A 57671-nucleotide genomic window follows, 5' to 3' on the forward strand; every position below is an offset into this window, starting at 1 on the left:
TGAAGGTGCTAGATTTACTCCGGGAGGAGGCGCTGAACGGTATAAAGATGATCGTCCGTCAGTTAAAGATGTCGTTTCCTTTACCGTGGTAGGCGATCAGGGTTTTTTCTTAACCAAGCAAAACTATATCTATCTTAGCTCTAAACCTTTTGGTGATCGCTGGGGATTAGATTATATGGCGATAAATTCTATTCCTGGAACGGTCATCGAAGATAGAGAAAACTTCCAAAATCTCCCCACCTCGGTACCCGAAGTCAAAGACTACAAGGGCTGGACTCATATGCAATGCGATCCAACCCGATAATGTATTTACAGGGAGAGTGTATGAAACGTTTAGCCAAGGGATTAACCACATTAGTTTTCTGTTTGTTGGTCGTTATGCCCGCTTATGCTGAGCTTGACCGACAGGTTATCTATTTATTCGGTGACGATCGCGCTTTGGTTTTGGTCGGGAATAAATGTCAGGGAACACTATTTTACGTGGACAATAAACAGAAGTTTGCCACGCAAGTCACTACTGGATTTGATTTGCCTCTTTTTCCATTTATTCATCCATCCAAACAATATATTGCTATACCCTATAGTGATTTATCTGGATTCCGGGTTTCTAAAGACGGTGGGAGAACGTTTGAAAGAGCTCGTTTTTTACCAGGGGGAGGGGCCGAGGAATTTAAAGGAAATCACCCATTAGTTAAAGATGTTGTTTCTTTTACCGTGGTAGGCGATCAGGGTTTTTTCTTAACCAAGCAAAACTATATTTATCTTAGCTCTAAACCTTTTGGTGAGCGTTGGGGATTGGATTATCTGGCGTTAAATGCGGTTCCTAGAAAAACACTTTCTTCTGAAGAAAACTTCCAAAATCTCCCCACCTCGGTACCCGAAGTCAAAGACTACAAGGGCTGGACTCATATGCAATGCGATCCAACTCGATAATGTATTTACAGGGAGAGGGTATGAAACGTTTAGCCAAGGGATTAACCACATTAGTTTTCTGTTTGTTGGTCGTTATGCCCGCTTATGCTGAGCTTGGCCGACAGGTTATCTATTTATTCGGTGACGATCGCGCTTTGGTTCTGGTCGGGAATAAATGTCAGGGAACGGTATTCTACGTGGACAATAAGCAAAAGTTTGCCACTAAAGTCACAAGCGGATTTAAAGTGTCGCTTTTTCCTTTTATTCACCCGTCAAAAAAATATATTGCGATACCTTATCGCGATTTATCTGGACTCATGGTTTCTAAAGATTATGGGCGAACCTTTGAAGATGCCAGTTTTACTCCGGGAGGAGGGGCCGAGGAATTTAAAGGAAATCACCCATTAGTTAAAGATGTCGTTTCCTTTACCGTGGTAGGCGATCAGGGTTTTTTCTTAACCAAGCAAAACTATATCTATCTTAGCTCTAAACCTTTTGGTGATCGCTGGGGATTAGATTATATGGCGATAAATTCTATCCCTGGAACGGTCATCGAAGATAGAGAAAACTTCCAAAATCTCCCTACCTCGGTACCCGAAGTTAAAGACTACAAGGGCTGGACTCATATGCAATGCGATCCAACTCGATAATGTATTTACAGGGAGAGGGTATGAAACGTTTAGCCAAGGGATTAACCACATTAGTTTTCTGTTTGCTGGTCGTTATGCCCGCTTATGCTGAGCTTGACCGACAGGTTATCTATTTATTCGGTGACGATCGCGCTTTGGTTCTGGTCGGGAATAAATGTCAGGGAACGGTATTCTACGTGGACAATAAGCAAAAGTTTGCCACTAAAGTCACAAGCGGATTTAAAGTGTCGCTTTTTCCTTTTATTCACCCGTCAAAAAAATACATTGCGATACCTTATCGCGATTTATCTGGACTCATGGTTTCTAAAGATTATGGGCGAACCTTTGAAGATGCCAGTTTTACTCCGGGAGGAGGTGCTGAGGAATTTAAAGGAGATCGTCCGTCAGTAGAGGATGTCGTTTCCTTTACCGTGGTAGGCGATCAGGGTTTTTTCTTAACCAAGCAAAACTATATCTATCTTAGCTCTAAACCTTTTGGTGATCGCTGGGGATTAGATTATATGGCGATAAATTCTATCCCTGGAACGGTCATCGAAGATAGAGAAAACTTCCAAAATCTCCCCACCTCGGTACCCGAAGTTAAAGACTACAAGGGCTGGACTCATATGCAATGCGATCCAACTCGATAACTATCACCCGACACCCTGAATATGGACTGTTAATATGCAATGGCAACGCACAATATTACCCGAAGAGGAAAAACCATCACCTCCATCATGGTGGTTCTACCCAATCGTACTTATCGTTTCTTTTATTCTATTTGGCCTATTCACCTGCCTGATAAATGACAATCTTTCGTTATTGAATGACAAGATACTGATTTTCAGTTTTCTGTTGCCCGGGTTCACCTTTGGGTTGGGCGTGATTGCATTTGTGATTCACCTTTTTGTTACTAAACTTGATGAATATTTTTATCGCTCAGCGTTTATTGAACATAAAAAAAGAGAATGGCAGTCGTGGGGGCGATTATCTATTCCCGTTTTGGCTTATGCACAATATACGCCGGTTGAAAATATCACCGATAAGATTCTCGGTATTTCTGGCCGATTGCCGCTCAATCCCAATGCGGTTATGAAGCTAAATGAGGTTCCGGCAAATAGTTTCAGCCAATATAGTCTTTCATTTGTTTTCAATAAATTGATTGAGCCAATGGTTGAAAATATTAAACCTATTCAGCATCAGCTTAAGATCCATGTTTATTCATCAGAGTCCGTGGAAATGACACGTGCCTCGCTGCAACAGACGTTTGAATGGTTCAGGCTTAGCGGCGTTGTGAAAGAGAACATCCATTATCTAGATGATGTACCCAGTTTTGAAACGGTATATACCCTGCGGGAAGATGACCCATCGTATAACCATTTAGCGATCATGGTCAGCCTGCATAATGATTCTGAATCGAAGAATACTGAAAGTGCGGTAAGCCTGTTATTTGGTTCAACATTGAATAAGACGAAAAGTGATATCTATTTTTTCCGACCAATAAAAATCGAAAAGAGCCAGATTGATCAAGGGGTCGAGGTATTTCTTGAAGTAGAACAAATCAAAGGGAATGAGGCGATTCATTTATGGATGGTGAATGTTGATGATGCTTCGAGCCATTCATTCACCAAACTCGTTGGAAATTCAACGCATAATTATACGATATCGGGTATTCATTCGATGAATAGCTGTTTTGGGAAAGTGTCTGCCATTTATGCATGGAATAGCATTGTGTGTGCTGCCGAAGCCATTAAGGCTAAAAATCAAAATAGTTTAATTACTTTACAGCAAGATAACCATATTGAATCTGTTCAGGTGGCTAGGTCACCCGGAGAAACGCTGTTCGCCAGCGTTTATGAGATGTCATTAATCCATTCCTATTATCTTATGGGGGTAATGATGTTTTCTTTAGCGGCAGTATCATTTATCAGTACTTACGGTGGGGTAGAGAATTTCTTACCGTGGCTTGTCGGTGGCGTTTTCCTTTTGTTTATTTTCTCCACGATTTCAGTGATTTTTCACCACACTCAATTCAGAAAAACGTGCCAGCGAGAGTGGGATTTCGCACAGAGAAGCAACGAGTTGTATCCGAATGACTGGTGAACATTTCAATTGATGCACCATATAACAACATTGATGATTGATTACCTAACAGGGGGCAGTGATGGCGAAAGGCGTAATTCGATTAGGGGATATCACTAGCCACGGCGGTGAGGTTATTTCAGCATCATCAACCATCACCCTGTATGGCAAGAAAGTGGCTTTGGTTGGCGATTTGATCAGTTGCCCAAAGGATGGGCATGGTGTGAACGCTATTATTGAGGGGGCAACGAGTTGGTATCACAATGGAAAACCCGTCGCGGTCGATGGCTGCCTGTGCGCCTGCGGCTGCACATTATTGAGTAGCTTACCTGAGGTCAATGTAGGTTAATCACCTGAACAGAGTAGACTCATAATACAGCGATTACACCCCGTTGAACGATAGACCCTATCCCAAAAATAATTTTAACGACAGGCTCATGATCAGCGGTTAAAGTAATAAAACCACTAATTCATGTCAAAGGAGTCTTTTGGTGTCCAACACTTTAAACCAATATCAGCAACCTGTTGGTGAAACGCTTACCGACTGGCAACCGCGCCAGCATCCACAGCGCCTTGAGTTAGTAGGCGAATATTGTCGTTTGGAGCCACTACAGGCTGCACGCCATGCTGCAGATCTCTTTCATGCTTTTAGTCAGGCGCCCGATGGCCGTGATTGGACTTATATGGCTTATGGCCCGTTTGACGACCAAGCGCTGTATTACCAGCATGTAGAACAGGCTTCCGGCAGCACCGATCCGCTGCATTTTGCTATTATCGATCAGGCCAGCAACCGTGCAGTAGGCACTATTGCCTTGATGCGTATCGACAAAGTCAGCGGCGTGATGGAAGTGGGGCATGTCACGTTCTCCCCATTGCTGAAACAGACCCGCATTGCCACCGAAGCACAGTATTTGCTGATGTGCTATGCCTTCGATAAGTTGGGATACCGTCGCTACGAGTGGAAGTGCGATAGCCTTAATGCCCCTTCCCGTGCGGCCGCACTGCGCTTAGGCTTTACCTTTGAAGGTGTTTTCCGTCAGGCGGTGGTGTACAAACAGCGTACCCGCGATACCGCATGGTTTTCTATACTGGACAGTGAATGGCCGGTGATTAAAGCCGGTATGGAACGCTGGCTGAGCGAAGCTAACTTTGACAGTGACGGTAAGCAAAATCTGAGCCTGAAAGCCTGTCGCGAACGATAATGACCGTTTTACGGTGATAAGCGCCATTTTTCTCTGCCGCTATCTGTTGAGCAGAGTCATTCTGGCAGGGGAATGATCACATTCATTCAATTCATTTTATATAACCCTACCGTTAATCGGTATAATAGCCGCGGACAATTGCAACACATCAGGCACCACCATGAAATTTAATACCGTATCCGATAGCGAAATCATTTCTGAGCTTTGCCGCAGAATTAAAGAGACGCGTATTGCCATGCGGTTATCTCAGATTGAGCTGGCAGAGCGAGCGCAGGTGGGGATCGCGACCATCAAACGCGTAGAAATGGGGGAAGCCGTCACGTTAAGTACGCTGATCGGTATCCTTCGTGGTTTGGATCGCCTGCACCAGTTGGAAGGGATCTTATTTGATTCAGAGGTCAGGGTATTTAACGCTCAGATTACCCCTGATGCGGAAAAAGCACCGGTACGTATCCGCAAAAAGAGCGGAGAAAATGAAGGGGAAGGGGACAAGAACCCCGCCGGGCTGGAGTCAAACGTGCTACAAGACGACAGTAATTGGTATACCTTGGCAGCCAAAAGCAATGTGGTTTGGCCGTGGTTTAAGCCGGAAAAGAAATAGCGCGTCACTTCAGAACATGTTAACAGACAGAAAATATCCCCTGCCCGGGCGTGCCGGACAGGGGATATATTTTATTAGGATTCAGCTTTTATCAGGACTCACACAGCGCCACTTTAATGGCTAATCCACCGCGAGAGGTTTCACGATATTTGGCGTTCATATCTTTACCGGTCTCGTACATGGTTTCGATAACTTTATCCAACGATACGCGCGGCTCACTGGTCCGTAACATCGCCATACTGGCAGAGTTAATCGCTTTTACTGCGGCAATCGCATTCCGCTCAATACAAGGAACCTGAACCTGACCCGCAACCGGATCGCAGGTTAAGCCCAGATTATGTTCCATTCCGATTTCTGCGGCGTTACACACTTTCTCTGGGCTACCGCCTCGTAGTTCAGCTAAACCGGCAGAAGCCATTGAACAGGCAACGCCAATCTCACCCTGACAGCCGACTTCAGCGCCAGAGATAGAGGCGTTCATCTTATACAGCAGTCCTACTGCACCCGCCGCCAAGAAATAACGGGTATAAGCTTCCGGTGTAACCGGCTGAATGAAGTGGTCGTAGTAAGCCAGAACGGCGGGAATGATGCCACAAGCACCGTTGGTGGGTGCAGTCACCACGCGGCCACCTGCGGCGTTCTCTTCACTCACGGCCATGGCGAACATATTGACCCAGTCCATCGCGGTCATCGGATCGGTGGATAAGCGGTCATGAGTTTGCAGTATGCGGTGCAGAGCAGAAGCCCGGCGCGGAACCTTTAATGGACCGGGCAACACACCCTCGGTACTCATACCTCGATGGATAGCCCCTTTCATGGTTTCCCATACGAGGGCCATGTAGCGCTCCACCTCTTCTCTGCCGTGCAGGGCAATTTCGTTTTTCATCATCACCGCAGAGAGTGACAAACAATTGTCTTTGCAGTGACGAAGCAGGTTTTTGGCTGAATAGAATGGGTAAGGAACCGTCACTTCTGAAGTGGATTCCTTACCAAAGTTCTCTTCATCTACCACGAAACCGCCGCCGGTAGAGTAGTAGGTTTTGCTGCTGAGCAAAATATTGTTGTCGTAAGCGTGAAATGTTAGACCGTTTTCATGCAGGGGCAACGTCTTATCTGAGAAATTCAGTGTCAGTCCAACACGACGTAGCGTATTGTCAGCACAGCGGATAGGTAAGGTGCCGGTTTCATGTACCTGCTGAATAAAGCCAGGAATGGAATCGACCTCTACCGTATCCGGTTTATTGCCAGCCAGACCCATGATGATGGCGATATCGGTATGATGTCCTTTGCCCGTCAGTGACAGAGATCCGTAGATATCAACCACAATATCGGTGGTCAGATTGTCCAGTTGTTTACTTTTCAGGTCTTCAATAAACCGGATACCGGCTACCATCGGACCCACTGTATGGGAACTGGAAGGACCTATACCAATTTTAAAAATTTCAAATACGCTAATCATGGAATCTCCTGACAACATCATGTTGGACGACTGTTAGCTGATAAGGCTGTAAACAATGGCTGACATAGAAATCAGACCCATCAGTACGACGAACACGTTGCTGATGTGACCGCTGTACTTACGCATAGCGGGAACTTTATGAATGGCGTACATCGGCATAAGGAACAGTAACATAGCGATGATTGGACCCCCTAGGGTTTCAATCATACCCAGAATACTAGGGTTCAGTGTTGCAACGATCCAAGTCGTAATTAACATGAACAGCGCAGTGATGCGGTTCAATTTGTTGAGTTCGATGCTCTGGCCTCTACTGCGTAATGACTTGATCACCATACCGTTGAAACCTTCACGAGCGCCCAGATAGTGGCCCAAGAATGATTTGGTAATCGCGATGAAAGCAATCACAGGTGCGATATAAGCAATAACCGGCGTATTAAAGTGGTTAGCCAGATAAGAAAGAATCGAGATGTTTTGTGCTTTTGCTGCAGCCAGATCCGCAGGAGACAGGCTGAGTACGCAGCTAAATACGAAGAACATCACGGTCAGTACCATCATGATGTGGCTGCGAGCCAGAATTTGCGAACATTTACGTTCTGCGTTTTGGCCGTATTCTTCACGTTTTGCAACGGCGAATGCAGAGATAATAGGTGAATGGTTGAAGGAGAACACCATGACCGGAATTGCCAACCAAAGCGTCATTAACAGACCATTACCGGTAGCCGCAGCGGTTGATGATAAGCTGGCGGTTTCGAATATGGCACTGGTCCAGTTTGGAATCAGATATAACGCTAAAAGCATCAGAACGGCAACGAATGGGAATACCAGAATACTCATCGCTTTAACAATGAATTGCTCACCAAAGCGAACAATCGTCATTAATCCTACAATCAAAATTAAAGATAAAATAGCGCGCGGTGGTGAGGGTAAATTTAACTGGTGAACAATAAAACTGTCCACAGTATTCGTAATCGCAACGCTATAAACCAGTAGGATTGGATATATTGCGAAGAAATATAGCAGAGTAATTAATTTACCTGCGCCGATACCAAAGTGTTCTTCTACGACTTCAGTAATATTCTCACCAGGATTTTTACCAGAAAGAACAAATCGAGTCAGTCCACGGTGTGAAAAATAAGTCATAGGAAAAGCGATCAGCGCCATAATAATTAATGGAATAAGACCGCCAATACCGGCGTTAATCGGTAAAAATAATACGCCCGCACCGATTGCTGTGCCGTAAAGACCCAGCATCCACATGGTGTCAGACTTACGCCAGCCTAAACTGGAAACAGGCGCAATACTTGCTGTGGTTGTTGTGGTTTGAGTAGTGTCCATGAATACCCCAAAGTGAATTTTTATTAAAATGGTTCCGCGGCATTAGAATAATACCGGTGATAAACTAACTTTTTATTAAGAAATAATGTGTGGGTTTGTCACGGTGGGCACTTTAACAAATTAAAATAAAATAATGCTCAATCTCGATCACAAAACCATTTTTGAATAAAAAGTTTTAAAGAATCAGATTTGATATCTTATTTTAATTAGATGAGGGTGTAGACCAATATTGATACTTTTTGTGGGGGTTTTATTGAGTTAAAAAACATAAAGAATCAAAAATGATATTTAATAATTTTTATTTATTAATGGCTCATTGTTGATACGTTATTGTATTTCCTTAAGGCATATTTATTATAGAACCAATAAGAAAATAAGTGCAAATAAATAATAAAATTAAATAAGAAATACTATTCATCAAGTTATCCGTTCATTTTCCGTTAACTAGGTGGATAGATTCATCCGTTTTTTATCGTTTAAGTTTCGGCTTGCTTGACTCCGGTAACGAGAATGCGTATCTTTTCTTTCGCAAAGGGGAGTAACTTCCAAGCTGGCTAATCGTCAATACGATGTATGCATGTACATCCGGTTACCAGGCAACCTTCGGTTGTAAGTGAGACCTTGCCGGAAGGCGAGGTGCGCTTATAGCTAGCTAAAACAGCGGCTGCGTCTTCCGACGTTGGCCGTTTTTTTATGTCTGAAGGTTAGGTTTCTGTATCTGTCAGTCGTGTTGTTCAAAACAACTATAGTTTTAAACAGCACGGTGAAATAAGAAACCCGAGGAGACCCCAAATGAATACAGTTGGAACCCCGTTATTGTGGGGCAGTTTTGCACTTATCGTTGCCGTGATGCTAATGATTGACCTGTTTGGACAGGGCAAGAAGAAAGGCGGAGCGATGTCTTTTAAACAGGCTGCGGCCTGGTCGTTAGTCTGGATTACGCTCTCTTTATTATTCTCCCTCGGTTTATGGTGGTATCTGAAAGAAACCGCCGGTCAGCAAGTGGCTGATACTCAGGCGTTAGCCTTTATTACCGGTTATCTGATTGAAAAAGCGCTGGCGGTAGATAATGTGTTCGTCTGGTTGATGCTCTTTAGTTACTTCTCTGTTCCGGTCGCACTACAGCGGCGAGTGTTGGTGTATGGCGTGTTGGGCGCTATCGTGCTGCGGGCTATAATGATTTTTGCAGGTAGTTGGCTGATTTCTGAATTTAGCTGGCTACTGTATATCTTTGGTGCTTTCTTGTTGTTCACCGGTATTAAGATGGCGCTGGCGAAAGAGGGGGATGAATCGAACATTGGCGATAAACCGCTGGTGAAGTGGATACGCAGCCATATCCGAATGACTGAAAATATGGAAGGAGAACGCTTCTTTACCCACCGCAACGGCGTATTGTTTGCCACGCCGCTGTTTTTAGTACTGATTCTGGTAGAAATCAGCGATGTCATTTTTGCCGTCGATAGCATCCCGGCTATCTTCGCGGTGACAACCGATCCCTTTATCGTGTTGACCTCAAACCTGTTCGCTATTCTGGGCCTGCGGGCGATGTACTTCCTGCTGGTCAACGTAGCGGAACGTTTCTCTATGTTGAAGTATGGTCTGGCGGTGATTCTGGTATTTATTGGTATTAAGATGTTGATCGTTGATTTTTATCATATTCCGATAGCAGTTTCGCTGGGAACGGTAGGGGGAATTTTGGCGGTGACGCTGGGGATTAATGGGTGGGTGAATTATAGGAATGATACTCTTGAGGATGATCGTCAACGTAATGAAAAGCATTGAGTTTAGTGTTGGTTTCGTCCACTAAATAGTGCAGCGTTTGGATTAGCATTTGTACGAGTGGCCGAGCAGGGGGGCATTAGGGCGAATGCCCCCCCGCGCCTTCGCACACGAATTCAGGTCGCTTAGGCGACTCCCTTGTAGTGGTCAAGTATTCCCGGACTCCAACTTAAGTTGTTCTGCAATCATTGGCGGTAATCCACCATTAAAAGCATGTGGTCGCCTTTGATTATAATATTCTAACAAGTAACGGCTTATATCTGATTTCGCTTGCATCAGATTGTGATAACCCGTTTCCGGAACCCATTCTGTTTTTAAACTTCTGAACAAGCGTTCTGTCGGCGCATTATCCCAACAGTTACCCCGACGACTCATACTTTGCGTTATCTGATAACGCCACAACCTTTGTCTGAAGGCCCGTGCTGTGTACTGGCAACCCTGATCTGAGTGGAGCATCACTCCTTTAGGTTTGCCACGATGTTGCCAGGCCATATCCAGAGCTTTAATCGCTAACCCTGCATCCGCTTTATCTGATAAAGCATAACCAATAACCTTTCGGGCATATAAATCAAGTACCACTGCAAGGTAAATCCAGCACCCAGACCAGATATAAGTAATGTCGCTCGTCCATACCTGATTAGGTCTGGACGGGATAAAATCACGACCCAGTATATTACTTATCTCCGGACGTTCTATTGTCACAGGCTTATAGCGATGTGAACCCGGCTGTTTACTTTGTAACTGCGCTTCTGCCATCAGTCGTCTCACTTTAAAGCGACCAATCACTATCTTTTCCTGACGCAGCATGCCAACAATAGTTCGACTACCGGCTGAGCCCCGACTCTGTTTAAAAAGACTGACAACATGCTGACGAAGCCGCCCCCGCTCCTTATTCACCGTTCTGGATTGGGTGTCATAGAAAGTCGATTTGGAGATATCAAATAATGAGCAGAGCAGCCGGGTTGAGTAACGCTCACTTAATTGGGCTGTCAGCTCATATTTTTGAATTCGTCCGACATTAAGAGAGCGGTAGCCTTTTTTAAAATTTCCTTTTCTAATTCAAGGTGTTTTATTCGTTTCTCCAGAGCCTGAATACGTTGTTGCTCCGCGGTTAAGGCTTGGGTAGTTGGAGTGACACCTTGCTGCTCATATTTCAGTTGTCTTACCCAGCGACGCATCGCTGTTTCACCAACCCCCATTGCTCTGCAAGCTTCAGTCGTGCTATAGCCATGCTCAACAACCAGTGCAGCTGCTTCACGTTTAAACTCTGGGGTAAAATGTCGACGTTCTTTTATCATTATTCACCTCTCTTGATGGTTTGAGTTTACCACCTTAATTGGTGTCCGAGTTTATTAGACCACTACACCTTCCTTCGTCATTCGGGCTTACGAACCGGCGCAGAGCCGCTCCCGGCGTCGCTGCGCCTCGCCCAGCACCCTGCTGGTCGTGCTACCCTCTCTCAGTCGTCAACTGAATTCCAGTGCTCTTAAAAGTCAAAACATAAAGGTCAAAAGATAAAGGTCAAAACATTAGAAAGCTAATCGTCGGGAGAGGGTGCCGTGGGGGTCGACTTGGCGTAAGCCAACGACAAACAGGCAAAGCCAGTTTGAAAAGCGCTAGCGCTGGCCCGAAGGGCAGAATACCGAAGGTGTTTTGTCATTGCCCGTAGTCAACCCAGGCTCGGCGCTCTTTGGTCTCAAGTACAAATGGCCTACCGGCCGAGCACAATGATAATATGGGCCGATTGCCTTTACGGCCGGAATATCCTCAGAGGTCGATTTCATATAAAAAATCTACTCATCAACAACAAAAAGCCCCGCGTTAGACCTAACGCGGGGCTTTCAAACCAAAAAACTATCAGCATTTTTCCTGACGATAAGCCTGCCGCATTTGCTGAACAATGCCTTTAAAGGCCTCGGCTTCCGCCATATCAGGATGTTCAGCAATCAATCTTTCCATCTTTAGAATCACTTTTCCCGCGTCAGCCTGACCCATAGTGATCAGCATTAATGTCAGAATGGCTTTCAGACCGGAAATCTCTTTGGCCATCTCTTCTGGTGTCGCGTTGGTTGGAAAATCGATATTGTTCATAACTGGTCCCGTGTCGATATAGGTGACAATTTAAATTTGGGCATATGGTAGCAAAGTATTGCGCTAGACGTGAGCGTCTGTTGGTGGAAAAGTATTGAAAACTGCTTAATAATATAGATAATCATTCTCATTATTGTTTGTGGGCATACCATTTTATGTCATCAGCCCTTAAGGCACTGAAAAAACTCCGTAAAAAAGCGTCTAAGCACGGAAGCAAAAATAAGGCGGGAGATCGTGCACTTCAGAGTCTTGTTCGTCCTGCGGTTTTACCCGGCTTTCATCCCCGTGGTTCTAAACCAGAACCTTCTGATTCAATCTGGAGTGAACTCTCTCAGGAAGTGATGGGCAACATACTGGTTGAAGTGTCAAAACCGTTGAAGCCATTGCTGGACTGGTTCGATCATGGTGGCTATGTTGCTCCAACACCTCGCCAGCCAGCGAAAAGTGGGAATGCTGGCAATATGCGTATTCAGCCCAACAGCATGGCACCTCCGGCAATTTTACGTTTGCCGTTTAAATCGCCGCCTTGCAAACGTTGCCCCGCTAAAAGTGGGGGCGTTTGCCAGTGCGCCGCCAAACGCTTTGCCTGATTCTCTGATTCAGCCTGTATAAGGCAAATAAAAAAGCCCACATTGAGATAATGCAGGCTCTTCTAATAAAGGATTGGGGAAAGGGTTAATCAATCAAAACCAACGTATTATCTGGCGATGGCTGCCACTGCACTCACCAATGAACCGCCTAATGTGCGCTTCAGCGTAGTTAAGGCAATACCTTTCAGTAAGGTTTTAGCACCCAGACGCACGGCATTATTAATGAAGTCGCGCTCTTCGCTGTGTTCCAGCCAGTCATAACTTTCTACCGTTCCCAGTAGCGCCGCCGCGCTTATCACTTTGTTGTCGAAGCGGATGGCTACAGAACCCGCGTAGCGACGGTATTGAATCTCTTTGATTCCTGGGACTAATTTCAGCTTTGCAATGAGTTCTGTCACTTCAGCAGCGTGTTGTTGAATATAATCAGAACGAATGCGAACACGGTTTTGTGTCTGATGAACATATGGACTACTCATGGCGGCCACCTGAATGATAAAGATAACGAGAATAATTTACATTAAGGTTTGAGTGCTGTCTAGTACTGTTATTAACCCATTTTTGCGTCATATTTCGATTTCTTTATGCTACGAGTTTTCTATTTTCCGGCATAAATCTGATTTACTTCTAAACAAGCGTGTTTAAATGTTTTAAATCATTAGGTCACGTCATATGATGATCCTAACGAATATGGCACCTTTTCTGCTGCGGCAGAATAGTTGATTTTTTAGGATGTGTAATGAGTTCTGATAATTTCAGTGGGTTAATGGCACTGCGCCGTTTTGTTGAGCTTGCCCACCATATCCCGGGTCGTATCCGGTTACGCTTTACCAATAAGCTGGTGGCCGGGCTAAGTAAAAGTAAGCTAGCTGCATTAGAAGAACTTTGTGGCAAAGATAATTGTTTACGTAGCTATACCCTTAATAGTGCAACCGGAAGTCTATTATTAGAGTATGACGCTAAGCGTTTGCCGCCAACATTACTGGAACAGCTATTTGGTAATGACGATCGGATTGCAGAGCAAGCGTTAACTGAAATTCTGCCAATGATCACTCCGCCAGAGTCTAAATAAGTGAGGAACTGAAGATGGGAAAAGACAAGAAGAGTAACGATCAGGAAACCCCCGAATATCAAGGGATGCCACCCTACGGACCTTACGGTTATCCTTATTATCCTCCCTATCCTCAGCCGCAGGGGCAACCCGTGCCGCAGATGATGTGGCCACCTCATCCTCCAATGTGGAATCCAATGTACGGTCAGCCCCCGATGGGCTATCCCATGCCGCCGCAATTCCACCCGCTTCCACCTCAGTTTCAGCAGCCCGCGCCTCAGCAAATGGCCCCCGGTTTTGACTGGAGCGGGCAGGCTCAGGGCATGGTGGAAGGCTTGATGGGGGAGCAGGCAGGACTATTTAAAAACATCATCAGTACTATTGGCGTTGATGATAAAGAGTTTTGGAAAGGCGCAATGATTGGTGCTGCGGCAGCGCTGATTTTAGGTAATGAAAGCGTACGCAATACGCTGTTGCAAACCATTGCTAATGCTGGAGACATGCTGAAAAGCGGCGGTAGCAAGGTGAAAGAGGCAACGGAAACCACGGTTGGCAACGTTAAAGAGAGCGTTATGACCAGCGGAGCTATTTTCCGTGATACGGTTCAGGCTGGCAAAGAAGGTTTTCAGGAGTCGGTAGAACGACATCGTGAGCAGGAGAAAGTGGATGAGTAATAACAGCGACCGCATAAATCCTGCCAGCCGAGCGTTGATTGCGGGTGCCTTGGTGGGCGCAACGGCTTCTGGTGTGGAGCAATGGCGTCAGTATCAGCGCGGCGAGAAGACGTTGGAGCAGGCGACCAGTAAAGTTCTGATTGATGCGACTAAAGCCGGTTTGGTGAGTGGTGCCGCCATGACGGTCGCCAACGCCACCGCAGGTCGTCCAGTACTGACATTACTGACGCTACTCAGCGCAGGCGCTGCTGGGTTGTACCTATTAGACTCAATAAATAAGCGAGGCACCGATGAAACAGCCGAATAATCCTTACTACTATAACCCTTACTACAACCCTTATGCCCCTTATCCGGTGGACCAGTCGGCACCGCCAATTCCTTATCGAGCGGACAATAGCCGAGCTCACTTGATTACCGGTATTGTTGCCGGAGCCGCAATAGCTTATCTGTTATCTAACCGTAATGTACAAAAGAGTATTGGCGCAACCGCTAATAAAGCCTGGGGTGCGGTTCGCGGTGAAGTGGAGGAACTGAAAGAGCGTCTGGCGGACGTGCAGGCCGAGCTGGATTATTACCGCGAAAACGATCGGGACAGCGAGTAACTGCCCGATGAACTATTCATATCCCGTTAAGCCAGTCCATCAACTTCCTGGTCGACTGAGGGTGCGCATTGTTCAATTGCGGGAGCAGCCTGACGTTGCCGGATGGCTTAAAACCCATCTACTCTCTTTCACTGGGGTGAAAACGGTGCGCTTGCGCCCGGCAGCGGCGTCTGCCGTATTAACCTATCACACTAGCAAGACCAATACGGAAACGCTGTTAGCGCAGTTGAATGCCATCAATTGGCATTCAGCTACTGAAAGTGATTATGAGCCGGAATATTGTGGCGGTGATAATTTGCTAAATTTGGCTGGCTTGGCCGCAACCCAATTTTTACCTAAGCGCTGGTCTGCATTACCCACTATCGCATTAATGGCACCCACCATTGCCGAAGGTATTGAATCACTGTGCCAGCGTGAGTTAAAGGTTGAAGTGCTGGATGCGCTGGCCTTGAGCCTATCGATTGTTCGTGGTGATTATCGGACGGCCATGCTAACCCAGTCGTTACTGACGCTGGGGGAATATTTTGAGCAAGAAACCAGCCGTCACTCTGATGAGCTGTTGTCGGAACTGATGCAGCCGCAATACCACTCGGTTTGGGTTGAGCGTGGCGGCGAAAGTCAGGAAATTAATGCCGAAGAGCTGGTAAACGGTGATGTCATGCTGCTGGGGCCGGGAGACAACATTCCCGCTGACGGTAGCGTATTGCGCGGTATTGGTTTAATCAATCAGGCCTCCATGACTGGCGAAAGCGTGCCGGTGCGTCGTGAAGCGGGCGCTTGGGTATTTGCCGGAACCCAAGTTCAGGATGGTAATATCGCGGTACGAGCTGAGCGAGTGGGGGATGAGTCCTCAACCGCGAATATCCGCCGCTTCATTACTGAGTCACTTGGTCAACGCAGCGAAACGCAGCAAGTGACTCAGAGAATGGCTGACCGTCGGGTGGCGATTACTTTGGGTGCTGGTGCAGGCGTATTTGCGCTGACGCGTGATTTGAATCGCCTGGCCTCAGTATTTTTAGTCGACTATTCCTGTGCCTTAAAACTGAGCACCCCTATTGCGTTTAAATCGGTTATGTACAAAGCCGCGACTTCTGGACTATTGCTCAAAGGGGGACGCGCCATTGAGCAGTTGGCAGATATCGATACCGTGGTGTTCGATAAAACCGGTACTCTGACATACGGGGATATGTTGGTCACCGATGTGGTGAGTTTTGATCCGAAACATACTTGGGCTAAACGCCTGCTGGCGATAGCGGCTTCGGTAGAAGAACACAGCAATCATCCGCTTGCGCGCGCGGTAGTCAGCGCAGCTCAACAGCACGAGTTGCCGCATATTAACCACGGTGAAGTGGAGTATGTGATTGCCCACGGGCTGATCTCTGAACTCGACGGTAACCGTATGGTGATCGGCAGCCGTCACTTCCTGCGTGAGCATTACCACATCGACTTCGCGCCATTCCAGAGCCAAATTGAGGAACTGGAAGAGCAGGGGCGTCATCTGTTGTTTATCAGCCTCAATGAACAACTGGTCGGCATGATTGGCCTACAGGATAATGTGCGTGATGAAGCAGCACAGGTGATTAGCCGGCTGCGAGAGTTAGGTATTAAGAATGTTATTTTGTTAACCGGTGATAAACAGCATAAGGCCGAGCAAATGGCTAAAGAGCTGGACATTGATCGGTTCTTTGCTGAAGCAACGCCGGAAAGCAAAGTTAGCGTAGTGCAATCACTACAAGAACAGGGCTGCCGAGTGATGTTTGTTGGTGATGGGGTTAACGATGCGCCAGTACTGACTCAGGCTAATGTTGGCTTGGCGATGAACCAAAGCACTGAACTTGCCCAGCAGGCGGCGGATGCGGTATTACTGCAAGACTCTCTTCATGGTGTTGTGGTCGCCCGCGAGCTGGCGGTTGATGCGATGAAACTGGTTAACAGCAATATCAAACTTACCGAGTGGATTAATAGCGCTATTATGTTGGCAGCAGCGATGGGACGATTATCCCCAACCCTGAGTGCCTTGTTGCATAATGGAACCACCATCGGCGTATTGCTGAGATCGCTTGCAGCAAGAAAGTAGACAAGAAAGTCGGGTAGGTTTTTAGCTTTCTTAGATGAATGATGATGTTCAAAATCTAAATATCGGGTCTGTGTTCTACGGATAGCACGGATTGGTGTATTTAGGGGTGGGTGGGTCGCTTTTCCGCTGTAACTATTTGAAAATTTAGCAATCGGTGGGCGCTATAATCGATCTTCAAAAGATCTGAAGCAAATTATGGCGCTGAAAGCTCAGGCTTCTGCGAAAGAGATTTTTGGGTGAGGTGAACGTTAGGCCGCATCGGTACTTATCGGTTAGCCGTTTGGCTTGATAAAATGTTAGGGTGGTGAAGAGATTTAACTTTTCATCACCCTGTTTGCTTTATCACTATCACGGTTAATGCAATCCAGTCCCGTTAGGCGTTACTCAATTCAGCCTGTGATTGTAACTCTCCGTTTAACTTCCTTACTTCTGCCGTCATTAGCGGAGTGAGATCCCGGTGTTGACTCAGCGGCTTCTGCTGGAAATGGGTCAGTAGGATCTGTAGTGGATCGCCGTGCCCAACCAGTAAAATCTTTTTCTGGCTGTGTTGTTGTTCTAACGTATGGATTAGCGCCATTTCGCGCTCACAAACGGCACTTAGTTGTTCTACCTGAGCAAATGAATCAGTAAGATTTTTTTCGTCCTGCTTCCAGACGAGTGGATAGTGGCCATCATCTTGCAGTTCAAACTCACCAAAATGGCGTTCACGCAGTGCCGTGGTGGGTTTAGCCTGACGATTAAAATAGTCAGCAACAATCCCCGCAGTTTCTGCAGCGCGCTTAAAATCAGAGTGAAAAATCAGATCCGGAATAGGATAAGGCCAGTTTTCCAGCGTCTGAATAACCTGATTGATACCCACTGGGGATAAACCATAAGCATGTTGCCCATGCTGAATATCACTTACGATGATCTTTTTTTGATTGGCTAAACTGTGACCGTGACGCAGTACATAATATTGGTTTCTCAAAATCATTGGACCGTTCCTGTATTAATCGATTATCTGTTTTTTAGAGGGAAACTATCGTCTCCCCCTATTCAGATTAGATTAATTTTTTGCGTACGCGAGAAACAACCCGTTCCGCTAACGATAGGAAGCAAAAAAACTGGCCGAATGCTCTGATTTAAACGTCAGTGATCCTCTTTCGTATGCCAGAGATCCACGATGAAAATGTCATTATCTTTGACTTCGTAGTGGACCTCGTAGTCGTCGAACAAAACCTTCCTCACTTCGCGAGGGTCATACCGCGCTTGCTGTACGCCAATAGCCGGATGCGCTGTAAGGCTAGCGCTTCCCGTTATCAGGCGGTCTAAAACATCAACGGCATGTTGGCGGTTGTATTGAAGGGCAAAACGATAGATACGCTCCAGATCGTCCTGAGCTTTAAGCGTCCAGTAAATTTCCATTTATCAGGATTTCTTTAGACGGTCAGCAAAATCCACCATGTCCGAATGACTAACTACACGACCTGTATCGACGTCAGTAAGGCCCTTCAGCACGCTTTGATGTCTCCGCTCTCTTTCTGCCAGCATGGTGAGTAATGCTTCCTTTATAATCCAGCTTTTTGAACGATCCAGCTCTATAGCCAGCTCCTCAACGGCAAGGGCCAGCTCGACGGGAATTTGGGCGCTGATGGTTTGCTTACTATGAGATCCCATAAGAATTACCTCATTTAATAACATTTAATAACTCCTATTAAGTTTAGCATGGTAATACTCATAAAAGTATCAGGCCCTATTTTGCTGACAGAGACCTCGAAAAATGCTGTGCCACGATGTCATTGATTAGTGACGTATTATGCAATGAATAAAAGAAGAGAAAAGCCCAGAAATAAAAATTAGGAAGAGAGATCGCAATATGCGGTTGTACGGTTAACCAGTTGTTGATTTGAGTGGATGAAACTCACTCGGATTATGTTTCTCTTTTACAGAAATGGTTATAACAACGGTGCTACCGAGTGCCTTTTCACCAATGTTGGATGAAATAAATTAGTGATGTCCGCCAAAGGCTTTCCCTGTGACAGCGACAGCGCCAATTCCGCCGCCTGTTTTGCCATAGACACCACCGGATAACGGATGGTGGTTAGCCCGGGGCGCAGATAACGGGCAATAAGGACATCATCAAAACCAATCAGTGATATGTGTTCAGGGACTTTAATATTATTATCGCTGAGTACGGAGAGGGCTCCGGCGGCCATGGTATCGTTATAGCAGACCACTGCAGTAATTTGTTGGTTTCTCTCCAGTAGTTCTATCAGGGCTTTTTCTCCACCGCTTTCGTCCGGTGGGGCGTAGGCAATCCGTTTGGTATTGATGGTAATGTTATGTTCTTTCAGGGCATCCAGATAACCCTGAAGGCGATCTTCCGCGTCGGATATCTTATGGTCAGAACAGATGATGCCAATATTACGGTGCCCTTGTTGGATAAGATATTGCGTAGCAAGATGGGAGCCATAGCGATCGTCCAATGCGATACAACGCGGTTCCAGCCCCGGCAGAATACGATTAATCAGTACCATTCCGGGAATATGGCTCATCAAACCCCGTAACTCTTCGTCACTCATGGCTTTGGCATGAACCACCAGTGCGGCGCACTGATGTCGGATAAGCTGTTCAATGGCCTGACGCTCTTTATGCTCATCATGATAGCCATTACCAATCAGTAAAAAGTTACCGCTATCGCTGGCGACTTGCTCGGTGGCTTTTACCATGGTGCCGAAAAAGGGATCTGAAACGTCAGAAACGATTAGACCAATGGTGCCGGTAGTTTGGCGAGCCAGTGCTCTGGCATTAGCGTTTGGATGGTACTGCAACTGTTCCATCGCGTTGAGTACTGATTCTCGGGTGGCTCCACGGGCTTTTGGCGAATTGTTAATGACGCGGGAGACCGTAGCAACAGAAACGCCCGCCAGTTTTGCTACGTCTTTAATTGTCGCCATAATTTGCTTTGCAACCCCGGATAAAAGAAAACGTTTACATCGTGAAGTCTCACGGAAAACAGGGGTATTAGCAATATGAAATGTCACAAAATTGACGAAAATAAAAAAATTACATGCTTCGTTACACTTTGTGCGCCTATGTAGTCTTTTCAGGCTGGCTGTCCGCTGTAGCATGAACTAGATTTGAGATCCCAGAGGTATTTATTGGTGAATTTCTGGCGGTAACGCCGGAACCATTTACTGGATTACACCGACCTACGCGGATGCGTAGGTTTTTTTTTACTTCAGGAAAATGTTGCTGTTTTTTTATTCGATTAAACGTTTAATCGCGAACAGCAATAAAAATAGATTGTCTTAACCTGGAAATGGGGGTATCAACGCATATTGCGTTGCCTGATAGGGAGATAGTCATGGTTTTACGGATGTTACGAGTTTTATGCCGCTTATGTTTTCGCGTACGTGTTTATGGTGATACTGATTGCTTTAAGCAGGAACGCATACTGATAACCCCAAACCATCTCTCTTTTATTGATGGTATTTTGTTAGCATTATTTTTACCGGTTAAACCAGTTTTTGCAGTTTATAGCCTGTACGCCGATCGCTGGTTTATCCGCATGCTGACACGTTATGTGGATATTGTTCCCCTCGACCCATCAAAACCCATGTCAATTAAAACGCTGGTGCGACAAATTGAGCACGGGCGGCCAATCGTCATTTTCCCGGAAGGGCGCATTACGGTTACCGGATCCTTAATGAAGATTTATGAAGGTGCGGCTTTTGTTGCGGCACGTTCTCAGGCAACGGTAATTCCTATTTGGCTGGAAGGGCTGGAATTTAGCTTCCTAAGCCGTTTAAAAGGCGTATTTAAACGGCGCCTGTTTCCACAGGTTAATATTCATGTTCTGCCGCCGACTCAAGTTCCAATGCCCGATGCGCCAAAATCGGCTCAACGTCGTAAATTAGCGGGCGAGCGTCTGCATCAAATTATGATGGATGCCCGCATGGCAACCCGTACGCGGGTGACGTTATATGAAGCACTGCTGGAAGCCCATACGCGTTATGGTATCGGTAAGGTCTGTATTGCGGACATTTCAATGAAAAACGACTCATATCGGACTTTGCTGAAGAAGTCACTAGGATTAAGTCGTATTGTCAGCAAGCTGAGTGAGCCGGGGGAGCATGTAGGATTGCTGCTGCCTAATACGGTGGTTACCGCGGCGACTATTTTTGGTTGTTCGCTGAGCGGTCGAGTTCCGGCGATGTTGAACTACACCGCCGGAGTGAATGGCCTAGAAAGCGCGCTAAAAGCAGCGCAGATAAAGACCATCATCACCTCCCGCCAGTTTCTTGAGAAAGGAAAACTAACCTACTTGGCCGAGCAAGTCACTGGTGCAAAATGGTATTTCCTTGAAGATCTGAAAGATACCGTCACCAGAGAAGATAAATTCTGGGTACTGAAACATTTGTTATTTCCTCGTATGGCAATGGTTAAGCAGAAACCGGATGATGCGGCAATTATTCTGTTTACCTCTGGCTCAGAAGGCAACCCGAAAGGGGTGGTTCATTCTCACGACAGCCTGTTGGCAAACGTTGAGCAAATTCGTACCGTGGCTGATTTTACCGCGCAGGATAAGTTTATGTCTGCCTTGCCACTGTTCCACGCCTTTGGCCTGACCGCAGGGTTATTGACACCGTTAATGACCGGCAGTCGAATCTTTCTTTATCCCAGCCCGCTCCATTATCGGGTAGTACCTGAGCTGGTATACGATCAAAACTGTAATGTGATGTTCGGTACGCCAACATTTCTGAATCACTATGCCCGCTTCGCCCATCCTTATGACTTTGCCCGACTGCGTTATGTGGTGGCTGGCGCAGAGAAGCTGTCTACCGCGACGCGTGACCAGTGGCAGGAGAAGTTTGGTATCCGTATTCTCGAAGGTTATGGCGTAACAGAGTGTGCACCGGTATTGGCGATTAATGTGCCAATGGCCGCTAGATCTCATACCGTTGGTAAACTGCTGCCGGGTATCCATTCACGGCTGATTACCGTGCCGGGTATTGAAGACGGTGGTCGCTTACAGGTGAAGGGGCCGAATATTATGAAGGGCTATCTGCGGGTTGAGAATCCGGGCGTATTGGAGACGCCAGCGGCGGAAAATGCCCAAGGCGAAATGGACGCGGGTTGGTACGACACGGGTGACATCGTCTCTTTTGATAGTGATGGTTTCTGTACCATTAAAGGTCGGGTCAAGCGCTTTGCTAAAGTCGCGGGAGAGATGGTTTCACTGGAAAGCGTTGAAGCTATCGCCAAGAAAGTGGCCCCTGAGGCAGAGCATGCAGCAACGGTTCGTAGTGATGTGTCAAAAGGGGAATCCATTGTTCTGTTCACCACAACCCCAGCTTTAGCCCGCGATGCTTTAAACCGCGCCGCTCAAGAGTTGGGATTACCCGCGTTGGCGGTGCCGCGCGATATTCGAGTACTCAAATCTCTTCCTCTGCTGGGCAGCGGTAAGCCGGATTTTGTTTCCCTGCGTAAACTGGCTGAAGAGCCCGTGGAGTCATTATGACCACAATTGATGTGACGGAAAAACCATTGCTGAATCGCGCGATGGTGGCGGTCACCAGCGCACAGTTCTTCTCGGCCTTTGGCGATAGTGCGCTGTTTTTTGCGACTTTGGGGGTTTTGATTCAGAAGGCTTATCCCCTCTGGAGTCATTCCACGCTGCAAATGCTATTTATTGTGGCTTATGTGGTGTTAGCACCGTTTGTTGGGCAGATTGCCGATAGCTTCTCGAAAGGGCGGGTGATGATGTTTGCCAATGGCATCAAGCTGTTGGGCGCGGCAATTATTATTGGCGGGTTGGATCCGTTTTTTGGCTATACGCTAGTGGGGATTGGCGCGACGGCATACTCCCCGGCGAAGTACGGTATTCTTGGCGAAATCACCCAAGGCGATCAGTTAGTGAAAGCTAACGGTTTGATTGAGTCCTCAACGCTGGCGGCGATTCTAGTAGGGTCTTTAGCCGGAGGTTGGCTGGTAGATATTAGCCCTTATCTGGCACTGGCGGTGTGCTGCGGAGTTTATGCCAGTGCGGTAGTGGCAAACTGTTTTATTCCTCATTTACAGGCGGCTCGTCCCGGCATGCGCTGGAATTTGAAGGAGATGGTGGTACGTTTTGCCGACTCAGCTAAGATATTGTGGAACGATCAGGGTACGCGTATGTCTCTGGTGGGCACCAGCCTGTTCTGGGGGGCCGGTATTACTCTGCGCTTCCTGCTGATCCTGTGGGTACCCATTGCTTTGCATATTGAAGGGCTATTGACGCCAACATTACTGAACGCCATGGTGGCGGTTGGTATCGTGATTGGCGCCGCCGCCGCCGCGAAGTGGATTACGCTGGATACGGTCAATCGCTGTATCCCTGCTGGGGTTCTGCTGGGTGCTGGCGTAGTCGTTTTTGTATTGCAGGGCAGCTTACCACTCTCTTATGCCATTCTTATGGTAATCGGTATTTTCGGTGGGTTCTTTATTGTGCCATTGAATACCCTGTTGCAGCATCGGGGAAAACAGACCGTTGGAGCAGGCAACGCGGTTGCGGTACAAAACTTTGGTGAGAACACTGCCATGTTGTTGATGTTGGGGCTTTATACTCTGGCGGTTAAAATAGATATGCCAGTGATTGTCATTGGCTGTGTCTTTGGTGGGCTGATGATGCTGTCTATTGGTGGGCTGTGGCTAGTACAGCGACGACGCCAGAGAGCATAGTCTTGTCATATCACTGACTCAGTGTTTTAGTGAGTTGCAGAGGATAATCCGGCCATCATGATATCTCCATTGTGTCTGGCCGGAAGAATATCTGTATTTGAGTTCAACAACCATCAGGCTTGGTCTGGCGATGACGTTGGTTAGAGATTGAAATGTTTCGCTAACAGCGCCCGGGTAAATGCTTTTTTCAAATAAAAACCCCGTGGTAGTGTCATTATTGGTTGGCCAAATTCACCAATGGCCTCTGTCAGCGCCCGGCTATTAGCGGCTTTAGGGCGTATTTGCAAGACTTCACCGTGGCGAGCGGTGATAGATTCAACTTTGCCTAATACAATTAGGTCCATCAATTCTTCCCAATCGTGTTTTAACTGTTGTTCTTCATCCACATCCGGGCTCCACAGTAAGGCGCTGCCTATACGTCGTTGAGCTAGAGGAATGCTTCGCTCTCCTTCAACGGGAACCCACAGGACTCGATGCAGTTTATGACGCAGATGAGAACTTTCCCAAGTGATGCCGCTATTACCTGTTAATGGGGCTACGCAGACAAAAGTTGTCTCTAGTGGATTGCCTAGAGCATTTATCGGGATGGTTTTTAATTCCACTCCCAGATGAGGGAAATCTTGTTCGGCTTTGCTGCCCGCACAGGCACCAAGGTAATATTCTAGCAACATGCCAACCCAGCCTTTGTCCCGCTTCAGGTTTTCGGGAATAGGTAACTTGGCCGCTTCGGCCAGTTCTTTCATGGTATATCCAGCCAGCGCGAGGGCGCGCTGATACAGCTGTTGTTCGCTATCAGGAGTATTTGGTGGCAGTGGATTGTTATACATCAAAGGCCCGTTTTGTTTATTTTATTTATTGCTTAATAATTAAACAATAATTTTCAGCCGAGTTATCATCCGTCAAATATCAGAGGATAACTATTACAATAACATGATTTATAAAAGTATTTTTATTTTTCGTTGGTTGATTTCATCTATCATATCGGAATCTATATACGGTAAGCCACCAACAGTGAACAGGATCTTACACTATGTTATCCACAGCTTCCTTGGATAACTATAAAAACGGTAATAAAGGGAACTATTTTTTACCTTGACGAAAGGATTTTTTTGCGCGTAAGCCGGTATGTTGCTCAAGTTTTTATCATGTGCTGTGGATAAAATTGGGGGAGGACATTTTTTGTACATGAAGAAACTACCGTATAATAGTGGGGTGATTAAGTGGATTGTTTTATTGGTTTAAAGTCCATTAATTAATTGAAAATTAATATTTTTTGTTGATTTTCTCGTCTGATTGAAAATAGGTTTAATAAAGTTCTACCCACATTGTTATCTGGTTCTTCACATAGATATCCACAGTAAACGTGAATAACTTGACCGAAAATAGTCGGTGTCTGTTTATAACTTTGATTCTTGTGTCAAGTTATTCTCAGGTTGATTATCACATCGCGGACATAAAGCAGAGGTTTACCGCTTGTGCGTAGTGTGAAACAATCAGGTTATCTTTAAGATTTATGCTTATTTGAGGTAGTCCAGTGATCGATGATGATGGCTACCGCCCGAATGTTGGTATCGTAATTTGTAATAAACAAGGACAAGTTTTGTGGGCCAGACGTTTTGGTCAACATTCCTGGCAGTTTCCTCAAGGGGAATAAATCCTGGAGAAACGCCAGAGCAGGCAATGTACCGAGAGCTTTTCGAGGAAGTCGGACTGAGTCGAAAAGATGTGCGCATCCTGAGTTATACACGAAACTGGTTACGATATAAGTTACCTAAACGTTTGGTGCGTTGGGATACCAAGCCCGTTTGTATTGGTCAGAAACAAAAATGGTTTTTGTTACAACTGTTAAGCAGTGAAGCAGATATCAACATGCAACGTAGTGGTACGCCTGAGTTTGATGGCTGGCGCTGGGTTAGTTATTGGTATCCGGTTCGTCAAGTAGTCTCCTTTAAGCGCGATGTTTATCGTCGTGTGATGAAGGAATTCTCACCGGTGGTGATGCTATTACAGGAAGCAAAGCCGCAGCGAACCAATCCGCCCCATCGACGTAAAAAGTGATGAGGGGTAGGTGAGTTATCCGTTAGTTAGCCTCACAAGATTGTGAGGCTAACTTGTTTTCAGGCTGATGGGATAAGCGCGTTGTTAATTGTTCTGTTAGAAAGTAAATGAACGTGAATAACGAGCCTGTTCTGATGAATGTTTTTCCGGCTATGGTATGATAACCAGATTCGGACTTATTTTAAGTCAGACAGTGTTAACTTAACCCTCAATCCAATATTGAACTCGTAATAAATGGTGAGTGATGAACTCTAGTTTTCTGGTATTTCCTAAATTTGACCCGATCATTTTTTCTTTAGAACCTACATTACCCCTCTCTTTGCGCTGGTACGGTATGATGTATCTGATTGGGTTTGTTTTTGCCCTGTGGCTGGCGAATCGCCGGGCTAAGCAACCTGACAGCGGCTGGACTAAAGATGAAGTAGAAACCATGTTATATATTGGTTTTCTGGGTGTCTTTGTTGGTGGTCGATTAGGGTACGTTTTGTTTTATGACTTCCCTAGCTTTTTGGCTAATCCGTTGTATCTGTTTAAGGTATGGGAAGGTGGAATGTCATTCCACGGCGGTCTGCTGGGTGTGATTGCTGTGATGTTCTGGTTTGCTCATCGTACTAAACGCACTTTCTTTCAGGTTTCCGACTTTATTGCCCCACTGATTCCGTTTGGTTTAGGCGTCGGGCGTTTAGGTAACTTTATTAACGGCGAACTTTGGGGACGGGTAACTGACTTCTCTTGGGCCATGCGTTTTCCTACTTCTAGAACGGCCGATCAACTGTTTGCCGAGCAAAATCCCCAGTGGCTCCCCTTTATGCAAGACGGCATGCTGCCGCGTCACATGTCTCAACTGTATGAGATGTGCTTGGAAGGTTTCGTCCTGTTCCTGATTCTGAACCTGTTTATTCAGAAGAAACGTCCAACGGGGAGCGTGTCTGGTCTGTTTTTGATTGGTTATGGTTCATTCCGTTTTATTATTGAATTCTTCCGCCAGCCGGATGCCCAATTGGGGCTGTTTAGTAACTTCTTCAGTATGGGGCAATTACTCTCTTTACCTATGATCATTATCGGTATTCTGATGATGGTTTGGGCGTACCGCCGTCCGCAGACTTCGAAACAACAAGCATAGGATAACCATGAAACAGTATCTGGAATTAATGCAAAAGGTCCTGAATGAGGGCACAAATAAATCTGACCGTACCGGTACCGGTACGCTGTCGATCTTTGGTCATCAGATGCGTTTCAATTTGCAGGATGGTTTTCCGATGGTGACCACTAAACGTTGCCATATCCGCTCTATTATTCATGAACTATTATGGTTCCTGAAAGGTGAAACCAATGTGGCTTATCTGCACGAGAACAATGTCACCATTTGGGACGAATGGGCAGATGATAACGGCGATTTAGGGCCTGTTTATGGCAAACAGTGGCGTGCCTGGGGTGCGGCGGATGGTCGTCAAATTGACCAAATCAAGAAAGTGGTTGAGCAATTGAAGCAGGATCCAGATTCGCGCCGTATTATTGTTTCTGCTTGGAACGTGGGTGAATTGGATCAAATGGCGCTGGCACCATGCCATGCTTTTTTCCAATTCTATGTGGCGGATGGCAAGCTATCTTGTCAGCTCTATCAGCGTTCTTGCGACGTATTCCTAGGCTTACCATTCAATATTGCCAGTTATGCGTTGCTGGTTCATATGATGGCGCAGCAGTGCGATCTGGAAGTGGGCGACTTCGTCTGGACCGGAGGAGATACCCATCTGTATATGAACCATATGGAACAAACCCATTTGCAGCTGGGTCGTGAACCACGAGCACTGCCAAAACTGGTGATAAAGCGTAAACCCGCTTCGATTTTTGATTATCAGTTTGATGATTTTGAGATTGAAGGTTATGACCCGCATCCGGGGATTAAGGCTCCGGTGGCGATTTAAGTCACAAATCAGCTAATCAGTCATCTATCCCCGATAGGGTAAACCTGTCGGGGATTTTTTTATCTGTATTATTGCGACATAGTCCGAAATTGCGATGTAGCCCGAAATTTTATTTAACGGTTATGGCGTTACATTAAATTGTTGGGCGATGTCGCCCCTATTCCCTCTCTCCTTCTATTACCCTGTTCTAGCTTGTTTTACCGTTGCGCTATGAAACGACATTTACCTGATGGACAACGCGGAATGACACTCATTGAAATCTTACTGGTGATAGCCATTACGGCGATTCTTTCATCGACGGGAATTTCCAGTTGGCAAAACTATCGGCAGCGAGCTGCATTGGAACAAAGCAGTGCGGGGCTTTTGGCTTTCTTAACCCGAGTTCAGGCGGCGGCTCACTGGCGTAATCAGACTTACCTGTTGCAGGTAGGTAAACGAGGGGATAGAGGTTGTGTTGCCGTTAATCAAACAAAGCGCGACGGTGAATGTGATAGCGACAGTGGATTACGTTTTGTTCTGTCAGAGCCATCTCTTGGCTTGGAGGTCAGCCATTCGGATCTTGGCTTTGGATTTTATGGTGTACGGAATACGGCGGGTACTGGCCATATTGTGGTGTTCAATCAGGCGGGAAGAGTGAGGCTTATCCTCTCGGCCAAAGGGCGATTACGTCGCTGTAGCGAAAGTATCAATGGTCAGCAGCCGTATTTACCTGGTGTCGCTTCGTGTTAGTAGAAAACCAGCAAGGCGGTTTTTCACTAGCAGAGATGCTGATAGCAATGCTGATCGCCAGCATGATGATAGTGAGCGTTGCCGCCATGTATCCAGCATTACAGCGACAGAGTTTGATGCTGTATCGATTGTACCGTCTGGAGCAGTCTATGGGACAGGTATTGATGACCATAGCAAAGGATTTACGTCGGGCAGGCTTTCTGTTGAAGGGCGGGAAGGCACCGGTACCTGAAGCGGTTTATATCGGTCAGCATCCGCAATCAGCCGTGGGCAGTTGCCTTATCATTCGTTACGACCTTAACCATAATGGCGTGATTGATCCTATTGATTCCGCAGCGGCGGAGCATTTCGCCTATCGTTGGCTGAACAACAGTATTGAGCAACACCGCAGTGCTAAAGATTGTCATGGTAACGGATGGGAGAAAGTAGTCGATCCAGCTGAAATTGTTATCACGCATTTTTCTGTTCAATTAGGCGGCCACTCCCTTAATGGCACAGGAAAAAATGCGGCTTATTATCTGATAGCGCTGGAGGGGCACTGGAAACGTTGGCCATCAGTGAAACGGCGTTTAACGTTAAGAATAAGGGGCATGTATTGAGATGCTGAGAAACAGAACCTATTTAGTGGTTAACCAGCAAGGGTATAGCACCATTGTTATGGTCATGCTGTTGATGTTATTTGGCACCTTAATGCTTAAAGGGCAGAGTGACCAACTGTTGGTACAGGTGAGAATCTATGCGGATGAGCGGCGTTATTTCCGTGCTTATCATCAGGCTCTCTCTTCTCTTTCTTGGGCGTTATCCCTACGTTGGGCGGGGCTGAGCAGTGAGTGGCAGTGCCGTAAAGTAGAAAATCATCAACTCTCATCCTGCATTCGCCAACTTAGTGATGACGAAATCCTTATTCGAGGTGAGGGGTACATGGGAAATAGCCAGCCTCCTCTGGTACTGTTTCAGTTGGCTGGTCGGCGTGATGATGTATCTTCTCCCGGAGAAATAAGGCTACAACCATTCCTGCATGGAAGAATAGACTTTTGTCCACTGAAGGTACCTGCAGAATGCACCCCTTAACGATGCCGCGACAGAGAGGATTTAGCCTGTTGGAAGTGCTTATTTCCATGCTGTTATTTTCCATCACTATTATGGGACTGCTGCGTTATCAGCAGGTACTCATGGCACAATTTAATCTCTATGCTGACAGTCAATATGCATGGCGATTGGCTGCTCAGGCATTAGATATCTACCCAGAAACTATTGAGCAGGAGTCAAAACTTCAATCAGGCCAATGGCATTTGAATATGCTGACAAAATCCATGGGAAATGGTTGCCTGAAAATTACGGCACAGTTGATTATGGCAGGGAAACAGGGGGTAGAACTGGAAAAGTGGCAGTGTGATGAACAGGTTAATCTATAGTGAATATGCTTGTTAGCTTCTTTTTTCAGGCACTATCTGCCGGGTTAAGTTTCAAGGGAACCGGTATTGGTTTGTGCGATGGTTTACGGTAAGTCTGATAGCATCTTCAGCAACATACTGACTGACAGTATAAATAGAGAGTTATCCATTACCCGCTTTACAGCGTCGGCAAGAAGATTGAGAATTGTGCCCGCAAATGGTTATATCAATGACATTAACCCGAGTTTTTAACTAAAACGGGACGTTATACAACTTCAGGAGCCAGGATGTTTACGGTTTACCACTCAAACCAGCTTGACCTGTTAAAAACGCTGACGACCGCGTTGATTGCCGGTAAACCGTTATCGAATCCCTTTGAGCGAGAGATTATTCTGGTTCAGAGCCACGGTATGGCGCAGTGGCTGCAAATTGAACTGGCAACTGAGTTAGGTATTGCTGCGAATATTGAGTTTCCGCTACCGGCATCGTTTATTTGGCAGATGTTTCAGCAGGTATTACCCGAGATCCCGAAAGAGAGCGCATTCAGTAAAGATGCCATGACTTGGAAACTGATGTGGCTATTACCTTCAATGCTAGAGCAACCTGAGTTTATCGCACTATCGCGCTATTTAAGTGACGATGACGATCTGCGTAAGCGCCATCAGTTAGCGGGGCGTATTGCAGACCTTTTTGACCAGTATTTAGTTTACCGACCTGAATGGCTACGCAGTTGGGAGCAGCATGAGCTGGTTGACGGATTGAATGAGGCTCAGGTATGGCAGGCTCCCCTCTGGCGAGCACTGACCGAATACACCCAGACTTTACAGCAACCAGGTTGGCACCGGGCAAACCTGTATCAACGCTTTATTGATACCCTTAACCATCCTGACTTTTCACCGAATAAACTCCCTTCCCGAGTATTTATTTGCGGAATATCCGCGCTTCCGCCAGTGTATTTACAAGCTTTGCAGGCGCTGGGGCAGCACATTGATATTCACCTGATGTTTACCAATCCTTGTCGTTACTATTGGGGGGATATTCAGGATTATGCTTTTTTGGCTAAGCTCCAGGCTCGTAATCGAAATAAAATTAATAACAAACAGAATATTGCACTATTTCGCCAACCTGAACTGGCTGACACCCTGTTTGATGAACAGGGTCATCAGCAACTGAGTAATCCTCTGCTGGCCAGTTGGGGAAAACTGGGGCGCGATAACCTCTATCTACTGGCACAGTTGGATAAAATGCAGGAAGTTGATGCGTTCGTTGATATTGAACAAGAACGATTACTGCACCGTATTCAGCGCGATATTCTTCAGTTAGAGGATCGGACTATCGTGATTAACAGCCCGAACTCTCCGCTGAATAGTCAGGATAAACAATGGCTCGATCCCAACGATCGCTCTGTTAGCATTCACGTTTGCCACAGCGCCCAGCGGGAAGTAGAGGTATTGTACGATCGGCTGTTGGCCATGCTGGATGATGATCCAACCCTGACGCTACGGGATATCATTGTGATGGTGGCCGATATCGACAGCTACACGCCATATATTGAGGCGGTTTTCGGTAATGCACCGACAGAACGCTATTTGCCTTACGCTATTTCCGATCGCAGTGCCAGTCAGGCTCATCAGGTACTTACCGCATTTTTAATGCTGCTGGACTTACCTAGCAGCCGCTTTAGTGCCGAAGATATTCTGACTTTGCTGGAAGTGCCTGCATTAGCCCAGCGTTTTCAGATTGATGAAGATGGATTGAGAATCTTACGGCAATGGGTTGAAGAGTCTGGTATTCGTTGGGGGTTAGATGATGACATGGTCAGCGATTTTAACTTACCGCCAACGGGGCAACATACCTGGCGTTTTGGTTTGACTCGCATGCTACTAGGCTATGCGATGGATAGTCAGAGCGGCGACTATCAGGGTATTCTGCCTTACGATGAGTCTAGTGGCCTGATCGCTGCTTTGGCTGGGCAATTGGCTGAGTTTCTGATGCAGCTATCCACCTGGCGTAAACGCCTAATGGAGTCTCATACCTTAACGGCATGGTTACCTTACTGTCATGAGCTGACGAAAGCATTTTTTATTACCGATTTAGAGACCGAGCCAGTATTGGCCCTGATTGAGCAACAGTGGCAAAAGCAAATTGGTTTTGGTCTGGAGGCTAACTATAGTCAGAAAATTCCATTAACCGTTTTAAAAGATGATTTGGCTTCACGTTTGGACAATGAACGCATCAGCCAGCGCTTTTTAGCCGGCCCGATAAACTTTTGTACTTTAATGCCCATGCGCTCCATTCCTTTTAAAGTGGTATGCCTGCTGGGAATGAATGACGGCGTTTATCCTCGTACATTACCTCCGTTGGGTTTTGACTTAATGGCAGAGCAACCGCGCAAAGGGGATCGGAGCCGACGAGATGATGACCGCTACCTGTTCCTTGAGGCGTTGTTGTCCGCCCAGCAAAAACTGTTTATCAGCTACATCGGTCAATCTATTCAGGATAATAGCCCTCGCTATCCTTCTGTATTGGTCACGGAACTACTGGAGTACATCGCCCAAAGTCATGTACTGGCAGAAGATGTGGCTAGCGATCTGGAGAAGAGCGCCGAGGCGGTATATCAACATCTACTATGCCACCATGCTCGGGTCCCCTTTAGTGAGCAAAATTTTATCGAGGGTAGTGAACAGCAAAGCTACGCCAATGAATGGTTACCGGCCGCAGAGCGGCGGGGCGTCGCTCATGGTGAGTTTGGTCGTCCGTTGGATGAAGTTGCTTTGGTACAGGTCGAATTGGATGAGCTACGCCGTTTTTACCGTAATCCGGTACGGGCGTTTTTTCAGCAACGGTTGAATGTGAGTTTTACGCTGGATGAACCAGAGCTACCGGATGAAGAGCCATTTTTAGTCGAGAACCTGCAACGCTATCAACTGAATACCCTATTGCTTAACTGCCTGATTGAAGAAAAAGATCCCGAACTGCTGTTTACTCGCTTTCGTTCTGCTGGCTCATTACCGTTTGGTGCTTTTGGCGAGGTATTCTGGCAGGGTCAGATGCAGGATATGACTGAATTAGCAGAACGCATAAAACAGCAAAAATTGCCTTGTGACAACATTGAGTTTGAAAAACGGATCGATGGTATTGTGGTTAACGGTTGGCTCAATCAGGTACAACAGGATGGTTTGTTACGCTGGCGTCCCGCTAAACTGACGGTGACGGATGGTATATCCCTTTGGCTGGAACATTTGGTCTACTGTATCAGCGGTGGTCAGGGCGAAAGCCGGGTGTATGGTCGGGAGGGAACCGAGTGGCGTTTTGCCTCATTGAGTGTAGAAGAGGCAGAGAAACATCTTGCTGAGTGGTTGAAAGGGTATCAACAAGGGCTGAGTTCGCCGTTGTTATTGTTACCGAAGAGTGCATGGGCTTGGCTGGAAAGTTGCTATGATGTATCTGTCGGTCAGATTTGTTGGGATGAAACTATACAACAAAAAGCCAGGCAGAAGCTGATTCAGGCGTGGCAAGGAGGCTCACAGGTTAGCGGCGAGGGAGAAGACCCTTACTTGATGAGGATGTTCAGAGTATTGGACGACAAACATTACCAACAGATTATTACCGACAGTCAGCCCTATCTATTGACGTTAATGCGTTATCGAATGGAAAAATCTGACTAAAAAAGTGAACCCTCAGCGATCGGACTGTCCAATTTATCGTTGGACGGTAGCGGGCAGAGGGTAAGTTTTGCCTGATATGTGGGGCAGGTGCAACGATCCGCTATGTTGCCCATTGTCTGTATTAGTGGTTATTCGGTCATTCCAGAAGGAAATTTAATGCGTAAGTTACATGCCTGGATCGCAGGCACCACACTGATGTTGTCTTGTTGGGCTCCTCTGGCATTTGCGGCTCAGGGGTGGAAGCCATTGCCTGAGGAAATACAAAAGAGTGTGGGAGATGCTCGTGAGTATCAGGCGATTAAATTAGATAATGGTATGACGGTATTACTGGTATCCGATAGTCTGGCCAGCAAATCGTTGGCGGCTCTGGCCTTACCGGTAGGTTCACTGGAAGATCCTGACAGTCAGTTGGGACTGGCTCACTATCTGGAACATATGGTTCTGATGGGTTCAAAGCGTTACCCTGAGCCAGATAGCATCTCTGAATTTCTTAAAAAACACGGTGGCAGCCATAACGCTAGTACCGCATCTTACCGCACGGCATTCTATCTTGAAGTAGAAAATGACGCACTGTCCCCGGCGGTTGACCGCCTAGCTGATGCCATCGCCGAGCCTTTGTTGGATCCGGTATATGCCGATCGTGAACGTAATGCGGTGAATGCAGAATTAACCATGGCCCGTTCGCGTGATGGTATGCGTATTGGGCAAGTTGGCGCAGAAACCTTAAACCCTGCCCACCCAACGTCACGTTTTTCCGGCGGTAATCTGGAAACGCTAAAAGATAAGCCGGGCAGTAAATTGCAGGATGAACTGAACGCTTTTTATCAGCGTTACTATTCGGCCAATCTGATGGTTGGGGTTTTATATGGTAACCAATCTTTGGCCGATTTAGCGAAGCTGGCGAACGACACTTATGGTCGAATCAGCAACCATAACGCGACGGTTCCAGCGATTACCGTGCCGGCAGCAACTGAAAAAGAGAAAGGGCTGATCATTCACTATGTGCCAGCCCAGCCGCGTAAACAGATGCGTATTGAGTTTCGTATTGCTAACAATGTGGCGGAGTTTCGCAGTAAAACCGATACCTATATTAGTTACTTAATTGGTAACCGCAGTGAGAATACCCTGTCGGACTGGCTGCGTAAGCAAGGGCTGGCGGACAGTATTGGGGCTGGCGTTAGCCCAGTAGTTGACCGTAACGGTGGCATATTCAGTATTAGCCTTTCGTTAACGGATAAAGGGCAGGCTAATCGCGATAAGGTGATTGCGGCGATATTTGATTATCTGAAAATGATTCGTCAGGAAGGTATTCGCCAAGACTACTTTGATGAAATTGCCCATGTATTAAAACTGGATTTCCGCTATCCATCCGTTACCCGCGATATGGATTATGTTGAGTGGCTATCAGATTCCATGCTGAATATTCCGATCAAAAATATTCTGGATTCTGATTATCTGGCTGATAAGTACGATCCAAAAGCCATTGCTGCGCGTTTGGATGAAATGACGCCAGAGGCCGCACGGATATGGTTTATTAGCCCAGATGAGCCGCACAATAAAACCGCCTATTTCGTCGATGCACCTTATCAGGTCGATCGGATAAAGCCTGAACAGATTGAAGGCTGGAAGGCCGAAGGGAAGCAAATAACGCTGAGCCTCCCGGCGCTGAACCCGTATATTCCGGATAATTTTAAGCTGGTGGCAGAAAGTAAATCCAAAGAGCCCCAGTTAGTCCTGAATGAGGCCAATAATCGGGCGTGGTATATTCCAAGTGAATACTTTGCTGGCGATCCGAAAGTGAATGTGACGCTGGCTTTACGTAATGCTAAAACTCAGGACAGTGCTCGTAATCAGGTGATGTTTGCCCTAACGGACTATTTGGCCGAGCAGGCTGTATCTCAACTGAGTTATCAGGCCTCCGTTGGGGGGATCAGTTTCTCTTCTTCGGCGAATAACGGTTTACAGTTTTCTGCATCAGGTTTTAGTCAGCATTTACCCCAACTGGTGAGTGCTTTACTGGAGCAATACCGCAGTTTCACCATAACGCCAGAAGAGCTGGAGCAAGCCAAGTCGTGGTATCGCGAACAGATGGAAGCGGCGGAAAAAGGCAAGGCTTATGAACTGGCACTACAGCCAGTCAAGGCGATTTCTCAGGTGCCTTACAGTGAACGTGATGAACGGCGTAAGCTAATGTCTGGCATCACCGTTGATGACATTCTTCAATATCGTAATCAACTGCTGACAAACAGTTCACAGGAAATGTTCGTGCTGGGTGATATGACCCAAGAACAGGTGAAAACCCTAGCGTTAAGCATCAGTAAACAATTGGGTTGTCAGGGTTCCGGCTGGTGGCGTGGTCAGAATGTGGTGGTGGAAAAAACTCAGCAGGCTAATCTGATGAAAGCGGGGAGCAGCACAGACTCGGCGCTGGCAGCGGTGTATATCCCTGAAGGCTATGATGAAGTGCAAAGCATGGCTCGCAGCAGTCTGTTAACCCAGATAATACAGCCGTGGTTTTATAATCAGTTAAGAACGGAAGAGCAACTTGGCTACGCGGTGTTTGTTTTCCCGATGACCGTTGGCCGTCAGTGGGGCGTAGGGTTCTTACTGCAAAGCAATAATCAGACTCCGGCTCATCTGGAAGAACGCTATTTGAATTTCTATCAAATGGCAGATAAGAAACTTTCAGCCCTTAACGATAAAGATTTCAATCAGTATCGCCAGGCGCTAGTGAATGAACTGGAACAACGTCCACAAACTATGGATGAGGAAACGGCACTTTATCTGAATGATTTCAGCCGTGGTAATGACCGGTTTGATACACGTAAAAAGGTATTAGAACAGGTGAAAAAGCTGACCAAACAGGATATTCAAACCTTCTATCAGCAGGCGGTGATAGCGCGTAAAGGGTTAGCTGTACTGTCTCAAATTATGGGACAGGGCGATCTGAAAACCCAATACGCGGAGCTAAAAGGTTGGGATGTGTATAAAGATGCCTCATCACTGCAAAAAACATTACCGGTGAAGGTTCAGTGATAATGAGGGTTACACAACCTTTAAGGTTAGAACCACTAACGCTCCCTCTGTTTGGGGAGCGTTTAATTGAAGCATCGGCGGGAACGGGGAAGACTTATACGCTTGCCGTGCTTTATTTACGTTTATTGCTGGGACTGGGGCAGCAGGCTGCTTATCCCCGTAAACTTTCGGTAGAAGAAATACTGGTTGTTACTTTTACCGAAGCCGCAACGGAAGAGCTGCGTAACCGCATTCGAGATAATATTCATCGTTTACGTATTGCCTGTATTCGTAATGACAGCAGCGATCCGCAGCTGTCGCAATTGCTGTCAGAGTTAGCGGATAAAGAGGAAGCTAGTGACTTGTTATTAGCCGCTGAACGCCAAATGGATGAAGCGGCAATTTATACTATCCACGGTTTTTGTCAGCGTATGCTGAGCCACAATGCCTTTGAATCAGGCGTTTTGTTTGAGCAATCGTTAATTGAAGATGAACTTCCTTTAAGGCGTCAGGCAGTAGCCGATTTTTGGCGTCGTCACTGTTATCCTCTGCCTTTACCGGTTGCACTCGCGATAAGTGCCGAGTGGAGTGGTCCTGAGCGTTTACTGGCAGACGTGATGCCCTATTTGCATGGGGAAGCTCCCCAACTGCGTCAGCCGCCGTCCCAAGATGATATTCTGCTGCGGCACCAGCAAATTGTTGAGCGTATCGAAGCGTTAAAACAGCAGTGGCGAGCGGCGTTTTCCGGGCTGGAATCATTAATCAGTCAGTCGGGCGTGGATAAACGCAGCTATAGCACTAAACATCTGCCGAACTGGCTGCAAAAAGTGAATTTGTGGGCAGAGCAGGAGACTCAAGATTACCAGCTACCGAAAGATCTGAATCATTTCCGTCAATCAGTGCTGTATGAAAAAACTAAAAAAGGTGAAGCACCGGTTGATCCCCTGTTTACTGCTATTGATCTGATCTATTCCGAGCCTTTGACCCTGCGCGATTTAATCTTATCCAAAGCGATAAGCGAAGTGCGCCTGTCGGTACAGCAAGAGAAGCGTCGACATGCTGAGATGGGGTTTGATGACCTGCTGAGCCGATTAGACTCCGCTTTACAACGCCCTGGCGCTGAGGCCTTGGCTCAAGCCATCAGGCTGCGCTATCCGGTGGCAATGATTGATGAATTTCAGGATACCGATCCACAGCAGTACCGAATATTTAATAAGCTGTATGGTGGTCGTGAAGATACCGGGTTATTACTGATAGGCGATCCTAAACAGGCCATTTATGCTTTTCGCGGTGCCGATATCTTCACCTATATGCAGGCTAGAAATGAAGTAAGTAACCACTACACGATGGAGACTAACTGGCGTTCTTCTGCATCCATGGTGAGCTCGGTGAATTACCTGTTTCAGCAACTGCCAGCCCCTTTCATTTTTCAGCAAATTCCTTTTATGCCGGTTAATGCGGCAGAAAAAAACCAGCATCTGAGATTTGAGTTGGATGGCGATAGCCAGCCTGCCGTCTCTCTGTGGTTGCAGCCGGGAGAAGGTTGTGGTCTTAATGAATATCAGCAGTTTATGGCCCGTTGCTGTGCGGTGCAGATTCGAGAGTGGCTGATTGCGGGTCAACATCAACGCGCATGGTTAGTGAGTGCTACGCAGCGTCAGCCCGTGGTTGCGGCCGATATCGCTATTTTAGTTCGAACCGGTAAAGAAGCGTCACTGGTGAGGGATGCTTTAAACGCTTTAGGGATACCTTCTGTCTATTTATCCAACCGTGAGAGTGTGTTTACTACACCAGAAGCCAAAGACGTTCTGTGGCTATTACAGGCGGTGTTGTCTCCGGAAAAAGAGAGAACGCTACGTAGTGCTTTAGCCAGTAGTCTGTTGGGGCTGGATGCCCACCAGATTGATGTTATCAATCGGGATGAGCGGGAATGGGATAGGCTGGTAGAAGAGTTCAGCCGCTATCGCCAACTTTGGCTAAAACGCGGTGTTTTACCGATGCTGCGAGAAGTGATGTCACGGCGGCAACTGGCGGAAAACCTGCTGGTGACGCTGGGCGGAGAACGTCGTTTAACGGACATTATGCATATTGGCGAATTGTTGCAGGAAGCCTCATTAAAGCTGGAGAGTGAACACTCACTGGTACGCTGGTTAGCACAGCAGATTACTCAGCCTAACGATCGTTCAGATAGCCAACAGCTGAGGCTGGAGAGCGACCGCAATTTGGTGAGAGTGGTGACAATCCATAAATCGAAAGGATTGGAGTACCCACTGGTCTGGCTGCCCTTTATTTGTGGTTTCCGTCAGCAGAATCAGGCGCTTTATCACGATCGCGAAACGTTCTCAGCCATGCTGGATTTGCAGCAAAGTGAGGATTCGCTAGCGTTGGCAGAAGAAGAACGACTGGCCGAGGATCTGCGTTTGCTTTATGTGGCCATGACCCGCTCTATCTATCATTGCAGCATTGGTGTGACGCCGCTTTATTCCGGTAATCGGCGGCAGGGCAATTCTGATATACACCGCAGTGCAATGGGATATTTGCTACAGCGCGGGCAACCTGGCAACGCTGCTTTTTTAGCTGATGCTTTGCAGATGTCGGCGCAGCACGATGGTATTCAACACCATTTGGCTGTAGAGATGGATGAGGCGCTGTGGCAAGATAATAAATTACAACCAGCGTTGCTGACAGCCCGCACGTTTACCGGCCAGCGGCAAAATAGCTGGCGCGTTACCAGTTATTCAGGTTTGCAACAGCAGGGATCCTCCCATCACTACGACTTATTGCCGCGCTTTGATACCGATGCAGCAGGAGAAAAGGGAGATAGCCTACCGCAACGGTTATCACCACATACTTTTCCGAAAGGCGCAGCTCCGGGAACGTTTTTGCACGATCTGTTGGAGAATCTCGATTTTACCCAACCGATAATCAGCGACCAACTGAATGAAAAAGTGCTATTGCAGGGGTTGGAAAGTCACTGGACACCTGTTTTGCAGCAGTGGTTAGAGACTATTTTATCTTCACCGCTAGATGTGCAAGGAATCTGTTTAAACGATATTTCAGCCGCTGCTCGCCAGGCAGAGCTACAGTTTTATTTGCCTATTGGTCCATTGCTACAGGCGGAACGTTTAGACGCATTAGTTAAGCATTATGATCCACTGTCTGCCCGCTGTCCTGAGCTGGTTTTTCGGCAGGTTCAAGGGATGCTAAAAGGGTTTATCGATCTGGTGTTTTGTTGGCAAGGTCGCTATTACTTACTGGACTATAAGTCCAACTGGTTGGGTGAAAGTGCCGAATCTTATACTCCACAGGCAATGGCTGATGCCATGTGCGATCACCGTTACGATCTACAGTATCAACTTTATTCATTAGCACTCCATCGCTACTTACGTCATCGTATTGCTGACTATGATTATCAGCGTCATTTTGGTGGCGTGTTCTATCTTTTTCTACGAGGTATTGAGAAAGATAAGCCAGGGCAAGGCGTATTTCATTGTCGGCCTGAATGGGCGCTGGTGGATGGGTTAGATCGCTTGTTCAGCGGTCAGGAGGAGATAGTCTGATGTTTAGCCTGTTGCAAAAAGCAGTGGATGCTTCCCTTCTGAGGCCTTTGGATATTCAGTTGGCCCGTTTATTAGCCGGAGAGAATCCTTGTCTAGCATTGCTGGTTGCCTGTTTGAGCGCTGAAACTGGCGCAGGTCATGTGTGCCTGTTTCTACGTCATTTTAATCAGGCGATGTTGTTTGATGGTCGACATACTGAGTTGGCGGCAGAAGTTTGGCATAAAGCCGGAGATCCACAGCTTGCTGATTTAATGCTGGCGCTGGAATCGACGCCTGCGGTGACTCAAGGCGATTGGCCTGCACCGTTGGTTTTGCAACATGAGCGGCTCTACCTGCAGCGGATGTGGCGCGATGAAGGGTTAATTGCCAACTTCTTTCTGCATCAAAGTGCTATGCCTGATAGCCTGACACAACAGACAATGGATGTTTTACGACCGGCATTGGATGAGTATTTTCCACCCTCTACGGATGATATTAACTGGCAGAAGGTCGCCGCCGCCGTCGCGGTAACTCGTCAGGCATCGATTATTTCTGGCGGGCCGGGAACCGGAAAAACGACTACCGTCGCGAGATTGCTGGCGGTGCTGTTGCAGTTTGCTGGTGAGAGGCGCTTACGTATTGCGCTGGCAGCACCAACGGGAAAAGCTGCAGCACGATTAACTGAATCATTAGGGCAAGCCATTCAGGGATTATCACTGACAGACAATTGGCTCCAACAGATGCCAACCGAGGCCTCCACGCTTCACCGTTTGCTGGGGGTTCAGTCCAACAGCCGTCGTTTACGTTATCACAAAGATAATCCGCTGCATCTTGATGTTCTGATTGTCGATGAGGCTTCAATGGTCGACTTGCCCATGATGGCTCGTCTGATAGAAGCTTTACCAGAACACGCCCGTCTGATTCTGTTGGGGGATCGGGATCAATTGGCTTCTGTTGAAGCGGGTGCCGTTTTGGGTGATATTTGCCGATTTGCGGAACAAGGCTACAGTCGCCAGCGTGCCGATGAACTATCAGGACTGACCGGTTTTGATATTTCTTCGGCGGATTTATCGCAGGCGGTAGCCGTCAGGGATAATTTATGTCTTTTGAAGAAGAGCTACCGTTTCCACCAAAACTCGGGTATTGGTCAACTGGCGCTGGCGGTTAATCAAGGAGAGGGGCGCTCTGCCATTGGCTGTTTTAGTCAGGACTATGGTGACTTAAGCTGGTTTTCGATTAAAACGCCGGCGGATTATTTACATCTTCTGGCGGTTTGCGTTGATGGTTATCGGGACTATCTCAACCAGATTAAGTCTGGCGAGCCTCGAGATATTTTGGCGCGATTTAATCAGTTTCGTTTGTTGTGTGCATTACGCAGTGGGCCTTTTGGGGTTGAAGGGCTGAATATCCGTATTGAACAAGCGTTACAGAGTAAGCGCCTGATTAATAAGTCGAGTGATAGTGTCGGGGTGTGGTATTCAGGGCGTCCGGTAATGATTAATCGAAATGACAGCTCGCTGGGTTTGTATAACGGTGATATTGGCATTGCGTTAATGACGCCCGAGGGGGAAATGAGGGTGTATTTCCAGCTTCCTGATGGCTCGCTAAAAGCGATACAACCAAGTCGCTTACCGGATTGCGAAACTGCATATGTGATGACAGTGCATAAATCGCAGGGTTCGGAATTTGACCATACGGTGCTGGTATTGCCGGATACCTTTACACCTTTACTAAGTCGGGAACTGGTGTACACCGCCATTACCCGAGCGCGTCAGAAACTAACGCTATTTGCCAATGAGAATATCCTGTTGTCTGCCATTGCTACGCCAACAGAGCGACATAGCGGGCTGGCAGAACGCTTACAGAGGTATGATTTACCCGTTGCTTGACGATAAAATAGTCATAGCCGATGTCGACGGGTCATTTATTCGACATCTGAATGGCCTTACCGGATGGCCTAAAGCCATCCGGTAAACCAAAGAAATACCAACAGAGCTTAAACCGGGGTAACCAAAATTTTAGATCGCCGCTGGTAGTTATATAAAGCCTGCTTCTTCATCGGCAAAACATCAATATCTGCTGGCATGAAACCACGTTCCTGAAACCAGTGAATACTATGGGTTGTGAGCACAAACAGCTTTTCCAGCCCCATCAGGCGTGCTTGCCCACTGATTTTTTCCAGCAGTATTTCGCCGCGTAATGAGCTGCGATAGTTGGGATGAACCGCAACACAGGCCATTTCACCAATTTTCTCTTCTGGAAAAGGGTAGAGTGCCGCACAGGCGATAGTCATATTATCCCGTTCGATGATGGTGAATTTATCGATCTCCATCTCCAATTGCTCTCTTGAACGGCGAACCAGAATGCCCTGTTGTTCCAGAGGGCGGATCAGCTCCAGAATACCGCCAATATCGCGAATGGTGGCCCGGCGTACCTGTTCCGCACTCTCCATGACGATTTGTGTGCCGATACCATCACGGGAGAATAGTTCCTGTAGCAGGGCTCCGCTGTCTTGATAACTGATCAGGTGACAACGGCGAACCCCGCTGCGGCAGGCTTTGATTGCGCCGCGCAGGAAGCGTACGGTACCCGAGCTGTAATTACCCTGAGCTTCATGTTGGTCTAGATAGGTTTGGGCATCGTTAGGGAAAAGTTCTGACAGAATATTCCCCTTTTCGTCTGCCACGCCTTGTGAAGAACAGAAGCCAATCATTTTCTCGGCTTTCAGCTTGATAGCCAGTTGAGTCGCCACCTCTTCTGACGTGAGGTTAAAACTCTCACCGGTAACGGAAACGGCAACCGGTCCCAGCAAAACAATAGCACCGCTGCTTAGTTGGCGCTGAATCGCCTCTTCATCAATCCGGCGGATGCGCCCGCTATGACAGTAATCGATACCATCATCTACCCCTAAAGGTTGGGAGATAACAAAGTTACCGCTGACAACGTTGATGTGGGCCCCCTGCAACGGGGTATTATTCAGACTCATGGAAAGTCGAGCGGTAATATCCAATTGAAGACGACCGGCTGCTTGTTTTACCAGTTCCAGAGATTCTGCATCGGTTACCCTCGTATGTTTATGATAAATCGAAGGCTTATTGTGTACCGCTAGATTGGCATCGATCTGTGGACGAGCACCATAGACCACGACCAGTTGAATACCTAAGCTGTGGAGTAAACCAATATCGCTGATGATATTACCAAAATTATCATGTTCAATGGCCTCACCACCTAGCATGATGACAAAGGTCTTCCCCCGGTGGGCATTAATATAAGGAACCGAATGGCGGAAACCTTCAACCAATTCAGTGCTGCGCTCCTTCATGATTAACCTCATTGCATAATAATTCGATATTTTTGTATTTTTATTCTATTTAAGGTGTTCTGGCAAGCAGAAAATTGAGTCAAAATTGATTTAGTCAGGGATTATTCAATAGACGAAGTGAATAAAATTGATTAGGCTTCGACGATTTTAAGCATTATGTGCTTATTTTCGCGTATTTTCATATTAAAATTATGCTCATGAGCAGATAACAAGTATGTAAAACGTGACAGCACCGCTTCACTTCGGTAGAGTTTTACGCCAGCTTTGCTTTATGTGCATAACAGTCTTTTGTTTTATTTCGGAGAATCATGTCTAGCTCTAAGCCCAATTATTTACGCCGCCGTTTGTTGCAGGGAGCTGCTGCGACGTGGTTATTGAGTGTAAGTGGCATTGGCATTGCTGCCTCTGTGGCCAGTGTTGTTGCTGTGCGCGTATGGCCTTCTTCGACCTATACGCGAGTTACACTGGAGTCGACGATTCCGCTAAAGTATAAACAGTTTGCCTTATCCAATCCCAATCGCTTGGTGATTGATATTGAGAACGTCAATTTAAACAGCGTGCTAAAAGCGGTCTCTGCTCAAGTCCCGAATAACGATCCTTATCTGAAACTGGCGCGAGTGGGGCAACACGATCCCAATACGGTTCGGTTGGTGTTGGAGTTAAAGCAAAATATTAATCCAAATCTGTTTACGCTGAAGCCTGTTGCCGAGTTTAAAAATCGTCTGGTGGTTGATCTCTATCCGGCTAATGGTGGCTCTTCAGAACCGGATGACCCGCTGCTGGCGTTGCTAAAAGAATACAACCAAGGCGATCTGGAAAAAGATCGGCCCTCAGCATCGCCACAGGCAGGGAAAGTCGGGCGCGATCGTCCTTTGGTTATCATGCTCGATCCGGGGCACGGTGGGGAAGATCCTGGTGCTATCGGTAAACGAGGCACTAAAGAGAAGAATATCGTTCTGCAAATTGCACGCCGTCTACGCACCCTAATACAGAAAGAATCGGGAATGAAGGTGTATATGACCCGCAATGAGGATGTGTTTATTCCATTGAAAGTGCGAGTTGCAAAAGCCAGAGCGCAAAAGGCAGATCTGTTTATTTCTATCCATGCCGATGCTTTTACCGATCGTTCAGCCAATGGCTCTTCGGTGTTTGCTTTGTCGACTAAAGGGGCAACCAGCAGCGCGGCTAAGTATCTGGCTCAAACTCAGAATGAATCCGATCAGATCGGCGGGGTGAGTAAGAGTGGTGACCGCTACCTTGACCATACTATTTTTGATCTGGTGCAAACCGCCACTATCAATAGCAGTCTTAAATTTGGTAAAGACGTGCTGACGCGTATGGGGCGGGTAAACGAGTTGCATAAGAACAAAATTGAACAGGCAGGGTTTGCGGTACTTAAAGCGCCGGATATACCATCGATTTTGATTGAAACTGCGTTTATTTCCAATCTGGAGGAAGAGCGCAAGTTGAAAACGGCAAAATTCCAACAGCAGATTGCGGAATCGGTTTTTGCCGGTATTAAGGCGTATTTCGCGACTATTAAATATTAATCAACAATCAGTAGGCGGGCGCCGGTTTTGCTATAGGACTGGTGCGCTTCAGCATTATCGCCAACCTGATAGCTTACCCCCGGCGTGAGCACGAACTTACGTCCATCATCTAGGGTAGTTTCCAATTCACCTTCTAGGCAGAACAGCACGTGTCCTTTACTGCACCAGTGGTCAGCAAGATATTCCGCCGAGTATTCAACCATACGAACACGAATTTTGTTTTGTTCTTCACCAAAAAAGCGAGTTTGCCACCAAGCCGTGCCAGTTTCACCTTGGTGTTCTGTTTTTTCCACGTTGGCCCAGTGGGTCAGACTAAAAGCGAATGGTGACATTTTCATTTATAAGCGGCCCATATAACTAACCAAAATTCAAACAGATTGAATTTAAGAGTAGCACAGGAAGATTAGATATCAGGCAGATAAAAAACAAATGATGGAAGTATATGATGAGAAAGTTAGCGCTTCGGATTGGTTGCGGGGGCCAGATTTGAACTGACGACCTTCGGGTTATGAGCCCGACGAGCTACCGGGCTGCTCCACCCCGCGTCCGAAAAAGACTTGATACTGCAATAGAACACATTTCTGTTTTAATACGTTGGTAAGTATCAGATTGGTTGCGGGGGCCAGATTTGAACTGACGACCTTCGGGTTATGAGCCCGACGAGCTACCGGGCTGCTCCACCCCGCGTCCGATAAGACTTGATACTACAACAGAAGATGTTTCTGCCTTAATACCTTGGCATAGTATTAAGTTGGTTGCGGGGGCCAGATTTGAACTGACGACCTTCGGGTTATGAGCCCGACGAGCTACCAGGCTGCTCCACCCCGCGTCCGTAGGAGGCGCATATTACTCTCTGTGGTTCAGGTTGCAAGCTATTTTTCTTTAATATAACAAAAAAGAAGGTTTGAATTTTACGGTTGATTAACTTTTCATCATTTCATTATCGTCACTTTTTTTATAGGCGCTTTCCTTTATACTGGTGGCTTTCGTATTATTCGATAGCAACAGAGCAGCGGTTAATCAAAGGTAGGCGGCGATATAATGAAAGGACGTTGGATAAAATTTATACTGGGTGGCGTCGTTATTGCGTTACTCGCAGGATGTGAATCACGGCCGACCGATCGTGGACAACAATATAAAGATGGTAAATTGAGTCAGAAATTTGGTTTGGTGAACAACCCAAATGCTAAAAATAAACCGGTTAATGGCAAAGATTTTGCTCAACAGGTTTATGAAATTAGTCAGGTTTCTCCGGCTCTGTATAACAAACACCGTGATACCTATCAGGCAATTTTCCAGTGGATGGTCTCTGGCGCGGAAGGCCCTCAGTTATCCCAATTCAAGCTTGGCGCTTATCAAATGGAAGGGGTAGATAACTACGGAAACGTTCAGTTTACCGGTTACTACACGCCAGTGATTCATGCACGCCATACTCGTCAAGGTGAGTTTAAATATCCACTGTATTCGATGCCAAAGAAAAGTAAAAATATGCGTCGTTTACCCGATCGTGCAGGTATTTATGCCGGTGAATTGGATGGCTTAAATCTGGAGTTAGCTTACAGCAATTCGCTAGTAGATAACTTCATGATGGAGGTGCAGGGTAGCGCGTACGTTGACTTTGGTGATGGTACGCCGATGGTATTCTTCGCCTATGCGGGTAAAAACGGACGTGCATATAACAGCATTGGTAAAGTGCTGATTGATCGTAATGAAGTACCGCGTGAAGAGATGTCTATGCAGGCTATCAAGCGCTGGACCGAGCAGCACAGCGACGAGGAAGTTAGAGAACTGCTGGAGCAGAATCCTTCTTTTGTCTTCTTTAAGCCAAGACATTCTGCACCGGTAAAAGGTGCGAGCGCGGTTCCATTGATTGCCAAGGCGTCGGTGGCTTCGGATAAAACATTGATTCCACCGGGCACAACCATTCTGGCAGAGGTTCCTTTGTTAGATAAGAGTGGCAAATTTACCGGTAAGTACGAAATGCGCCTGATGATTGCACTGGACGTCGGTGGTGCAATTAAAGGCCATCACTTCGATATTTATCAGGGCGTTGGCGATGAAGCAGGGCATGCTGCCGGTTTTTATAACCACTATGGTCGAGTATGGGTGCTAAGCGCGCCTTCTGATTCACCGCTTTCATCTGCATCAAACTAAGCGGTTACAACCGAGAATTCAGCAAGAGGTTCTTTTCCTCTTGCTGTTAAATTCATTAAATTTATTGTCGGGGGAGTAGGGATATACCTTACTCCCTACAACATCTATATTGTTATCAACTCTATTTCTGATTTGCGGATGAAATTACCACGCAATTCAATGCTACACCCAATATGAGGTCACCATGTCTGCTGTCTATTCTGATGCCTATTTGCAACGCTTTAGCGGCATCGCCCGTCTGTATGGGCAACCTGCGCTAGCGCTTTTTTCACAGGCTCATGTTTGTGTGATTGGCATTGGTGGTGTGGGTTCCTGGGCGGCAGAAGCGCTAGCTCGCAGCGGTATTGGTCATATTACGTTGATTGATATGGATGATGTGTGCGTAACCAATACTAACCGCCAAATTCATGCGCTGCGCCAAACGGTAGGACAGCCTAAAGGTGACGTGATGGCCCAGCGAATTGCGGAAATTAACCCGGAATGCGAAGTGACCTGTATTGATGACTTTATTACCGCGGATAACGTGGCTGAATATCTGACAAAACAGTTCGACTATGTCATTGATGCCATCGATAGCGTTCGTCCTAAAGCGGCATTATTGGCTTACTGCCGTCGTAATAAAATTCCGGTTGTGACCACCGGAGGAGCGGGTGGTCAGATTGATCCGACACAGATCCAGGTGGTTGATTTGGCAAAAACGATTCAAGACCCTTTAGCGGCTAAACTCCGTGAACGGTTGAAAAGTGATTTTGGCGTAGTGAAAAACGGCAAAGGAAAACTGGGTATCGACTGTGTATTTTCAACTGAACAATTAGTTTATCCTCAGGCTGACGGTAGCGTTTGTGCAGTAAAAAGTACCGCAGAAGGGCCAAAAAGGATGGATTGTGCTTCGGGGTTTGGTGCCATTACTATGGTTACTGCATCATTTGGTTTTGTTGCCGTGTCTCACGCGCTGAAAAAAATGTTGGCGAAAGCGGCACGAAATCAGTAACAGAATTCATTGCTAGTAGCCTGTAGTGCAGGGAGATACCACATCTACAGGCTAGATATTCAAAGCATTATTTAAATTTTATCGACATCAACGATGACTTGCCTGCTTCCAGATAGTTGGCTTCCTCATCTTTCGTTGTATTAAACGTCACGAAAAGTACGGTGCCATTATAGGGCGTGATTAGCATCAGGTTGTGGATATCCGTGTCTGTAGCATGAGAGATAAAATCAAGAATGTAGGCTTTCTTATTGTCTACCATGACTTCTTTTACCTGAGGCTGGTAGTTCTTCATACTTTCCAGCATAAAGTCTTTTAGTTCGTCTAACTTATTGTCAGTTAATGGCATCTTGGTATGGTTGATAGCGACATTGACCGTACCTGATTGATTGGTGTAGACAATTTTAGGTCGATTTTCTGAAGGGTATTTCCGTTTGAGCATATCGTCTGCCATTAGAGTGAACCCTTTTGGAACATCAATGGTGATCTGCCCTTTTATTGGCTCAACGGCGGTCATTTCAATACTGGCATGAGCAGTGAAACTTAATGAGATTGATAAGAGTAGTGCTTTGATAATTTTCATTTTCATCCTTGATATATAACGTTGGTGTGATTGAGTAAAACATTATGTAATTAAATATAGAGAAGCGCTATTTTCTCTATGGCATTAACTAGCGAGTCCAGCCCCTGAGAGCGGGAAGCGCTGAGTTGTTGGTGGATTCCCAACCGATCGAACAACTGCATCAGGTCAAGTTTCACGATTTGTTGTGGCGTTTGGCCTTCAATTTGAGCTAACAGGATAGCCAGAATTCCTTTCACAATTCGGCCTTCGCTGTCGCCGTAGAAGTGTAGCGTGCCGTCTTCATTGCGCTGATGCCCAAGCCAGACCCGGTTTTCACAACCTTTCAGTTCCAACTGTTGCTGTTTTAACGCTTCCGGTAAGGGCGGTAACTGTTTTGACAGTTGAATAAGCTGGCGATAGCGGTCTTCCCACTGTTTTTTATCACTAAACAGGCTGAGTAATTGCGCTGTACCAATATCGGTACCAAAAGGGTGTGGGGCCAACATGATTATTCCAGTAGTGAAAGTGCATGGGTTAACGCATCGTACAACCTATCCACATCAGTGAGTTGATTGTAAGGGGCAAAGGAGGCTCTCAGGGTGCCGCTTACTCCCATTGCATCTAGCAACGGTTGGGCACAATGCTGTCCTGAGCGGATAGCCACACCTTGCTCAGAAAGCAGAGTAGCAACATCACTGTGGTGAAAACCTTCAATATTAAATGCCAGCAGACTGCTGCCGGGTGCCCGATAGCTGATAAATCCGGGAATTGATGATAGTTGGTCGTAGGCTGCCTGTGCCAGCGCGCAGGCATAACGCTCTGCCTCTGCGATATCCTGAGTCTTCAGCCATGACAGTGCGGCACCAACGCCGATGACACCGGCGATGTTAGGGGTACCCGCTTCAAAACATTCAGGAACCGGTTGGGCTTCAAACCCGTGGAAGGAGGCTTGAGTCAGCATTTTTCCGCCGCCCTGCCAAGGAGACATTTCAGCTAATAACTCTGCTTTGCCATACAGTGCGCCAATTCCGGTTGGGCCATAGAGCTTATGGGCAGAGAAAGCGTAGAAATCGATATCTAATTGTTGGACATCCGGTGGTGAGTGCACCACACCTTGTGCACCATCAACCATAACAACGGTGCCATTTTTATGGGCCAGCGTGATGGCCAGATGCAGGTCCGGACAACCGCCTGTGACGTTCGACATATGGCCGATAGCCAAAATTTTAGTTTTGCTACTTAATAACGCCGGTAGTTGGCTCAAGTCAGGCATAAACCACTTATTGAGTGGCAATTTAACCACGTTAGCGCCGGTCTGTTTGGCAACCATTAGCCAGGGAATAAGATTCGAGTGATGTTCTGATTCGGTGACAATGATTTCATCACCCGGTTGCAGACGCGGGCGAGCATAACTTTGAGCAACCAAATTAATCGCTTCCGTGGTGCCTTTAGTCCAAACAATTTGCCGTTCGCTGGCGGCATTGAGTCGTTGAGCCACTTGCAAACGAGCGTTATCAAACAGCTCGGTAGCGTGTTGCGCCGCCGTATGGGCGCTACGATGTACTGTGGCACCATTATGGGCATAGTACTCTTTGGTGGCGTTAATCACTGACAGGGGCTTAAGTGTCGTTGCTGCGCTGTCCAGATAACAGCCTGCTTCACTTAGTGCAGGGAACTGTTGGCGAAATAAATCAGGATTAAACGATTTCATAAGAGGCCATTTGCTGTGGGTATGGATAGTTCTGCAATAACCCTGATTGTACTAGCAGTGAGTTGAAAGCACATCATTAATTGCCGCTAATTTTATTTGCAGTCAGACGCTTTTCAGAAGATAGTTAAAGAGATTTAAGATGATGGTATGACTTTTACCAAGAGGAATATACCCATCATACTTCAAGTTGTAGGTGCGTTGGTTACGTTCCTGCACCCCGAATTATTTAGGGTATAACCTGTTTAACCGTAAGGAATAGTTTATGAAACGTTTTATTCTTGCCTCTGCAGCACTGGCTCTCACGTTAGGTTTAGCTGGTTGTTCCAGCCATTATGAGATGACCATGCAAGATGGCACCAAAATTATCACGGTGGGAGAGCCTCAGGTTGACGAGAGCACCGGTATGGTGACTTATGAAACCCGCTTTGATGGTGAAAAGCAGATAAAACAGAGCGAGATGAAAGAGTATGTTAGGCAGCCATACTAATTTACACCGCTGCCTGATGAAAAACAGAATAAAAAAAGCACCGCCTTGGCGGTGCTACTGTAATCACTATGGACAGACAGGGTAAATGTTCAGAAAATAAAATCATCATTAAGCCAAATAAATCAGTGAATTAATGATTGTACCTGACAAATATCAGGAAAATTAGCAAACACAACATCACAACCACAAAGCCAAAATGCGCCCTTCATTCAAAAAACACACTTTTCGTTCCGGCTTAGGAAGTGCCATCACTATAGGTATTTGCTGGTATATGTACAACGGACAATTTATAATGTAACGCATTAGAAAAACTAATGCGTGAATAGCAAAAATAGCTAACCTGTTCATGAATTATCATCAGGACTGGGAAGTATTATCAATATTATGAAGCGATTACCTCCATTAAACTCATTGAGGGTGTTTGACTCTGCTGCTCGCCACCTTAGCTTTACTAAAGCTTCTGAAGAGCTTTTTGTGACGCAGGCCGCAATTAGTCACCAAATTAAGTCGTTGGAAGATTTTCTCGGGCTTAAGCTGTTTCGTCGTCGTAATCGTTCTCTTCTGCTGACCGAAGAGGGGCAAAGTTATTATTTAGATATAAAAGAAATATTCGCCTCTCTCAATGAAGCTACGCGTAAGCTGCAGGCCCGCAGTGCTAAAGGTGCATTAACGGTTAGCGTTCCAACCAGTTTCGCTATTCAGTGGCTGGTGCCGCGTCTGTCTGGATTTCATCTGCTTCATCCGGAAATTGATGTCAGGATCCAAGCCATTGATCGTGATGAATGGAAAATTTCGGACGATGTTGACGTGGCGATTTTTTATGGTCGCGGTAACTGGTCGGGGCTAAGAGTTGAACCGCTGTATGCTGAATATTTGATTCCAGTATGTTCACCGACAGTGATGATGGGTGCTCATCCACTGACGTCGCCAGAAGCGTTGGAACATCATACCCTGTTGCATGATGCTTCCCGGCGAGACTGGCAGGCCTATATTCGGCAGTTGGGTTTACAGCATATTAATGTGCAACAGGGACCGATTTTTAGCCATACAGCAATGGTGGTTCAGGCCGCAGTACATGGCCAGGGCGTGGCGTTGGTGAATAACGTTCTGGCATTAGCGGAAATTGAATCAGGCCGTTTGGTTTGTCCGTTTAACCATGCATTAGCCAGTAAAAATGCATTCTATCTGGTGTGCCATGAGAGTCAGGCGGAATTGGGGAAAATTGCTTCGTTTCGCGAGTGGATTTTGGCGCTTGCCAGCAGTGAACAGCAGAGTGTTTATCTGCGCTATGAAGAATAGATCTCATCAAAAATTAAAACAGTGATTATATAAACTCAGATTTACCGGTAGAATTCCAGCAGGTTTGGCTATGACGCTTACATTTGAAGGTATAAATGACAATGAATAGTCGTTGGATTTTGGTACTTGCCGCCATAAGCGGCTTTATTTTTGTATCTCTTGGTGCGTTTGGTTCTCACGGTTTGAGTAAAATTTTAGACGTTAAGCAGATAGCATGGCTGCGGACTGGTCTTGATTATCAGGGTATACATACCCTAGCTATACTGGCTTTGGGCGTTGCTGTTCAGCTACGAGATAATGTTTGGTTTCGGCGCAGCGCGGCTTTTCTTGCTATAGGTATTGTACTGTTTAGCGGTAGCCTGTATTGGCTCGCGTTGACTTCTATTGGTATGTGGCCTTATATCACGCCACTTGGCGGTTTTTGTTTTTTAATTGGTTGGGCTCTGCTGCTGGTTGGCGCATTACGCCTGAGTAAAAGGTTGAATAGTGAATAAAGTTGCGTTGTATTGTCGCCCAGGATTCGAGAAAGAATGTGCGGCAGAGATTGCAGAAAAAGCGGCCAAGCTGGAAGTTTATGGCTTTCCTCGGGTCAAAGATAACAGTGGCTATGTGTTGTTTGAATGTTATCAACATGAAGATGCTGACCGTCTGGTAAAAGAGCTTTCTTTCAGTTCGCTAATTTTTGCTCGTCAGATGCTGGTTGTTGGTGACTTGTTAAAAGATTTGCCGGTAGACGATCGTGTTTCTCCTATTGTCGGAATGATACAGGGAGTCGTGGAAAACGCCGGTGAAGTGCGGGTGGAAGTACCTGATACTAATGATGGCAAAGAACTGTTGAAGTTTTGTCGTAAGCTTACTGTGCCACTACGACAAGTGATGCGTGAGCGCGGCATTATGCTGGCGAAAGAAAATTTACGTCGCCCGGTGATTCATGTGTTCTTTATTGCCAGCGGCTGTTGTTATGTCGGCTACTCATACAGCAATAATAATTCACCGTTTTTTATGGGTATTCCTCGACTGAAGTTTCCGGCAGAGGCACCCAGCCGTTCGACCCTTAAGCTGGAGGAGGCATTTCATGTGTTTATTCCAGCAGACGAGTGGGAGGAACGTTTAGCCAGCGGTATGAGAGCGGTTGACCTTGGTGCTTGTCCCGGCGGTTGGACTTATCAATTGGTTCAGCGCAGTATGATGATAGATGCCGTAGATAACGGCCCTATGGCTCAGAGCATTATGGATACCGGTCAGGTAACCCATCATCGTGAAGATGGATTTCGCTATGAACCAACCAATTCCACAAACTATTGGGTAGTGTGTGACATGGTGGAAAAACCTTGGCGAGTTGCCAACTTGATGGCTGACTGGCTAATCAAAGGTTGGTGCCGGGAAGCTATCTTCAACTTGAAGTTGCCGATGAAAAAGCGCTACGAAGAAGTGTGTCAGAATCTGAAAGCTATTGACGATAAGTTAAAAGAGAATGGCATTAATGCACAGATTAATGCGAAACAGCTCTATCACGATCGTGAAGAGATTACGGTGCATATCCGCCGTATTTGGGCATCGATACCCGGTCGTCGTGATGAGAGAAATTAATCGCTGAAAAGGCCGTTAACTCAATTTAGCCCTGTGGTGAAGATGCTGCGGGGCTTTTTGTTTTATTGAGGTCATCTTCATTCATCTTATTTTCACTTAGCCGAAGTTGCTGAAGATTTCCTGCTAAATGAATATCCTGCTTTAATGTCGCGATTTCCCTGCACAGATAAGCCAGCGCTTTATGCTCGATTAACTTGTTTCGCCATTTTTCCGGCACGTTATCTATTTGTTGGTAGATTCCATCCAGCGTTTCATATTGGCTAAGTAATGTTGCCGCCGCTTTGGGGCCAATACCGGAGATGCCTGGGATCTTGCTGCTGCTAATACCGGCTAACCCCCAGAAATCAGTCAATTGGGTTGGTTTGACGCCAAACTCCTGTTCAATAAAGGGAACATCCAGCCAGCGTTTTTGAAAATAATCGCGAATGCGTAAGGTTGGCGCTAACAGTTGGCAGTAACCCTTATCCGTTGACACTATCGTTACCTGATAACCTCTCTGGCTGATATGGTGCGCGAGGGTTGCTGCTAAATCGTCAGCTTCATCACCGCTGGATTGCCAGCAGGGTATGCCAACCTGTTCGAAAGCCGTCTTTAGTTGTGGTAATTCATATACCAGCGACTCAGGCATTGGGGAGCGGCCCGCTTTATAGTCAGGATAGAGTAAGTGTCGCCAACCGGTATTACGCTGCTCGTCATCAAAAACAGCCACCGCATGGGTAGGTTGGCTGTGCTGAATAAGCTGTTCTAGAGCTCGTACACATGTTGGAGCGCAAGGGGAACCTTGTACCGCATGAATACGGCGAATCAGATTGAGGGCATCAACAATCAGCAGGTGTATAGGCATAAGTTTCGCTTATCCGTAAGCTGCCGGGGTGACCTCCGGCAGAGTTAATCAGTTATTGCGTGAGGTTAGTTAAGTACAAATTTCATAACAAGGGGTATAAACCGAACCCGGTAACTTCATGCGGTGCTGTGCAACAAAACCTTGCAGTAGCTTGTCCATGTCTTTCATCATTTGCGAATCGCCATGAATTTTATAGCGACCGTATTGCTCAATAGCTTGAATACCTACGTCTTTCACGTTTCCCGCCACAATGCCAGAGAAGGCCCTGCGTAGTGCCGCAGCTAATTGTTCCGGCGGTTGATTAGGGTGGAGGTTCAGGTTTGCCATATTTTCATGGCTTGGCTCGAAAGGATGTTGTAAATCTGGTGCAATCTTGATTGACCAGTTGAAGCTATAGGCATCTCCAGTGGCACGGCGATTTTCTTTTACTGCAGACATGCCATTCTTCATGACTCGGGCAACTTCTTCCGGATCGTTAATGATGATTTTATAGTGTTTACGCGCCTGCTCTCCCAACGTACTCAGAATGAACTGGTCCAGTACTTCGAAGTAATCGGCACTCTCTTTCGGGCCGGTGAGCACCAAAGGCAGTTTTTGATCCTTATTTTCTGGGTTCATCAGAATACCCAGCAGATAAAGTAGTTCTTCTGCGGTACCAACGCCACCAGGGAAAATCACGATACCGTGCGCAATGCGGACAAAGGCCTCCAGCCGTTTTTCAATGTCCGGCATGATGATCAACTCATTGACCAGTGGGTTTGGTGGTTCTGCTGCAATAATGGAGGGTTCGGTTAAACCAATAAACCGGCTATCTTTATAAGCCTGTTGTGCATGACCAACGGCGGCACCTTTCATTGGTGCTTCCATGGCGCCGGGGCCGCATCCCGTACAGATATTGAGTTTGCGTAATCCTAACTGATTGCCGACTTTGCGGGCATACAGATATTCGGTTTCATTGATCGAGTGTCCGCCCCAGCAGACTACCATATTTGGCTCTTCTCCAACGTGCAGGCCGCGGGCGTTGCGTAAGATGAAAAACACCAGATTGGTTAAATGCACTGAATTATCAGGATCCATTCTCTGGTGTTTCAATGCTTGAGCCAGTTGACCATGAACAAACAGAATATCGCGTAAAACCGCAAACAGGTTAGATTGAATCGAATGGATAAGACGACCATCAACGAAAGCCTCTTCCGGTGGATTTATCAATTCTAACTTAACGCCCCGTTCCCTACGCAGCACGTTAATATCAAACGATTTATAACGCTCCAGTAGCTCTTTGCTGTTGTCTGTTTTGCTGCCGGCGTTCAGTACCGCCAGTGAACAATTACGGAATAAGTGATAGAGATTACTGCTGGCAGTTCTTTTTAATGTATCCACCTCAAGCTGTGACAGCAGGTCCATAGAACCTAATGGTGGGCTAATATGTGTAATCAAACCAACTCCCTAACGTTGAGGTTATTGAAAAGCTTGCTAAAGGGTAACGGTAAACTTTTCTGTTTGTTCAGATAATGGTACTTGCCGTGTTGACCAACGTCTCTCTACTTTACTGATGTTCTGGAAACCATTCACGGTAATCTTGTATTTTTTACTGTCATTTACATGAATATTGCGAAGCATCACTTAATGTTATGATTTATCGTACTATCTTCGTTATTTTTAATTGCTTTATATCCGTAACACAGACTATTGTCTGGCCAGCCGTTTGGTTTCGGGAACAAACTGAGTATTTGTCCGATAAGGATTAATGTCCAGTCCACCTCGTCGGGTATAACGAGCATATACGCTGAGGCTTTCCGGATGACAATAACGTTGAATATCATTAAAGATGCGCTCTACACACTGTTCATGAAATTCGTTGTGGTGGCGGAAAGAGACAATATAGCGCAATAGGGCTTCGCGATTAATTTGGGGGCCTCGGTAGCGAATCTCTACCGAGCCCCAATCGGGCTGGTGGGTAATCAGGCAGTTAGATTTTAGCAGATGGCTGACCAACGTTTCTTCAACCACGGGGGTATACTTCTCTGTAGCCTGTTCCAGCAATGTGTCATCAAAGTCGTAATGGGTAATCGCGATCGGCTGATCGTCAATACATTCGCCGTCAAAGATGCCAATGGTCTCTCCGGTCAATTGCTCTAGGCGAAATAATTTGACGATAACAGCGCCTTGGGCACACAGCGATAAATCACGCGTGAGCACCTGTTGAACATCTTCCCAACTGTTAAATGGGGTCTGATTAAAACTGTTGAGATAGAGCTTAAAACTTTTGGATTCAACCAGATTTACACTGTTTGCATCAATATGAACTTCACCGACAGCGACCTGTGGCAACCCCCGGCTGTTAAGCCAGGACAACTCGTACAGTGTCCAGATATCGGCACCGTGAAAAGGTAGGGCGGTTGCACTTAATCCTAATGGGTCACGATTCAAACTGCGCGGAACCGGCTGTAACAATGAGGCATCATAATGGTCAATATAGGCGGTTTCTTTACCCAGCTTAAGCGTTGACAGCACCTGATTGTCTTGATAATGGGAAGTCATGCTATTACTCCACTGTTACCCCATGAGGGAATAACGCTATAATCATTGAAAATTTGCCATATAGTGTAACGCAATCTTTGAGATAAATATGACATATCCCGTAATCTCCGCTTTGACCCAGTTCACCACCTCTTTTATTGATTTGTGGCAGCAAAAGGCCGGACATGAACCTGCCAGTGAAATGCTGTATGGCGTAGCCTCTCCTTGCATTGTTCGAACTCAGGATGAGTCAGTGCTTTGGCTACCTCAGCCTTTTGGTTCAGAGCCTTCTTTGGCTAACGTTGAGCGTGCGCTGAATATATCACTAATAGAAGAGGGCGCTCAGTTTTATACCTCACAATATGCCGGTGATATGGCGGCTTGTTTTGACGGGTTGGAGTTGTCGCTGATTCAGGTTTGGAGCGATGAAGATTTCATTCGGCTACAGGAGAACTTGATCGGTCATTTAGTGACTCAGCGTAGGTTAAAGCTGGTCCCTACGCTATTTATTGCGACGACTGATTCAGAAATGG

Annotated in this window: 52 protein-coding genes, 3 tRNA genes and 2 pseudogenes (2 of these 57 only partly in view); 36 read left to right on the forward strand and 21 right to left on the reverse strand. The window is 46.6% G+C overall.

What is annotated here, in order from left to right:
* The 8 genes from HYN51_RS02945 to HYN51_RS02980 all read left to right on the forward strand — a co-directional run.
* Positions 1-304, forward strand: partial view of a T6SS immunity protein Tli3 family protein gene (locus HYN51_RS02945; protein WP_108901475.1) — the 3' portion only. The gene continues 305 nt to the left of window position 1, outside the view; only the last 304 of its 609 coding nucleotides appear in the window; its start codon lies beyond the left edge, outside the window; its stop codon occupies positions 302-304.
* A 20-nt stretch (positions 305-324) separates the two neighbouring features.
* Positions 325-933, forward strand: a complete 609-nt coding sequence (locus tag HYN51_RS02950) for a T6SS immunity protein Tli3 family protein (RefSeq protein WP_108901476.1) — start codon at positions 325-327, stop codon at positions 931-933.
* 20 nt (positions 934-953) lie between these two features.
* Positions 954-1562: a T6SS immunity protein Tli3 family protein gene (locus tag HYN51_RS02955; protein ID WP_108901477.1), complete on the forward strand. Its 609-nt coding sequence runs from the start codon at positions 954-956 to the stop codon at positions 1560-1562.
* 20 nt (positions 1563-1582) lie between these two features.
* Positions 1583-2191, forward strand: coding sequence for a T6SS immunity protein Tli3 family protein (locus tag HYN51_RS02960; protein WP_108901478.1), 609 nt, complete (start codon positions 1583-1585; stop codon positions 2189-2191).
* A 232-nt stretch (positions 2192-2423) separates the two neighbouring features.
* Positions 2424-3644 carry a hypothetical protein gene (locus HYN51_RS02965; RefSeq protein ID WP_157952969.1) on the forward strand — a complete coding sequence of 407 codons (1221 nt, stop codon included), beginning with the start codon at positions 2424-2426 and terminating at the stop codon, positions 3642-3644.
* Positions 3645-3705: 61 nt separating this feature from the next.
* Complete coding sequence (locus HYN51_RS02970; protein ID WP_108901480.1) at positions 3706-3972, forward strand: PAAR domain-containing protein; 267 nt, start codon at positions 3706-3708, stop codon at positions 3970-3972.
* A 142-nt stretch (positions 3973-4114) separates the two neighbouring features.
* On the forward strand, positions 4115-4825 hold the full coding sequence (locus HYN51_RS02975) for a GNAT family N-acetyltransferase (RefSeq protein ID WP_108901481.1): 711 nt from the start codon (positions 4115-4117) through the stop codon (positions 4823-4825).
* 160 nt (positions 4826-4985) lie between these two features.
* Positions 4986-5426 carry a helix-turn-helix domain-containing protein gene (locus HYN51_RS02980; protein WP_108901482.1) on the forward strand — a complete coding sequence of 147 codons (441 nt, stop codon included), beginning with the start codon at positions 4986-4988 and terminating at the stop codon, positions 5424-5426.
* Positions 5427-5517: 91 nt separating this feature from the next.
* On the opposite strand, the gene HYN51_RS02985 is transcribed toward HYN51_RS02980, so the two are convergent.
* Positions 5518-6885 (reverse strand): L-serine ammonia-lyase, encoded by a 1368-nt coding sequence (locus HYN51_RS02985; protein WP_108901483.1) that lies wholly within the window; start codon positions 6883-6885, stop codon positions 5518-5520.
* A gap of 33 nt (positions 6886-6918) precedes the next feature.
* Positions 6919-8220, reverse strand: a complete 1302-nt coding sequence (locus HYN51_RS02990; RefSeq protein ID WP_108901484.1) for an HAAAP family serine/threonine permease — start codon at positions 8218-8220, stop codon at positions 6919-6921.
* A gap of 792 nt (positions 8221-9012) precedes the next feature.
* On the opposite strand from HYN51_RS02990, the gene HYN51_RS02995 reads away from it, so the two are divergent.
* Positions 9013-10002 (forward strand): TerC family protein, encoded by a 990-nt coding sequence (locus HYN51_RS02995; protein WP_108901485.1) that lies wholly within the window; start codon positions 9013-9015, stop codon positions 10000-10002.
* 144 nt (positions 10003-10146) lie between these two features.
* Here HYN51_RS02995 and HYN51_RS03000 read toward each other — a convergent pair.
* Together HYN51_RS03000 and HYN51_RS03005 are read right to left on the reverse strand one after the other, a co-directional pair.
* Positions 10147-11297 (reverse strand): IS3 family transposase gene (locus tag HYN51_RS03000; protein ID WP_108899760.1). Its coding sequence is split into 2 segments (ribosomal slippage): positions 10147-11042 and positions 11042-11297, totalling 1152 coding nucleotides; the frame shifts between segments, so codons are not numbered across the junction.
* Between the two features lie 559 nt (positions 11298-11856).
* Complete coding sequence (locus HYN51_RS03005; RefSeq protein ID WP_108901486.1) at positions 11857-12090, reverse strand: DUF2594 family protein; 234 nt, start codon at positions 12088-12090, stop codon at positions 11857-11859.
* A gap of 155 nt (positions 12091-12245) precedes the next feature.
* On the opposite strand from HYN51_RS03005, the gene HYN51_RS03010 reads away from it, so the two are divergent.
* On the forward strand, positions 12246-12680 hold the full coding sequence (locus tag HYN51_RS03010) for a hypothetical protein (protein ID WP_108901487.1): 435 nt from the start codon (positions 12246-12248) through the stop codon (positions 12678-12680).
* Between the two features lie 107 nt (positions 12681-12787).
* Here HYN51_RS03010 and HYN51_RS03015 read toward each other — a convergent pair whose 3' ends face one another.
* A complete protein-coding gene (locus HYN51_RS03015) occupies positions 12788-13156 on the reverse strand; it encodes an HMA2 domain-containing protein (protein WP_108901488.1) in 369 nt (122 codons plus the stop codon).
* 260 nt (positions 13157-13416) lie between these two features.
* Between HYN51_RS03015 and HYN51_RS03020 the strand changes: the two genes are divergently transcribed.
* From HYN51_RS03020 to HYN51_RS03040, 5 genes are read left to right on the forward strand one after another with little or no spacing between them, the layout of a single operon-like run.
* Complete coding sequence (locus HYN51_RS03020) at positions 13417-13749, forward strand: HMA2 domain-containing protein (RefSeq protein ID WP_108901489.1); 333 nt, start codon at positions 13417-13419, stop codon at positions 13747-13749.
* Between the two features lie 14 nt (positions 13750-13763).
* Positions 13764-14402 carry a hypothetical protein gene (locus tag HYN51_RS03025; protein ID WP_230514009.1) on the forward strand — a complete coding sequence of 213 codons (639 nt, stop codon included), beginning with the start codon at positions 13764-13766 and terminating at the stop codon, positions 14400-14402.
* Positions 14395-14709: a hypothetical protein gene (locus HYN51_RS03030; RefSeq protein ID WP_108901490.1), complete on the forward strand. Its 315-nt coding sequence runs from the start codon at positions 14395-14397 to the stop codon at positions 14707-14709. The genes HYN51_RS03025 and HYN51_RS03030 overlap by 8 nt, the downstream gene beginning before the upstream one ends.
* A complete protein-coding gene (locus tag HYN51_RS03035) occupies positions 14693-15004 on the forward strand; it encodes a YtxH domain-containing protein (protein ID WP_108901491.1) in 312 nt (103 codons plus the stop codon). Before HYN51_RS03030 ends, HYN51_RS03035 begins: the two co-directional genes overlap by 17 nt.
* Before the next feature lie 7 nt (positions 15005-15011).
* Positions 15012-17081 (forward strand): heavy metal translocating P-type ATPase, encoded by a 2070-nt coding sequence (locus HYN51_RS03040; protein WP_108901492.1) that lies wholly within the window; start codon positions 15012-15014, stop codon positions 17079-17081.
* A gap of 373 nt (positions 17082-17454) precedes the next feature.
* Here HYN51_RS03040 and HYN51_RS03045 read toward each other — a convergent pair whose 3' ends face one another.
* The 4 genes from HYN51_RS03045 to galR form a co-directional block, all read right to left on the reverse strand.
* Positions 17455-18054: a histidine phosphatase family protein gene (locus HYN51_RS03045; RefSeq protein WP_108901493.1), complete on the reverse strand. Its 600-nt coding sequence runs from the start codon at positions 18052-18054 to the stop codon at positions 17455-17457.
* A 155-nt stretch (positions 18055-18209) separates the two neighbouring features.
* Positions 18210-18485, reverse strand: coding sequence for a type II toxin-antitoxin system RelE/ParE family toxin (locus tag HYN51_RS03050; RefSeq protein WP_108901494.1), 276 nt, complete (start codon positions 18483-18485; stop codon positions 18210-18212).
* Positions 18486-18488: 3 nt separating this feature from the next.
* Positions 18489-18737 (reverse strand): CopG family ribbon-helix-helix protein, encoded by a 249-nt coding sequence (locus tag HYN51_RS03055; RefSeq protein WP_108902138.1) that lies wholly within the window; start codon positions 18735-18737, stop codon positions 18489-18491.
* A 278-nt stretch (positions 18738-19015) separates the two neighbouring features.
* On the reverse strand, positions 19016-20017 hold the full coding sequence (gene galR / locus HYN51_RS03060) for an HTH-type transcriptional regulator GalR (protein WP_108901495.1): 1002 nt from the start codon (positions 20015-20017) through the stop codon (positions 19016-19018).
* 410 nt (positions 20018-20427) lie between these two features.
* Between galR and aas the strand changes: the two genes are divergently transcribed.
* Positions 20428-22584, forward strand: a complete 2157-nt coding sequence (gene aas, locus HYN51_RS03065; RefSeq protein ID WP_108901496.1) for a bifunctional acyl-ACP--phospholipid O-acyltransferase/long-chain-fatty-acid--ACP ligase — start codon at positions 20428-20430, stop codon at positions 22582-22584.
* Entirely contained in the window at positions 22581-23783 is a 1203-nt protein-coding gene (lplT, locus tag HYN51_RS03070; RefSeq protein ID WP_108901497.1) for a lysophospholipid transporter LplT, read from the forward strand. Before aas ends, lplT begins: the two co-directional genes overlap by 4 nt.
* Positions 23784-23923: 140 nt before the next feature.
* Here the strand turns inward: lplT and mutH are convergent, their stop codons facing one another.
* Positions 23924-24610, reverse strand: a complete 687-nt coding sequence (mutH, locus tag HYN51_RS03075; RefSeq protein ID WP_108901498.1) for a DNA mismatch repair endonuclease MutH — start codon at positions 24608-24610, stop codon at positions 23924-23926.
* 707 nt (positions 24611-25317) lie between these two features.
* On the opposite strand from mutH, the pseudogene rppH reads away from it, so the two are divergent.
* The 11 genes and pseudogenes from rppH (at position 25318) to recD (ending at position 42000) form a co-directional block, all read left to right on the forward strand.
* Positions 25318-25841 (forward strand): annotated as a pseudogene (gene rppH / locus HYN51_RS03080) (RNA pyrophosphohydrolase).
* A 244-nt stretch (positions 25842-26085) separates the two neighbouring features.
* Complete coding sequence (lgt, locus tag HYN51_RS03085) at positions 26086-26964, forward strand: prolipoprotein diacylglyceryl transferase (RefSeq protein ID WP_108901499.1); 879 nt, start codon at positions 26086-26088, stop codon at positions 26962-26964.
* Between the two features lie 7 nt (positions 26965-26971).
* A complete protein-coding gene (gene thyA / locus HYN51_RS03090) occupies positions 26972-27766 on the forward strand; it encodes a thymidylate synthase (protein ID WP_108901500.1) in 795 nt (264 codons plus the stop codon).
* Positions 27767-28009: 243 nt separating this feature from the next.
* Positions 28010-28495, forward strand: a complete 486-nt coding sequence (locus HYN51_RS03095; RefSeq protein WP_157952970.1) for a hypothetical protein — start codon at positions 28010-28012, stop codon at positions 28493-28495.
* The gene (locus HYN51_RS03100; protein WP_108901502.1) at positions 28489-29094 is read left to right on the forward strand and encodes a prepilin peptidase-dependent protein; all 606 of its coding nucleotides are present in this window, start codon (positions 28489-28491) and stop codon (positions 29092-29094) included. Before HYN51_RS03095 ends, HYN51_RS03100 begins: the two co-directional genes overlap by 7 nt.
* 1 nt (position 29095) lies before the next feature.
* A complete protein-coding gene (locus HYN51_RS03105; protein ID WP_108901503.1) occupies positions 29096-29566 on the forward strand; it encodes a DUF2509 family protein in 471 nt (156 codons plus the stop codon).
* Entirely contained in the window at positions 29554-29910 is a 357-nt protein-coding gene (locus tag HYN51_RS03110; RefSeq protein ID WP_108901504.1) for a prepilin-type N-terminal cleavage/methylation domain-containing protein, read from the forward strand. Before HYN51_RS03105 ends, HYN51_RS03110 begins: the two co-directional genes overlap by 13 nt.
* 266 nt (positions 29911-30176) lie before the next feature.
* Positions 30177-33557, forward strand: coding sequence for an exodeoxyribonuclease V subunit gamma (gene recC, locus HYN51_RS03115; RefSeq protein ID WP_108901505.1), 3381 nt, complete (start codon positions 30177-30179; stop codon positions 33555-33557).
* Between the two features lie 156 nt (positions 33558-33713).
* Positions 33714-36593, forward strand: a complete 2880-nt coding sequence (ptrA, locus tag HYN51_RS03120; protein ID WP_108901506.1) for a pitrilysin — start codon at positions 33714-33716, stop codon at positions 36591-36593.
* Between the two features lie 2 nt (positions 36594-36595).
* Positions 36596-40132, forward strand: coding sequence for an exodeoxyribonuclease V subunit beta (recB, locus tag HYN51_RS03125; protein WP_108901507.1), 3537 nt, complete (start codon positions 36596-36598; stop codon positions 40130-40132).
* A complete protein-coding gene (gene recD, locus HYN51_RS03130; RefSeq protein WP_108901508.1) occupies positions 40132-42000 on the forward strand; it encodes an exodeoxyribonuclease V subunit alpha in 1869 nt (622 codons plus the stop codon). Before recB ends, recD begins: the two co-directional genes overlap by 1 nt.
* Before the next feature lie 107 nt (positions 42001-42107).
* On the opposite strand, the gene argA is transcribed toward recD, so the two are convergent.
* Positions 42108-43436 (reverse strand): amino-acid N-acetyltransferase, encoded by a 1329-nt coding sequence (argA, locus tag HYN51_RS03135; protein WP_192878467.1) that lies wholly within the window; start codon positions 43434-43436, stop codon positions 42108-42110.
* Between the two features lie 305 nt (positions 43437-43741).
* Here argA and amiC point away from each other — a divergent pair, with 305 nt between their 5' ends.
* Positions 43742-44983: an N-acetylmuramoyl-L-alanine amidase AmiC gene (gene amiC / locus HYN51_RS03140; RefSeq protein WP_108901510.1), complete on the forward strand. Its 1242-nt coding sequence runs from the start codon at positions 43742-43744 to the stop codon at positions 44981-44983.
* On the opposite strand, the gene HYN51_RS03145 is transcribed toward amiC, so the two are convergent.
* The 4 genes from HYN51_RS03145 to HYN51_RS03160 form a co-directional block, all read right to left on the reverse strand.
* Positions 44980-45321, reverse strand: a complete 342-nt coding sequence (locus tag HYN51_RS03145) for a DHCW motif cupin fold protein (RefSeq protein ID WP_108901511.1) — start codon at positions 45319-45321, stop codon at positions 44980-44982. The genes amiC and HYN51_RS03145 overlap by 4 nt on opposite strands.
* Before the next feature lie 130 nt (positions 45322-45451).
* Positions 45452-45528, reverse strand: a tRNA-Met gene (locus tag HYN51_RS03150).
* Positions 45529-45593: 65 nt separating this feature from the next.
* Positions 45594-45670 (reverse strand) — tRNA-Met (locus HYN51_RS03155).
* A 65-nt stretch (positions 45671-45735) separates the two neighbouring features.
* A tRNA-Met gene (locus tag HYN51_RS03160) sits at positions 45736-45812 on the reverse strand.
* A 212-nt stretch (positions 45813-46024) separates the two neighbouring features.
* Here HYN51_RS03160 and mltA point away from each other — a divergent pair.
* A complete protein-coding gene (mltA, locus tag HYN51_RS03165; protein ID WP_108901512.1) occupies positions 46025-47137 on the forward strand; it encodes a murein transglycosylase A in 1113 nt (370 codons plus the stop codon).
* 184 nt (positions 47138-47321) lie between these two features.
* Complete coding sequence (gene tcdA, locus HYN51_RS03170; protein ID WP_108901513.1) at positions 47322-48128, forward strand: tRNA cyclic N6-threonylcarbamoyladenosine(37) synthase TcdA; 807 nt, start codon at positions 47322-47324, stop codon at positions 48126-48128.
* A 67-nt stretch (positions 48129-48195) separates the two neighbouring features.
* Here tcdA and HYN51_RS03175 read toward each other — a convergent pair whose 3' ends face one another.
* From HYN51_RS03175 to csdA, 3 genes are read right to left on the reverse strand one after another with little or no spacing between them, the layout of a single operon-like run.
* Positions 48196-48708, reverse strand: a complete 513-nt coding sequence (locus HYN51_RS03175) for a hypothetical protein (protein ID WP_108901514.1) — start codon at positions 48706-48708, stop codon at positions 48196-48198.
* A 50-nt stretch (positions 48709-48758) separates the two neighbouring features.
* Positions 48759-49196, reverse strand: a complete 438-nt coding sequence (gene csdE / locus HYN51_RS03180; protein WP_108901515.1) for a cysteine desulfurase sulfur acceptor subunit CsdE — start codon at positions 49194-49196, stop codon at positions 48759-48761.
* A complete protein-coding gene (gene csdA / locus HYN51_RS03185; RefSeq protein ID WP_108901516.1) occupies positions 49196-50398 on the reverse strand; it encodes a cysteine desulfurase CsdA in 1203 nt (400 codons plus the stop codon). The genes csdE and csdA overlap by 1 nt, the downstream gene beginning before the upstream one ends.
* 262 nt (positions 50399-50660) lie before the next feature.
* Between csdA and HYN51_RS03190 the strand changes: the two genes are divergently transcribed.
* The 4 genes from HYN51_RS03190 (at position 50661) to rlmM (ending at position 53774) form a co-directional block, all read left to right on the forward strand.
* A complete protein-coding gene (locus HYN51_RS03190) occupies positions 50661-50885 on the forward strand; it encodes a YgdI/YgdR family lipoprotein (RefSeq protein ID WP_108901517.1) in 225 nt (74 codons plus the stop codon).
* A 381-nt stretch (positions 50886-51266) separates the two neighbouring features.
* A complete protein-coding gene (locus HYN51_RS03195; protein WP_108901518.1) occupies positions 51267-52184 on the forward strand; it encodes a transcriptional regulator GcvA in 918 nt (305 codons plus the stop codon).
* 101 nt (positions 52185-52285) lie between these two features.
* Positions 52286-52678, forward strand: a complete 393-nt coding sequence (locus tag HYN51_RS03200) for a DUF423 domain-containing protein (protein ID WP_108901519.1) — start codon at positions 52286-52288, stop codon at positions 52676-52678.
* Entirely contained in the window at positions 52671-53774 is a 1104-nt protein-coding gene (rlmM, locus tag HYN51_RS03205; RefSeq protein ID WP_407936332.1) for a 23S rRNA (cytidine(2498)-2'-O)-methyltransferase RlmM, read from the forward strand. Before HYN51_RS03200 ends, rlmM begins: the two co-directional genes overlap by 8 nt.
* 97 nt (positions 53775-53871) lie before the next feature.
* Here the strand turns inward: rlmM and xni are convergent.
* The 3 genes and pseudogenes from xni to queF form a co-directional block, all read right to left on the reverse strand.
* A pseudogene (gene xni / locus HYN51_RS03210) lies at positions 53872-54618 on the reverse strand (flap endonuclease Xni); the annotation flags it as partial.
* Positions 54619-54687: 69 nt separating this feature from the next.
* A complete protein-coding gene (ppnN, locus tag HYN51_RS03215) occupies positions 54688-56055 on the reverse strand; it encodes a nucleotide 5'-monophosphate nucleosidase PpnN (protein ID WP_108901522.1) in 1368 nt (455 codons plus the stop codon).
* 249 nt (positions 56056-56304) lie between these two features.
* A complete protein-coding gene (queF, locus tag HYN51_RS03220; protein WP_108901523.1) occupies positions 56305-57159 on the reverse strand; it encodes an NADPH-dependent 7-cyano-7-deazaguanine reductase QueF in 855 nt (284 codons plus the stop codon).
* 88 nt (positions 57160-57247) lie between these two features.
* On the opposite strand from queF, the gene syd reads away from it, so the two are divergent.
* Positions 57248-57671: the 5' portion of a SecY-interacting protein gene (syd, locus tag HYN51_RS03225; RefSeq protein ID WP_108901524.1), read on the forward strand. 134 nt of this gene lie beyond the right edge of the window; 424 of the gene's 558 nt are visible here — the first part of the coding sequence; its start codon is at positions 57248-57250; the stop codon falls past the right edge of the window.

Origin of the sequence: Limnobaculum parvum (genome assembly GCF_003096015.2) — a bacterium.
Classification (GTDB): domain Bacteria; phylum Pseudomonadota; class Gammaproteobacteria; order Enterobacterales; family Enterobacteriaceae; genus Limnobaculum; species Limnobaculum parvum.

Bases quoted from the DNA above. Each gene is read 5' to 3' on its own strand.
- HYN51_RS03040 (WP_108901492.1), top strand. From the start codon at position 15,012: ATGAACTATTCATATCCCGTTAAGCCAGTCCATCAACTTCCTGGTCGA.
- amiC (WP_108901510.1), top strand. From the start codon at position 43,742: ATGTCTAGCTCTAAGCCCAATTATTTACGCCGCCGTTTGTTGCAGGGA.
- galR (WP_108901495.1), bottom strand. From the start codon at position 20,017: ATGGCGACAATTAAAGACGTAGCAAAACTGGCGGGCGTTTCTGTTGCT.
- HYN51_RS03105 (WP_108901503.1), top strand. From the start codon at position 29,096: ATGCTGAGAAACAGAACCTATTTAGTGGTTAACCAGCAAGGGTATAGC.
- HYN51_RS03055 (WP_108902138.1), bottom strand. From the start codon at position 18,737: ATGGGATCTCATAGTAAGCAAACCATCAGCGCCCAAATTCCCGTCGAG.
- HYN51_RS03020 (WP_108901489.1), top strand. From the start codon at position 13,417: ATGAGTTCTGATAATTTCAGTGGGTTAATGGCACTGCGCCGTTTTGTT.
- HYN51_RS03035 (WP_108901491.1), top strand. From the start codon at position 14,693: ATGAAACAGCCGAATAATCCTTACTACTATAACCCTTACTACAACCCT.
- HYN51_RS02990 (WP_108901484.1), bottom strand. From the start codon at position 8,220: ATGGACACTACTCAAACCACAACAACCACAGCAAGTATTGCGCCTGTT.
- recB (WP_108901507.1), top strand. From the start codon at position 36,596: ATGAGGGTTACACAACCTTTAAGGTTAGAACCACTAACGCTCCCTCTG.
- HYN51_RS03200 (WP_108901519.1), top strand. From the start codon at position 52,286: ATGAATAGTCGTTGGATTTTGGTACTTGCCGCCATAAGCGGCTTTATT.
- tcdA (WP_108901513.1), top strand. From the start codon at position 47,322: ATGTCTGCTGTCTATTCTGATGCCTATTTGCAACGCTTTAGCGGCATC.
- HYN51_RS03050 (WP_108901494.1), bottom strand. From the start codon at position 18,485: ATGGAAATTTACTGGACGCTTAAAGCTCAGGACGATCTGGAGCGTATC.
- HYN51_RS02960 (WP_108901478.1), top strand. From the start codon at position 1,583: ATGAAACGTTTAGCCAAGGGATTAACCACATTAGTTTTCTGTTTGCTG.
- HYN51_RS02995 (WP_108901485.1), top strand. From the start codon at position 9,013: ATGAATACAGTTGGAACCCCGTTATTGTGGGGCAGTTTTGCACTTATC.
- HYN51_RS03095 (WP_157952970.1), top strand. From the start codon at position 28,010: ATGACACTCATTGAAATCTTACTGGTGATAGCCATTACGGCGATTCTT.
- aas (WP_108901496.1), top strand. From the start codon at position 20,428: ATGGTTTTACGGATGTTACGAGTTTTATGCCGCTTATGTTTTCGCGTA.
- HYN51_RS02985 (WP_108901483.1), bottom strand. From the start codon at position 6,885: ATGATTAGCGTATTTGAAATTTTTAAAATTGGTATAGGTCCTTCCAGT.
- HYN51_RS03110 (WP_108901504.1), top strand. From the start codon at position 29,554: ATGCACCCCTTAACGATGCCGCGACAGAGAGGATTTAGCCTGTTGGAA.
- HYN51_RS03015 (WP_108901488.1), bottom strand. From the start codon at position 13,156: ATGAGTAGTCCATATGTTCATCAGACACAAAACCGTGTTCGCATTCGT.
- csdA (WP_108901516.1), bottom strand. From the start codon at position 50,398: ATGAAATCGTTTAATCCTGATTTATTTCGCCAACAGTTCCCTGCACTA.
- lgt (WP_108901499.1), top strand. From the start codon at position 26,086: ATGAACTCTAGTTTTCTGGTATTTCCTAAATTTGACCCGATCATTTTT.
- mutH (WP_108901498.1), bottom strand. From the start codon at position 24,610: ATGTATAACAATCCACTGCCACCAAATACTCCTGATAGCGAACAACAG.
- HYN51_RS03190 (WP_108901517.1), top strand. From the start codon at position 50,661: ATGAAACGTTTTATTCTTGCCTCTGCAGCACTGGCTCTCACGTTAGGT.
- HYN51_RS03145 (WP_108901511.1), bottom strand. From the start codon at position 45,321: ATGAAAATGTCACCATTCGCTTTTAGTCTGACCCACTGGGCCAACGTG.
- recC (WP_108901505.1), top strand. From the start codon at position 30,177: ATGTTTACGGTTTACCACTCAAACCAGCTTGACCTGTTAAAAACGCTG.
- queF (WP_108901523.1), bottom strand. From the start codon at position 57,159: ATGACTTCCCATTATCAAGACAATCAGGTGCTGTCAACGCTTAAGCTG.
- HYN51_RS02955 (WP_108901477.1), top strand. From the start codon at position 954: ATGAAACGTTTAGCCAAGGGATTAACCACATTAGTTTTCTGTTTGTTG.
- HYN51_RS02950 (WP_108901476.1), top strand. From the start codon at position 325: ATGAAACGTTTAGCCAAGGGATTAACCACATTAGTTTTCTGTTTGTTG.
- recD (WP_108901508.1), top strand. From the start codon at position 40,132: ATGTTTAGCCTGTTGCAAAAAGCAGTGGATGCTTCCCTTCTGAGGCCT.
- thyA (WP_108901500.1), top strand. From the start codon at position 26,972: ATGAAACAGTATCTGGAATTAATGCAAAAGGTCCTGAATGAGGGCACA.
- HYN51_RS03010 (WP_108901487.1), top strand. From the start codon at position 12,246: ATGTCATCAGCCCTTAAGGCACTGAAAAAACTCCGTAAAAAAGCGTCT.
- mltA (WP_108901512.1), top strand. From the start codon at position 46,025: ATGAAAGGACGTTGGATAAAATTTATACTGGGTGGCGTCGTTATTGCG.
- HYN51_RS03045 (WP_108901493.1), bottom strand. From the start codon at position 18,054: ATGATTTTGAGAAACCAATATTATGTACTGCGTCACGGTCACAGTTTA.
- HYN51_RS03025 (WP_230514009.1), top strand. From the start codon at position 13,764: ATGGGAAAAGACAAGAAGAGTAACGATCAGGAAACCCCCGAATATCAA.
- HYN51_RS02970 (WP_108901480.1), top strand. From the start codon at position 3,706: ATGGCGAAAGGCGTAATTCGATTAGGGGATATCACTAGCCACGGCGGT.
- lplT (WP_108901497.1), top strand. From the start codon at position 22,581: ATGACCACAATTGATGTGACGGAAAAACCATTGCTGAATCGCGCGATG.
- HYN51_RS03030 (WP_108901490.1), top strand. From the start codon at position 14,395: ATGAGTAATAACAGCGACCGCATAAATCCTGCCAGCCGAGCGTTGATT.
- HYN51_RS03175 (WP_108901514.1), bottom strand. From the start codon at position 48,708: ATGAAAATTATCAAAGCACTACTCTTATCAATCTCATTAAGTTTCACT.
- HYN51_RS02980 (WP_108901482.1), top strand. From the start codon at position 4,986: ATGAAATTTAATACCGTATCCGATAGCGAAATCATTTCTGAGCTTTGC.
- ptrA (WP_108901506.1), top strand. From the start codon at position 33,714: ATGCGTAAGTTACATGCCTGGATCGCAGGCACCACACTGATGTTGTCT.
- HYN51_RS03005 (WP_108901486.1), bottom strand. From the start codon at position 12,090: ATGAACAATATCGATTTTCCAACCAACGCGACACCAGAAGAGATGGCC.